The following is a 56,904-nucleotide window of genomic DNA, read 5'->3' on the forward strand; positions in this document are numbered from 1 at the left end:
GCTGTTCATTTCCTGCTGCGGCCGGGGCGCGGGAGCGGGCAGGTGCACGGTGAACACGGTCCGCCCGGGCGCGCTGTCGACGGTCACGGCACCGCCGTGCGCGCTCGCCACGGCCTGCACGATGGCAAGGCCCAGGCCGGTCGAGCCGTTGGCACGGGAGCGGGCCGAGTCACCGCGGGCGAACCGCTCGAAGACGTGCGGGAGCAACTCGGCTGGAATGCCCGGGCCGTTGTCCTCGACGTCCACGCACAGCCAGTGGCCGCGCCGCTGGACGCGGGCGGTGACGGTGGTACCGGGCGGTGTGTGCGTGCGCGCGTTGCCCAGCAGGTTGACCAGGACCTGCTGGAGCCGGGCCGCGTCGGCCGGCACCGGCGCCGGCTCGTCGGGCAGGTCGAGCCGCCAGTTGTGGCCCTGGCCGGCCGCACGGGCGTCGCTGATGGTGTCCACGACGAGCGGCACGAGGTCGGTCTGCTCGAACTGCAGCGGCCGTCCGGCGTCGAGCCGGGCGAGCAGCAGCAGATCCTCGACGAGGAGGGTCATGCGGCCGGCCTCGGACTCGATCCGGCCGAGGGCGTGACGGGTGTCGGGCCCGACGTCCTCCCCGCCGCGTCTGGTCAGTTCGGCGTATCCGCGGATGGAGGCGAGCGGGGTGCGCAGCTCGTGGCTGGCGTCGGCCACGAACTGCCGGACCCGCGTCTCGCTCTGCTGCCGCGCGTGCAGGGCGCTGTGGACGTGGTCGAGCATCCGGTTGAGCGCGGCACCGACCTGCCCGACCTCGGTGTGCGGGTCGGTCTCGGAGTCGGGCACGCGTTCGTTGAGTGCCACCTCACCGGTGTGCAGGGGCAGTTCGGAGACCCGGGTGGCGGTGGCGGCGACCCGGCGGAGGGGTCGGGTGGCCACGCCGATGAGGACGGAACCGGCGATGGCGGCGGCGACCAGTCCGGCACCGGTGACGCTGATCTCGACCAGAATGAGAGTGTTGATGGTGGTGGTGACGTCCGTGGTCGGGATGGCCACGTAGTAGCTGCCCTTGTCACCGCTCTTGTACTCGACCCGGTACTCGCCGAGGCCGGGGATGTCGACAGTGGTCGGCGGTCCCTCAACCTGGGGCACGGAAGCGAGGGCGGCGCTCTGGGCGGAGTTCAGCGGCCGCGCGCTCATCTGGTAGTTGTTCTCGGAGAGGCCGTACGCGGACTCCGTGATGCGGCCGCCCTCGATCCTGGCGGCGACCGTACCGCCCGGCTGCGGCCCTCTCTTGACGAAGTCGGTGAGGCTCTCCGTCTTGTTCTTCGCGCCCCCGTCGACCTCGCCCCCGCCCGGCTCCCGGGGTGGGCTGAGCGCGACCCTGGACGCGGCTGCGTCGACCTGGCCGTCCAGCTGCTCGTACAGATGCGAGCGCAGCGCCAGCGTCGTCACCGTCCCGATCACCGCGCACACCACCGCGATCAGCACCACGGACGCGACGACGAGCCGCGTCCGCAGGGTGCGCGGCCTGCCGGGTCGTCGCCCGCCCGCCCACTGCCGCGTGTGCAGCCGCCGTCGTCCGCTCACGACGCCGCGGGCTTGATCAGATACCCGGCGCCACGCCGGGTGTGGATCATCGGCTCCCGCCCGGCGTCGATCTTCCGCCGCAGGTAGGAGATGTAGAGCTCGACGACGTTGGCCTGGCCGCCGAAGTCGTACGACCACACCCGGTCGAGGATCTGCGCCTTGCTGAGCACGCGCCGCGGATTGCGCATCAGGAACCGCAGCAGCTCGAACTCGGTCGCGGTCAGGTGGATGTCGTCCCCGGCCCGGGTCACCTCGTGGCTGTCCTCGTCGAGGGTGAGGTCGCCGACGACCAGCAGGGAGTCCGACCGCCGGTCGGCGGCACCGGAGCGGCGTATCAGCCCGCGCAGCCGGGCGACGACCTCCTCCAGGCTGAACGGCTTGGTGACGTAGTCGTCACCGCCCGCCGTCAGTCCGGCGATCCGGTCCTCGACGGCGTCCTTGGCGGTCAGGAACAGCACGGGCACGTCCGGCAGTTCGCGACGCAGCCGCCCGAGGACCGCCAGCCCGTCCATGTCGGGCAGCATCATGTCGAGGACGACGGCGTCGGGCCGGAAGTCGCGGGCGGTCTGGATCGCGCCCGTGCCGTCACCGGCGCTGCGGATCTGCCATCCCTCATAGCGCAGGGCCATGGACAGCAGCTCCGTGATCGACAGCTCGTCGTCCACCACCAGCACGCGGACGGGGCTCCCGTCCGGCCTGAGCAGTTCGGTGCGCCCCTGGGGCGAGGTCCTGGTCATGTGAACACGGTGTCGGGCACCTCTGAGAACGCGCTTTCGGCAACCTGTGTTTTCTCTGAGAAACCCACAGGTGCTTCTCAGGGCACACCTGGGAAGCCCAGGGGTCAGAACAGGCCGTCCTGCACGCCCGGGGCCCGGGCCTGCCCGTACTGCTTCACCGGAACGGTCAGTTCGTCTCCCGTGGCGGGCACGAGCCCCCATCCGGGCATCAGCCGCGTGTCGAGCACCACGACCCCGCCGCCGGTGGCCAGGTGCAGATCGGGTCCGGCGGCCGCGACCAGCTCCCCGCCGACCGCACCCCCAGCGACGAGTTCGCTCACGTCCCCGACGGCGACGGGCACACCGGCCAGCCCGAACACCCCGACATGGTCGACGACCCGCAGCGGCTCCCGCACGAGCGACTCCGGCCACGCGGGGAGCGCGACCGCCCGCTCGTACAGCTCGGCGACCTCACGGGCCCGGTCGGCGGCGTCCTCGGGCAGCGCGGCCCGCACGGCCCGCTTCTCGGCGTAGGGAATCCGGTCGGGTACCCGCAGGGCGGCCCTGAGCAGCTCCTCCGTACGCCGCGCGGCCATGAGCGGACCGACGCCGAGCCAGGTGAAACAGACGGCCCCCTGCTCGAGCAGCCGGGCCGACCCCCGCTCCCGCGCCGTGATCCCGACCTTGACCATGCCGGGGCCGAACCACGCCAGATACACGTGATACGGCCGTGGATCGTCGGCGAGGGTGTCCGCCGCCACCGAGTGCGCACGATCCAGCCGCGCACACTCCTCGCACCGCGCACCCGTACCGCGCCCCGGCACGACGGCACCCAGCGGACACGCGTGCCCCCGGGCTCCCACGCAGCCGCGCACGCCCCCCTCCGCGACCTTGAACGCCACACGCTTCCCCCAGGTCAGCGCGCTGCGCCGCCCGCCGTCCCACGCCAGCACGGGACCGTCCACCGACCATCGCAGCCCCGAACATCTCCATGCCTGTGCCATCTCTGCCGAGGGTAGGGGGCACCACTGACATCGGGCGGATGGGAGGTTGAGGGGAGAGGGAGGGGCGGCGGCCGGCGGAGGAAGGTCGACGGCGGACGGCAATGGCGGACGGAGGATGGCGCACGGCCGACGACGAACTGGCGTTCGGAGACCGGGGCCTTACCCACGGCCCACGACGAACTGCCGCCCGAAGACCGGCGCCTCACCGACAACCGACGACCTATTGCCGCTCGGAGACCGGCGACTTACAGCCCCTGGTCGGTCCCCGCGGCGGCCACGGTCTCCGGCTCGCCCGTGCGCCGCACCGGCACGACCGGCTGCACGGCGTCAACGCCCGCACCCGCAGCTCGGCGTCCCCGCCCGGCCAGCCGGCACCCCAGGCACTCCTCGTGTCCGCCCGGCGCCGCCGAGTCCCGCACGCGCCAGCTCCACTCGGCCCGGGGCCGCACCCCCGGCCCCTTGCCCCACCCGGCGAGGTGCAGTGCCCAGGTGACGAGCAGACTCACAACCCCGATCGCCAGCCCGCCGGCGATCAACACACCGGAGACGGTGCAGACCCCCAGCCCCGCCACACCGGCCCCGACCGAGGCGATGGCGAATCCGACCCATCCCGCGACCGTGTGCCCGTGGTCATACTGATGTGCACTCACGTGTCACTCCCTCGCACCTGAGGACTCAGACCCGCCGAACCCCTCACCTGCTAAGACTTTTACCACCCAAATATCTCACGAACTAAGGGATCTGGGAATGCAAGCGAAGCCTCGTCCGGCCGCCACGCCGGAGCAGGCGCTGTCGGCCATGGATCAGCTCATCGCGACTCACCTGGTCGGACAGCACGAGATCGCCCAACAGGTGGGGCTGAGTGTGACCGACCTCACGTGCTTCGCCTACGTCATCGAGGCGGGTGAGAACCTCCCCACGGCCGGTGACCTCGCGGCCCGTGTCCACGTCACGACCGGCGCGGTCACCGGCATCCTGAACCGCCTGGAGCGCGCCGGCTACATCACCCGCCGCCCCGACCCCGAGGACCGCCGCCGCATCCGCGTCGCCGCCCTGCCCGACGCGGTCGCCCGGGTCCGCGAGGTCTACGAGCCGTACTACGCCCGCCTCACTCACCTCTTCGCGGACTACTCACCGGACGAGATCGCCGTCCTGAACGACTGGTTCACCCGCGCGAGCACGCTGGCCGCGACCTATCTGGAAGAACACTGCCGCCCCGACTGACGGGCCGACCGGGTGTACGTACCCGCCCGGTCTGCCGGGCGCACAGACCTACCTGGTCTGCCGGGAGTGCCGGCTCGTCCGCCGCCGCACGGTGAAGACACAGGCGAGCATGCCGAGCGCCCAGGCGATCAGGAGGGCTCCCCACAGCGGCATCGTCACGATCGGCACGAGGAGGCGGATCTCGACGTCCGAGCGGTTCTCGAAGATGAAGATCAGAGCGACCGCGGTGATCAGAACGAACGGCACGAAGCGGCGGACGCCGGGCCGGGCGAGGAACGGCTGGCGCGCCTTGTGGTCCGGGCTGGTCTGAGCCATGGAGCACCTCTCCCTCACATCGCCCCCGACTCCAGCGTCCCCTCACCCGAGGCGGCCCGCCACGGCAGCCGTCGCCACTGCTGTCGCCGCGCGCCGAGAAAGCACTTTGTTCTCGGTCTGTACGACGCGGAATTGATGAATGCGGGGCAGCCGTCCTTGACCGGTACAGAAGTAGCCGCTTCGGTCACTCATCCGAAAGTTCTGGCCTATGAAATACGGACGAAGGTACGCGGTTCACAGCGCCTCGCGCGGCCCACGTACGTAGTCGAAACTACGCTCTTCCTGCGGAACTTCATCACCTCGGCGAAACGTCTTCTCCTACGACCAGGAATTGTCGAACCGAGGAGGAGCGGCGGAGAGTGGACAGGACGACCGCGATAGTCATCCTCATCTTGGTATCCCTGCTCATACTGGGCGCCGTCTATTTACTTCTCCGCGCACGGCACGCCGGCCTTTCGACGCAGTTCGGCGTCCTCGGTCTCGCTGCGACGATTCTCGGACTGCTCGCCACGTACTCCACGGCCATTCTCGAAGGGCCGAGCACCGCCGGAGCCTCCCCGGCCGAGGTGGATGCCGCACCTTCCTCACCTGCCCCGCAGAAGACCGTACTTTCGCCCTCACCTGCCGCAGAGGACGGCACCTCTTCGGCCGACTCGCCTCAGCCTCGCAAGAAGAGCGCCACGTGGCAGCACATACGCGCCATGAATTCGCCGTACAAGGGCCTGTGCATGGCAGCCGAAGGAGATGCCGTCGTCACGGCACCCTGTCTGGACTCCAAGGCCCAGCTCTGGAAAACGACCGATCGTGGCGAAATCATCACGCGTGACGGACGCTGCCTTTCACCGGAGGGGCTCGGCGGCGGGCAAACCATGCTCACCCAGGCATGCACCGGGAGTGCGGCGCAGAAATGGAAGTGGCGCGACGGTCGTATGTGGTCCGATGCACTGTGCCTGACCATCCGGGGCCCTTACGCCACGCCGGGCGCCACGATCCAGACATGGAATACGGAGCAGGACCCCAAGCCCGCCGACGAGATGTTCTGGGGTCTCTCGGCGTGACACTCGCCGACGGGCGCCACAAGGGCGGCCCTACCGCCACTCCAGGACGTCCCCCACGCGCAGTGCCCGGTCCGCGCCCTTTGCAGTGATCTTCTTCGGGGTCGCGCCGGGAGTGGTGGCTGAGACGAAGAATTCGAGCCGGGTGCCCTGGAGCGAGGCGAAGATCATCTGCTTTCCGTCCTGCGAAACGGTCCGCACGGTGTTCTTCCGGTCCGTCGCCGGGATGATCGGATCGCCCAGGGCGCCCTTCGGGAGATCCGCCGTACCGTCGAGGCGAGAAGTGTCCAGCGTCCAGAAGGAGTTCTTGCGTTTCGGGTCCTCGGCCTTGCCGAGCCGGGAGCCGCACAGCACGGCAGTGTCGTCGACCCAGCCGTAGGGGTAGCAGTCGGCTTCGGACGGAATGCCGGTGGCCTTGACACGCTTGGCCTTGAGCAGCGCGCTGCCCTGTGGCACGTCGACCACGTTGTAGCCCTGCCAGGTGATGAAGGCCGTCGCCTTGCGCCCGTCGGGACTGACCCGGACCTCCTTGCCGAAGAGCCCGCGCACCGGGTCACCCGCGAGCGCCAGTCCGGCGCCGTCCATGTAATCGCCATCGCCGTCGGCCTGTTCGGTCACCGCGTGCTCTCCGGCAACGGAACGGCTGGCGATCCGCACACGATCCGAGGAGTCGGTCTCGGTGAACCAGACAGCACTGCCGTTCTGGGCGAAGACGGCGTCCTCCTCCCTGGGCGTGTCCCCGAAGTCGTCGCTCGGCGCACCGGACAGCTTGGTCAGCTTGCCCCGGGTGTCGACGTAGCCCACCCCCGTCGCCTCGGTCTCCCGATCGATGAGGACGACGGCCATCCGGGAGAAGTCCTTGTCGAAGAGCTGCCGCAGCCGGGTGGCGGCGACGGCGCGCGGCCCGTCCTCGGACGCGCCGACACCGGGGAAGTTGTCGGCGCACAGCTCCACGAGCGGGGAGGCGACATCGTCGGCCTCCGCGACCACGGCCTCGGCCGGGACGGTGAAGGTCCGGGAGACGGTCTGTTCCCACGTGGCCGGATCCCAGCCCGTGACCGTCACGGTGGCCGGCTTGCTCGCGGGTACGGAACACGAGGCGGTGACGATCACACCCTTGTCCGGGAAGGCCCCGCCCCCCTGGCCTGCGTTCTTGCCCGCACCCTGCTGCCCGGCAGTCGCCTTGGCGCCCTTGGCGTCGGGGCCGGTGCCGTCCTCGCCCCCGCCACACCCCGCGACGAGCGGAAGCAGCACCGTGGCCACAGCCAGCGCAGCCATGCCCCCGCTCCTACGGCGGCCTCCGTGGCCCTCTGTCGTCCTCACGCCCGTGTCCCCCTCGCGATGTCCTGCCCAGCAGCGGCCACGTGATCGTAATGCGAACGGGTGCTGGTCGCCGAGAAGTTGACCGACAGCCGAGGAGCCGCTGAGCGCGGGGTGACCGGTCGTCCCGCCGGGCCAACGCAACGCTGGCCCGTACGTGAATGTCTCTCCCCTTCCCATCCGACGCGAGCACCCTCAAAGACGACATCGTGTAGTCGGACGCTTTGATGACTTCGCCAGCGCGTCCCATGTAGGCGTCGATATCACTGATTGACGCCAAAGACCCCCTGGGATGATCCCAGGGGGTCTTTGATCTGTGTGCACTCGGCAGGATTCGAACCTGCAACCTTCTGATCCGTAGGCGCGTTCGCCCCGGATGCGCGTCCCCACGATCAGCAACTCAGCACCGCTACTGCACGATGGTAGGCATGCATCGGTCCGTCATCGTGCGCTGGTGTATGTGGCTGTTGATGTCAGAGGTTGATGTCAGGAGGTCAACCACGCCTATCTGCGCGAGGGTTCCCAGGGGCAGCGTCGCTCCGCCAGCACGGTCCCTCGCCAACCCTATGGAAGTAGGCGGAGAGGGCGACTCGACTCGGGACTAGGACAAGGTCGTTTCTCCAATGTCCTCCAACCACAATGCCGGTTTGGCCGCGATGAACGAGCGCATCAACGCCACGCATGTGGCGTCATCCAGTACGACGATGCGCACGCCGGCTTCCGCAAGCCACGCCTGCCCACCTTGGAACGTTTGTGCCTCTCCCACGACGACGCAAGAAATACCAAACTGGCGCACGAGACCACAGCAGTACCAGCACGGCGAAAGCGTCGTGACCATGGTCGTACCGAGGTAAGAAGGCTGCCGCCCAGCCGCGCGGAAGGCGGCCGTCTCCGCATGCATGGAGGGGTCATCGTCCTGTACGCGCCGGTTGCGTCCGCGTCCGAGAAGGGCACCGTCCGCTCCGTACAGGGCAGCCCCGATCGGGATACCGCCTTCTTGCAGCCCAGCACGGGCCTCTTCCAGCGCGACATGGAGCATGGCCCGTTCCTGATCGAATTTCATGGCGCCATTGTGCTCTTCGGGGTGTTGCTGCTCAATAGAGCCAGCGACTGAAGGGGGACAGCGCTGTGCGTAGAGTGATCGGGCGCCTGATGTCTTGGCTTTTGCAAGGCACCTACCGGGGGCAAAACCTGCGCTTACACCTTGCCGCCATCCGTCGACTGGAGCCGCGCAGAGAGGAAATACACGAGTACCTGTACGCGTGTCTCAGCGTCCTCGACACGAAGGCGCAAGTCCTCCTGGGCTACGACGCGCTCATCATGGCCGCCACGTCGATCGTGCTCTCCGTCGTGCCGGACGGGAACCCCGTGGGCAAGGGGTTGATCATCGCCGCACTCGCGACCAGCGGCGTGTCATCAATGCTCTGTCTGCCAGTCGTCTGGGTTCAGTGGACGGACACGGACGAATTCGAACAGACGGAGGGCTCATTCAACCGCCTGTTAATGATTAGAAACAGGCGCACCATCAGTTACCGCGTGGCCTGGGTCATCGCCCACTTAGCGGCGTTACTCCTCATCGTGGGAACCCCGCTTCACTGAAGGCGCCCTCAGCAGAGTGATCACGCTCTCACTACACTGGTTGCATCGGACCGTCCGGACGTCCAGCCGTCTGCTGCCCCGCTCAGACCGGGGCAGCAGCGGCTGCACGAAGGCTCGGCCGAGTATCGACCACGGCAACCGGCCCCAGTCGTCGTATGCGGCACGCTCCCTTGGGTGTCGGTGCTGTCTGCTAACATCGCCTCACCAGATGCCCGACGACGCGACGGGCGCTGTACGGACCGGAAGACGCGGGGCCCCTTAGGCGGCCAACGCCCCCACCGTCGCTAGACCACTGCTTCGAGACTGAGCGTCACAGATCTCAGGCCAAACACCCATACATGGGTGGTTGGGCTGAGTTTTGTCTTTTTCGGTCCAACCACCCTTCCCTAACCTGGAAGGGGACCGATCGTTGAACAGCCAGTCGACGCCATCGAGTACCAGCCTCAGGGCGCTGTACCTGATCGTTGCTGCGTCAGTATCGATGGTTATCGCGCTCGTGGCAGGCATCCTGGTCTGCGTTACTGGCAAGTCAATTGTGGACGCCATTCTCTACGGTGGCGGGGTCTTCGTTGCCTTCATGACGTTGTCGATCGCCATGATCACTGTACTAAGCATGCCGTGACCGATGGTGAAAGCCAGCGAAAGCGAAAACAACGATGACCCGCACTCCTCGGTGCAGGTCATCGGTATGCCCAAGCGATCAACTGATGGGCGGGCTGTAGCGCAGAAACCAACCGCATCTGAGCTGGTGGACGGTGACCTACTAGTCGGCAAGTTGGACCAGGCGGTCACCGTCGTGCATGTGCCTAGCGCAGATCACAGTCTTATCCGTAGACGTGTTCGCCCCAGACGCGCGGGTCGTCCACCAGCCATTGCCGTGACTTACCCGTCCTGGGGTGATGTTGATTCACTGCTGTGTGCCAATGTGCGTGGCTGTTGATGTCAGGGAGCCGTTCCGTCCCCACTGGTCAGACCGTCAGCAGAGGCTGCGTCCATCCGCTGGTGTGGCACTTCGACAACCGCCGTCGCATCACCGTCGGTGCCCACCGGCAAGAGATCATCGGGCAACGCCACCTCACCGGCCCGACGTTGAGCGAGCCACCCGGAGCGCCTGTGCGACGGGGCCTCAGTGCGTACGTGCTGGAACCCCAGCCGTTCGTAGTAGTCGTGCAGCCCGGTGTTCGTCCGCCAAGTGTCGATGCGCACCCAGGTTCGCCCTTCAAGGGCAGCAAGGCGGGACATCCAGTCGATGAGCCGCGTACCGAGCTGTCGTCCCGACGCTGCACGGGCAACGATCAGCTTGTAGAGGTAGAGCGCTGTTTCGGGGCGGTCGACATCGGTCCAGAAGTCCCGGTCGACCGGACCACGGCTGACGGTGGCGAGCACTTCGTCACGCTCGCCAACAACGACCCATGCGCGCCCCTCATCTATGCTCGCGCGCCATTTCGAGATGGCACGCTCACCGGTCTCCGGATCGCTCCACTGATCCGTTCCCTTAGTCCGTAGCCACCCTTCGGCCTCAGCACGTAGGGCCATCAGGGCGGGTACGTCCTCCGCCGCTGCGGGGCGGAGGTACTCAGTCCGTACTGACTTCATAAAGGATCTTGTGCCTGTCTCCGGGGAGGATGGTGACCATGCAGCGTAGAGGGCGATCGTCCGCGTCATAGCCCGTTCGGGTGTGTTCTGCGACTGGAGTTGCTGCGGGAAGGCCAAGCTGTTCCGCTTCCTGGTGAGTCGGCATACGGACTGAGATTTCGTCCACGTACTTGACCTGCACGAGCCCCACAGAGGCGAGGATGCCGCCGGGCGCGGAGACGTCTCGGGGCTCCATCAGGGGTGTACCGACCACGAGTTCCTGAGGGAAGTACGAGTCGGCGAGGGCATAGGGCCGGTTGTCTATGTACCGGACTCGCTTACGAGCCACGGCCAGTCCGTCTGCGGGGAGTTGCAGGCGTTCACGGACATGCGGCGGGGGCTCCACGATGGAGACCGTGATGTCCTGGCGTGGAGCGTTGCCGTTCTCCGCGATCACGCTTGCCCACTGGTCGCCGGCTGTCCGCCCTTCAACCGCGTTCGCGTGGCGACTGCGGCTCTCCAGCGTCGTCCAGTTCCAGACGACGGGCGGGTAGTCCTCGCGGACGTACTTGCCCTGGCCTTGGCCGGTGACGACCAGGCCTTCCTCAATCAAGAGGCGCACGCCGGCACGGATGGTCTCGCGGCTGTAGCCGTACTGGCTCATCATCTTGGATTCGCTCGGCAGGGCCTCACCCGCCGTCAACCGGCCGGACTGAATCTGTTCCCGCAGGTCATAGGCGATTTCCTGCGCCTTCGTCATACCGCGTCGCACTGCCAAGGCAACCCCTCTGCTCCGACTCCTCCGTACAAGTTAGACCAGGGGGCTTGACTCTCCAAGCACAACTCATGCAACCTCTTGCCAAGGCACTCCTCCAGACAAGCCGGACGGGGTGTCACGTACGGTTCTGCCGTACATGCATGATGCCCGGAGGAAAGCCCAGCTCAGGCGGGGTGAGTACGAAGTGAGCGCTTGCGGATTGAGAACTCAACAGAGTGCCTGGGAGGCCGTCCCTCCCCTGCCAGCAAGAGGACGGACGCCTGCGGGCAATGCCCGTATGCACCAGAACCACCCAGCCTTCGCAGCTTTGCTGCGGCCGGTTGCCTCCGCTGCTCGTCGCGTACGAGCAGCGCTGAGGGGAGCCGCGATGGGCTTCATCGTCATCCATCGAGAGGACTGTTCATGGACCGCCTGAAGGCGCAGGCCTCGAAGAACCGTGATGCGGCGAAGGTGCTGCGCAGCCGGGGCAAGGACGCCGCCGCGAAGCGGTTGGAGGCCCGGGCCGACGAGTTGGAGTCGGGCCGCGTCACCGACTGCACCGACGCCGTCAGTGGCCTCATCTCTTGGGCCTTTCGCCGCTGACCTGGCATTACCCCTTCATCAACGGCGCGCGGCTCCCGGGTGGCACCCCGGGAGCCGCTGTCGGGCCGTTCACCTGTGAGAGGAACCACGACCCAATGAACCACATCGTTACTGTTCAGGACGCTGTTACCGCGTTCGCCGACTTCATGGAGCCGACGGCCGCTGAGCTGGAGGCGATCGAGCAGGAGATGCCCGTCATCCTGGCGGACGTCGAGTTGCTGGACGCGCAGATCATCACCCTGGACCGCGTCCCGACCGAGCTGGACAACCGGCGCATCCGCCGGGCCCGCCGCCGCGCGCTGGCCGCGCGGGTCGCGCTGGTCAACCGCGCGGCCGGTGCGAGCCTTCCCGGGGGTGCCGCATGAGCGCCACCGCCCGGAGCCTGACTGCCGCTCACGCTGAGGTGAAGGCGGAGATCACGCGGACCGACACCAAGACCGGTCTGCTGCTGGCGTTCGTCGGCGCGGTGCTGGCGGGCGCCTGGACGGTCGCCCGTGACCTGCCCCTGACACTCCCCGCCTACATTGCGGGCGGGCTCGGGATGGTGCTGCTGGTCGCGGCGGCCGGGCTGCTGCTGCGCTCGACCCGCCCGAACCTGAGCGGCCGGCACGGGTTCCCGCTGTGGGCCACGCTCACCGCCGAGGAGATCACCGACGCCGTCGCGACCGACCTGGCCGCAGACATCGCCGGACTCTCCCGGCTCGCGGTCGCCAAATTCACGGCCCTGCGCCGCGCGGTCGACCTGACCTGCGCCGGTGGGGCCCTGCTCATCCTCGCCGCCCTGTTCACGGCAGGGGGTGCGCTGTGAAGACGCTGACCGCGCAGATGTCGGGTGCCGGCGGACAGTGGCGCCTGTACGTCGTCCTGTACGGCGAGAGCGAGTGGCCCTCCATCCGGTTCGACTCCGGCCCGGTGCCCACCGGGGCGCAGCGCCGGGAGGCGCTGGCTTCCCTCGGCTACGAGGTGGCGCCCGGTGCCAAGTGGTCCTGGGTCGAGGACAGCCGGAAGCCCGACGACGACAGCACGCCGGTGATTCTGATCGCGGCCGTGGACGTGCGCGAGCAGGAAGGGGCCAGCGCATGAGCGCCAAGACCGTTCTTCCGGCCGTCGCGATGACGGCCGTGTCCATGGTCCTCACCCTGGCCGTGGTCGTGATGTGGCTGGGCACAGCCGTGCCGTGGCCGGTCGCCCTGGTCGTCGGTCTCGGTATCGACGGCGGATGGCTGGCCACCCTCGCCTACGAACGCCGCCTCGCAGCGCAGGGCGATCACAACCGCGCCGTGACCGTCGTCGGCTGGTCCTTCGGCATCCTCGCCGCCGGTGTCCTCGTGGCACACGCGCTGACCGCCGAGCAGTCCGCCGGAGCATGGCTGGCCGTCGCGTGGCTGCCCATCGCCGCCAAAGCCCTGTGGCTCGTGCACAGCCTGTGGGAGCGCACCGCGCTCACCCCCCTCGCGCTGGACGCGATCCGGGGAATCCAGCAGGAAGCGCGCGACGAGGCGGCCGTGGCCCGTGCCCGGCTGCGGGCGGAAGCGGCCACCGAGGAGACCCGGTTGACGGCCGTGACGGCCGCCGGGGCACGCGTCGCACGCGTCCAGGCGAAGACCGCGCAGACCCTCGCGGGGGCGTGGTCGACGCTGGAGACGGCACGCAAGGGCGAGGAGACCGGCAGGGCGCTGACCAGCGTGACGGGCCCCGTCACGCCCGCCGTCACACCCCGCTGGGAACTGCCCGTCTGGGGCCCGACGGAGCCGGTCCCGGCACTGGAGACGGCCGCCCCCGCGCTGTCGGATGAGGCGCTGGACGCGCTGGTCGACGAGATCCGTACGAGTGAGGTTCCGGCGCTGTCGTACCGGGAGATGGCCGCCCGCTTCCGCGCGGCCGGCCACTCCGCCTCCGAGGTCCGCCTACGGGCCGCGTGGAAGCGCGTCGCCTGATGGCCGCGCTGCCGGTGTTCCGGTGGCGCCTGGCCCCGGACGGCTACGCCACCCGCCGCCAACTCCGCGCACAGGGCCTGCGGCCCGGCGGTCAGGACGTGGCCGCGCAGCTCGAACGGCCACGCCGTCGCCGGGGGCCGCTGGTCGCCTACCTCTACCGCATCGACCTCGCCAAGCCGGTCCGGCCGATGACCCCGGGCCGGTGTGCGGCCCTGGCCAAGGCCAACGCGGCCCGCCGCATCTGCCCGCAGTGCAGCCGCGATGCGGGCTACGTCGTCCCCGCCTCACTCGGCACCTGTGTGCCCTGCGCCTACCCCGACCCTGCCGACTCTCCGAGGAGTACCTGACCATGCGCAACGCCGACATCCGTCGCCTGGACCGCGAGATCCAGGCGACGACGAAGAAGCTGGAAGCGGTCCGCCGGGGCGAGTGGTGGCCGCTGAACGGCAGTGAACGCCGGGCCATGGCCCGCGCCCTGGCCGGTGGCGCCTACAAGGTGGCCCGGGGCCGCAGCGCGGGCCGTGAAGAGCAGCGGATGGACGCCACCGGCAGCTCTGCCGAGATCCGGCTGAACGCGGAACTGAACGCACTGCACAGCGAGCGGCAGCGCCTCATCACTGAGGCCGCCCGCGACAAGGCCAAGAAGAAGTCCTCCGGCTGGTTCTGACCAGCCACCACACCGGGGTGGCCGCTCTTTCCACGGACCCGGCCACCCCGGCTCTCCCTCACTCCCGCCCCCGAAGGGGCAGTCAGGAGAACTCCCAGCATGTCTGAGAACGTCGTCCACCTCCACAAGCACACCGACCCCCCGACCCCCAACACCGCCCCCACGGTCCTGACCGTGGTGCCGGACACGCCGCCCGCGCGGCCCGTGCCGCTGTGGGTCCGCTCCGGCCGCGCAATGAAGACGGCCGCCACACACGAGCGCACGCGGTCGACGGGGCGGGCCGTGGCCCGGCACGCGTCCTACACGTTCAACGGCGGGCGGATCGTGGCCCGTCGTGCATGGGACGGCCGCACCGGCTCCCGGTACGAGCGGATGATCCGGGCGGCGGAAGCCGCGGGGAACCTGGAAGCGGCCGAAGAGTGGGAGGAGCGGTTGCAGCGCTTCCGCGCCGCCCGCCACCACCGCCGCATGGACCTGCTGCACTCCCCGGTGGAGGCCGCCAAGGGCGTGGCCGTCGGCGCCGGCATGAGCATCGGGGTGCTGGTCGCCCTCGGCGTCGTGATGGCCATCAACACGGGCCACGCCGGGGACGTCATCACTCCTCTCTCGGCGACCATCGACTTCATCGCCCTGCTCATCCGGATCGTGCAGATCGTCTGGGGCCCGGCGCTCACCATCGGCCCGTTCCTGGCCCTGCTCGCCCTGTGGTCCGTGGGCCGCAAGCAGCAGGCCGCCCCGAACTGGGCACTCCCGGCGAACGTCCGCAACGGCGAGGGTGAGCCGATCACCCCGTCCATCGTGGTCAAGGCCCTGCGCGACCTCGGCGTCCCTGCCTTGGCCCGTGCCATCAAGGAGATGGGCGACGCCGGCGCGTCCATGCTCGGTCCGATCCGGATCGCCGGATGCGGCGTCGAGGTAGACGTGACCCTGCCGTCCGGGGTGGCCACGAACGAGGTTCAGGGCAAGCGCCGCAAGCTCGCCGAGAACCTGACCCGGCACGAACACGAGGTGTTCATCACCATCCCGGAGGCCGCCCGTACCGTGCGACTGTGGATCGCCGACTCCGGCGCGCTGGACGAGCCGATCGGCCCCTCTCCGCTGGTCACCGACGAGACGCTGTCCGCGAACTACAAGACCGGCCGGGCCCCGTGGGGCCAAGACCTGCGCGGGGACGCCGCTGAGCTGAGCGTGTATCAGCGCCACCTGCTGGTCACGGGCTTGTCCAACCAGGGCAAGACTGCCGCCCTGCGGGCCCTGGCCCTGTGGCTGGCCCTGGACCGGACGGTGCAGTTCTGGATCGCCGACCTGAAGGGCGTCGGCGACTGGGCACCGTTCGACGGAATCGCCAAGGTCCTGATCGAAGGCCCCTCGGACAGCCACTGCATCCAGGCGACCGAGATGGTTGAGGACGCGGTGGAGGAGATGAACCGGCGCATCGAGGCCGTTCGCAAGGACCCCACCCTCGTGTTCCCGCCGCTGATCGTGCTGGTGGACGAGGCGCAGAAGGCGTTCATGTGCCCGGCCAAGGGCGAGGACGGCCGCCCCTACGGCGGTGCCAAAGCCACCTCCCGGTACTTCATGGCCGTGCGCGAGATCCACAACCAGGGCCGTGCGGTCGACGTGCTGATGTGGCAAGGCACGCAGGACCCCACCGACCAGAACCTTCCCAAGCTGGTCCGCGAGGGCGCCCACACCCGCGCCTCCCTCGTGGTCGGCACCGAATCCCAAGCTGAAATGGCCCTCGGGGCCAAGGCCGTCAACGCCGGCGCCGCCCCGCACCTGCTGCGCCAGGGCCTGGACAAGGGCACCCTCGTGGTCGCCTCCGACGGCATCGCCATCCCCGCCGGCCAGGCCTCCATCACCGTGCGAACCCACTTCATCGACGACGAGCCGGCCGCCGAGATCGCCGCCCGGGCCAAGGCCCTGCGCGACGGAGTGGCCACCCTGCGCGCCATCGACCGCACCGAGGAGCGGGACCCGCTCGCCGACGTCGCGGCCGTCATCGGCGACGCGGCCCGACTGCGCACCGATGAGGTCCTCAAGCGGCTGCACGCGCTGGACACGGCCGTCTACCGCGAGTGGAACAACGGCCGCCTTAAGCGGCTGCTGGAGGAGCACGGCGAGGAGCCGAAGAAGTCGCACGGGGTCATGGTCGTGCGCCGCGACGACGTGGCCCGCGCGCTCGCCAACCGCAACGACGACGGTTCCGCTTCCGCCGCCGAGTAGCGGGGAGCGAGCCGGGTCCAGCCCGGGGAGGCGGGGAGAACTCCCCAGCTCCCTCCCCGAGCCCACCTCCCCGGGCTGATCAGCACAAACATCGTTTCAGAGAGGCGGGGAGGCGCCCTGCTCAGACCCCCGAAACACCCCTCCACACGGCACCCCGAAAGGGGTGCCTCCACCTCCCCGGCCGAGCACCGGAAGGGATTCCGCATGTACCCCGACCACACCCCGCACGTGCCCGCACAGCGGGCCGTGGAAGTCCACCAACCCACCCCGCTACCGCCCGCCGTCGCCGCCCCGGCGCCCGTTGTCGCTGTGCAGCCGGGCAGCGTTCCGGCGGTGGCGAGCATCGTCCTGCCGGACGGCCGCGTCGTCACCGGCTACGCCATCAACCCCACCGAACCCGAGCCGGTGGCCGTCAAGCCGGTCGTGTCCCGGACCGCGGTAAACGTCGCCCTCGGGGGCATCGGGTTCCTCGCCGTGTGCGGCGGGCTGATCCTGCTCACCTCGTTCATCGCCGCGCTCACCGCGTTCATCACCCAGCTCATCATCCTGGCCGCCGTGATCTTCGGCGGATGGATCGCCGTGCAGATCTTCAGCGCGAGCGGCCACCAGAGCGGGACCACCGTGAATATCCGCAAGGCCGTGATCAAGCGCAACCACTTTCACAGCTAGCTCCGCCCGGGGCGACCGCAGTTCTTTGGCGAGACGCGGCGGCCGCCCCGGCCCAACCGTCCACAACAGACCTGTTGGAGGTCTACCACCATGACCCAACAGACCCCCATCCGGCGAGCACCCGGCCACAAGCCTCGCCTGCTGGACACTGCTCTCTCGCTGGCCGCGAACGGCATCCCGCCTCTGCCCCTGCGTGCAGGGAAGGCGCCCTTCGGCAACTGCCACCAGTGCGCGAACAACGCGTGCGGCGGCCGGCCGAATATGAAGAGCGCGGGCCCCTGCCGGTGCCCTCGTGTCTGCCACGCGTGGGCCGCCGCCACGACCGACCCTGACGTCCTCGCGTCCCCGGCCTGGGTGGCTGCGTGGCGGCAGGCCGTCTGCGTCGCCTATCACCCCGGGGCCGCCGGACTGACCGTGGTCGACCTCGACGACACGGCGGCCGTTGACTGGGCACGCGCCACCTTGCCCGCCACACGGACCGTATCGACGACGCGCGGTGAGCACTGGATCTACCGGGGCACCATGGCGTCGCACAACGCGGTTCGGCTTGGTGTCGACATCAAGTCGACTATGTCCTACGCCCGGTATCTCGGGCCCGGCACCGGCACCCTGGCCGCTCTGCCCGAGGCCGTTCGCGCGCTGGCCGTGAAGGAACCGCTCACCGTCCGGTCAGTGCCCCGTGCCCTCTCCCTGCCTGCACTGTCCGGCGGCGGGGAGTGTCCGCACCGCACGCCCGTCTTCTTGGAACGCGGCATCACCATGGCGGAACAGCGCATCACCGCCGCGCGCAGCGCGATCCACGCCACGGTCTATGGGGCGTTCCTCGCGGTGCTGTCCACGCACGGCCGGTGCGGCTGCCTCACCGACACCCACATCGGCCGGCTGTTCACCGCTGCGCAGGCCAAGGGTGAGTCCCTGCGGCACTGCACCGACGCGTGGGCAAACGCCCTGACCACGTTGGGACTGTGACCGTGTCCGACGACGAGAAGGACCCCGCCCGCAAGGTCATTACCGACTACGCGCAGTCCCACTTCCGGTACTTCCGCACCGTGGACGGGACCGTGTACGCGCAGCGCACCGGCCACCCCGTGGCTCGCCCGATCCGCTCGCAGGGCACGACCGGGAGCCACCGGCAGGAACTCATGGTCGGCCTCTTCCGTGACGGGGTCGGCGTCTTCAACGGAACCGCCCTCAAGGAGGCGTTGGATTTGATCGAGGCACTCGCCCTCACCGAGCAGGTACAGCCCACTCACATCCGCGTGGCCCCTGGATTCGATGGGGCCACCTGGCTCGACCTCGGCCGCGACGACGGCCGGTCCGTCCGCATCCACCCCTCCGGCTGGGACATCCGCGTCCCCGATCCCGAGGAGGTGTGCTGGCGGCGCACCCAGCTCACCGGGGAACTGCCCCTGCCCTCCACGGACACCGACGGCAAGGGCATCGACCTGCTGATGCGGCTGTGCAACTTCGCCGACGCCAAGACCGAGGCCCTGGCCCTCGCGTGGCTCATCGGCTGCCTGGAGCCGTCCGTGCCCGTCCCGGCCCCGTTCCTGACCGGCCCGCAGGGCGCCGGCAAGTCGACCGGTGGGCGGATGCTCGTGCGGATCATCGAGGGCATGACCGGCGACCTGCGCAGGGCGCCCAAGGACGAAGAGAACATGATCACGGCGGTTGCGGCCGGGTGGATCACCGCTCTGGACAACCTCTCTCACCTGCCCCCGGACCTGTCCGACCTCATGTGCTGCGTCATCACCGGAGCCGAGAGCATCAAGCGCGCGCTGTTCACCGACGGCGACGTCGTGCGCTCCCGCTACCGCCGCCCGATGCTGCTGACCGGCATCGATGTCGGCGTGATCCGCCCCGACCTGGCCGAACGGCTCCTCACCCTTCGCCTGGAACGCCCCCGCGTGCGGCGCACCGAAGCGGAGCTGTGGGCGGAGTACGCCGAGATCCTGCCCGTCGTCCTCGGCTCCCTGCTCGACCTGACCGTCAAGGTCCGCGCGGTGCAGGCCGAGACCCCGACCGATCTGCGGATGGCCGACTTCGCCCACCTGTGCGCGCAGCTCGACGCAGCCACCGGCTTCGGGACGCTGGAGGCGTACCGGGCCAGCCTGGACGACCTCAACGACGACGTGATCGAAGGCGACCTGCTGGCGCAGACGGTCCTCAAGTACGCCGCCGAACTCACCCCGGGCGAAGAGGTACGGATGACGTCGGCGGAGTGGCTGCACGCCCTGACCGCCCTCTACAGCGGCGAAGAATGCCGCCCCCTGCCCAAGGGCTGGCCCACCACTGGCAAGGTGCTGTCCGACCGGCTGAGGCGCATCCAGCCCACCCTGGCCGCCCGTGGCGTCCTGGTCGACTGGGGGCGCACCAGCGCCGCACGCTACATCGAACTCGGCCGCCAGGCCCCGCCCCCGCCGCCCGAGCAGCAGACCGCGTTCTGACCGCCCGCGCAGACAGGCGGACAAGCAAGAGGAGCACGCCGCGCCGGGGGTGCTCCTCTTGCTGTTCGGCGGCGACAGCCGCCCTGCACGGGTCGCGCCGCGAAGCGGCCCGTTCTTCAAGCCCTGAGCGGTGACGTAAGACCACAGACACCACCCCTTTCTCTTTCCTAAGTAGGGAAGATCTGCGTCACTGCGTCACCACGGACCCGACAGACGGCCGCTGACCTGCGGCGACAGCGGTGACGCAGACGGAGAATCCTGCGTCATCCCGCGTCATCACCGTCACCCCGTGACGAGCGCCCGTGTCATCGGTGACGCAGGGCCGACCCCGCTGCGTCACCGGAACCCGCAGGTCAGACGCTTGGTTGACGCAGGTGACGCGATGACGCAGAAATCCCAGCTTCGGACAGCACAGACCACCCCGCCCCGAGGAGATCTCGCGTGAGCATCGCCGCGCCCCCGCCCCCTCAAGCGCTCAAGGTCCCCGAAGTCATGACCGCCCTACGCCTCAGCCGCAGCAAGGTCTACGACCTCATCCGTTCCAAGGAACTCCCGAGCTACACGTCCGGCCGTGCCCGCCGCATCCCGGTGGAGGCCGTCAGCAAGTACATGCAGAACCGACTTGAGGAGTGCGACTGAATGGCCAAGCGCGCCAACGGTGAAGGAACGATCAGCAAGCGAGCGGACGGCCGCTACCACGCCGCCGCCTACGTCTACCGCCCCGATGGAACCCGCACCCGCAAGTTCGTCTACGGCAAGACCCGCAAAGAAGTAGCCGACAAGCTCACGGAGTTGCAGGAAAAGACCCGCCAGGGCATCCCGGCCGCAGAGTCCACCATGGCGTTCGGCGACTACCTCACCTACTGGCTCGCCACCATCGCGCCGGCACGGCTCAAGCCGTCCACGCTGAACAGCTACGAGGGTCTGGCCCGCCTGTACATTCGCCCCGCCCTCGGCAAGAAGCGGCTGAACCGGTTGTCCCCGGCGGACGTGCGCCGGTTCCTCGCGGAGTTCAAGGACTCCTGCCTGTGCTGCCTGCGAGGTGCAGATAAGGAGCGCCCGGAGGAGAAGCGCTCGTGCTGCGCCGTGGGCCGCTGCTGCCAGCGTCGCCCGTCCGCCCGGACCGTCCAGTACATCCACGCCGTCCTCCGGTCGTCTCTCCAGCAGGCAATCCGAGAGGAACTGATCGCGCGGAACGTCGCGCGGATCGTCGAGACCCCCACCGTCACCCGCAAGGAGGTGCGTCCGCTGGACGCCGCAGAGGCTCGCCTCATGCTCAAGACCGCCCGATCCCACCGTCTCTACGCCCTGTGGCTACTGCTCGTCTCGACAGGCCTGCGACGGGGTGAAGCGCTCGCCCTCACGTGGGCGGATGTCGACCTTACGAACGGTCAGCTTCGCGTCCGCCGGAACGTCCAGCGCATCCGGCGTGAGCTGATCTTCGGCACCCCCAAGACCACGCGTTCCATCCGCACGGTCTCTCTGCCGAAGCACTGCATGCGGGCCCTTGCCCAGCACCGAACCCAGCAGGAGCAGGAACGCAAGGTCGCAGGGAAGAAGTGGCAGCCCGCGCCGGGACAGCCGGACGGTCTGATCTTCACCACGACGCATGGTCGAATCACAGACCCCCGCAGCCTGAACAGGATGCTCACCATCCTGTGCCGGGGCGCCGGCGTACGGCGAGTACGGGTGCACGACCTTCGCCACACATGTGCCTCTCTGCTGCTCGCACAGGGCGTGGACGCTCGCACGATCATGGAGACGCTGGGCCACAGCACGATCACGATGACGCTCGACACCTACGCGCACGTGATGAGCACGACGCTCAAGGCCGCCGCCGATCGGATGGACGACGCCCTCGGCCTGGACGAGTCGCAGGAGGAATGAGACGGCGAGCAGGAGTAGGCCACCGAGGAGTGATCGGCGTTTCTGGCCGCGTTGATGTCAGCCGTTGATGTCAAAGGCCCCCTGGGATGATCCCAGGGGGCCTTTGACCTGTGTGCACTCGGCAGGATTCGAACCTGCAACCTTCTGATCCGTAGTCAGATGCTCTATCCGTTAAGCTACGAGTGCTTGTTCTGTTTTATCGCCGCTCCCGGGCCTTCCGGCTCGCTCGCGGCGACAGGAAGAACATTACATGACTGCCGCCGCCATGTGAAATCCGTTAGCCGCACCCCTTGTGACCTGCTGAAATACCGTCCCAGGGGCCCGGCCGGCGCGGTGTCATCAGTCGGTCGAGCCGGTCGCGCGCGGGTGCGGACGGTTGACGGGCCGGGCGGGCTCAGGCGGCCGCCATCGAGGGCCGGTCGGCAGACCTCGTAGGAGTAGGCGGCGGCGTAGGACTCGCCGCTGATCGCGATCTGGCCGCAGCCCAGTAGTGCTGTGATGTGGCTCACGGCCTGCGGGGAAAGTCTCTGAAAAAGCTCAGGGAGTCCGGTATGACTTACCGGACTCCCTGAGCTGAGTGCGGAGGCGGAGGGATTTGAACCCTCGATGGGCTTTAAGACCCAAACCGCATTAGCAGTGCGGCGCCATAGACCGGACTAGGCGACGCCTCCAGCATCACTCCCGCGCGAGCGCGAGCGGTGCGTGCCGATGATGACACAGTCGAGCGTGCTGTCACCAATCGACCCCCACGGTACTAGGCGGGAAGGGCGCAGGGCAAAGGCCTTGTCAGGCCCGTACGGGCCCCGCTCGGGCGTCCGCGCGCAACATCCCGGGCCGCGTCGCGTTAGACAGCGCATGTTGCGTGCCACTTCCCGGGCCACGGCCCGCCCCGCCTTCCGGCGCCTCCTCGTCGGTGCCGCCGCCTCCGTCGCCGCCGCCGGGTCGCTGACCGCGGCACCCCCGGCCGCGTACGCCCAGGCCGGACCGGCCGGTCCGCCGTCCCCGGCCGCCCGGCCCGGCGACGGCCCGGGCCGGGATCACCTCGACGTCCACGGCCCGGATCGGGATCACCTCACCGTCACCGTGCGGAACGCCGGCGGCGGGGCCGACGGAATGTTCGAGTTGTACTGCGACCCCGACGGCGGCAGCCACCCCGACCCGGACGGCGCCTGTGCCGCCCTGGAGCGGGACACGCGCTGGGGGCAGGACCTCTTCGCGCCCGCGCCGGAAGGCGGCTTCTGCACCATGCAGTACGGCGGGCCCGCCACCGCTCACGTCACCGGCACCTGGGCCGGACGGCCCGTCGACGCCATGTACGACCGTCGCGACGGCTGCCAGATCTCCCGGTGGGACCGGCTCGTGCCGCTGCTGCCCGACATGAAGGCCGCGGGGAAGGGCTGACGTCGGCCGGGCGGGAGAGAAGGGCCGCGGGAGGGAGCGACGGGAGCGGTCGGTCCGGGACCTTTGCGCCACACTCCGCCCTCATTCCGCCAGCTGGGGGCGGCTCGGCCGAAAGGTACAGAAACGCCGCTCTCGTAAAGGTCCCGCGAAGGTCCCGCGACGTCGTCGCAGGAGGGCGGGCGTTTCACGATTACTCGGACGTCAGTTCGGGGTCACTTTCGTGTGCGACCTCCCTCTCATCCGGCGTCGCGAGCGCAACCGCAGCCCTTAGACTCCCTCGCGTGACACGCCGCGGGACGGTTGGCAAGATGGCCCGAGCGGTCGGCAAGGTGCGGTAACAGGGAGGAAGCGTCTCGTGAGCAGCAGGCCATCCCGAGGCGCTGCTCGCCTCGCAGCCATACTGGACGCCCTCCCCGACGCGTTGGTGCTGGTCAACGCCAACGGCACGGTCGTCAACGCCAACACCATCGCCCTGGAGGCCTTCGAGACCCCGGGCACCGCTCTGGTGGGGCGCGGGCTGCTCGATCTGCTGCCGCAGTTCGACTCCAAGCTCATCCCCGGCTCCATGCGCCGGCCGGAACACCTCGATCCGCACGCCCGGACCAAGCCGACCCGCATGATCGCGCGCAGGACCGACGGGACCGAGTTCCCCGTCGAGGTCACCAGTGCGAATCTCGAGAACGGGCAGCAGGCCTACGACGGTTACGGCTACACCGGTGACGAGCTGCTCATGCTCGTCGTACGCGACCTGTCCGGGACCGTGGACACCGAGGCGGAGCTCGCCCGGTCCCAGCGGCAGACCGAGATGATCCTGCGGGCCGCGGCGGAAGGCGTCATCGGCACCGACACCGACGGGCGGATCGTGCTCGTCAACCCGGCCGCCGCCCAGATCCTGGGTTTCCGGGCCAGCGACCTCGGCGGCCGCGAACTGCACGACCTGGTGCTGCACTCGCGTGCCGACGGCTCGCCCTTCCCCTACGAGGACTCTCCGCTCGCGGACACGCTGCGTTCCGGGCGCAAGCACCGGGTGCGCGGGCAGGTGCTGTACGCCAAGGACGGCGGCAAGGTGCCGGTCGATCTGACGACCGCGCCCGTGCGCGACGGCGACCAGCTGGTCGGCGCCGTGATGACCTTCACCGACCGGCGGCCCTACGACGCCGTCGTCGAGGAGAAGGAGGCGGCGCAGAAGCGGCACGAGGAGGAGCTGGAGCGGATCGCCGAGGAGCACGCCTCCGAGCTCACCGCGCTGCGCCAGCAGCACGTCACCGAGCTGGAGGAGCTGACCGAGCGGCACTCCGAGGAACTCGCCGCCAACGAGGAGCGGTACGCCGCGCTCGGGGAACGGGAGAAGGACCGGTTCGAGGCGCTCGCCGCCCGGCACGAGCAGTTGCTGACCCTGCTCGGCCGGTCGCTGCGCGGCCCGCTGGAGGAACTGCGCCGCGAGCTGGCCGCGCTCGCCTCGGACGACGCCGGGCAGCTGTGGCCCGAGGCCAACCAGGTGCTGCACCACCTGTCCGCGGGCTACTCGCGCATCACGACACTGATCGACAACGTCCTCGGGTACCAGCGGCTCGACGCGGGCGGCGAGGGCATCGCCCGTACGAAGGTGATGCTGGACGCCGTCGTCGCCGCCGGGGTCGACGGGGCCGTCGAGCTGATCGGGCCCGGGCGGGTGCAGTTCGCCGTGCACGCGCCGCCCATCGAGGCCGAGGTCGATCCCGGGCTGCTCGCCACCGCCCTGGCGCACCTCGTCGCCGACGTGGCGGGGGTCGACGCCACCGGCAACACGCCCGTGTCGGCGGGCGGTTACCTGGACAACACCGTCGTGGTGGCGGCGGCCCAGCGCGGCGAGGTCGTGCGCATCGAGGTGCGCGGGCCGTACGCGGGTGGCGACACCGTGCACGAGCCCATCGTCCGCGGGATCGTCCGAGCCCACGGGGGTGTGCTGCAGACGCACGACGTGCCGGGGATGAGCGGCAGCGCGTACGTCCTCGAGGTGCCGATCGGCGGTGGGGCCGGGGCCGTTGCCGCCCAGCAGGCGGACGAGTCCGCCGCGCTCGCCGTCGTCGACCCTGCGGATCGCGTCGCCGTGGACCCCTCCGCCGTGGATCCCGCTGCCGCGGATCAAGCTGCCGTGGGTCTCGCCGAGCAGGGCCCCGGTGGGGGGCGGCGCCGGGCGCGTCGGGCCACTACCGACGCCTTCCTCGACGGAGACGTTCCCGGTGGCGAGGGCGACGGGGCCGGTGGTCCCGGAGCCGACGGTGCCGCACCCACCGGGCGGCGCAGGCGGCGGGCCGCCGGCGAGCCGGCCGCTCTTCCGGCCCTGGCGTCCGGTGAGGAGGCCGCGGCGGGTACTGCGGCGGGCCCCGCGTCCGGTGGCACCGGGCGGCGGCGGCGCGCGGCCGAGGAAGCCGCTGCGGGTGCCGTCGGCAGTGCCGTCCAGGGTGTCGCCGAAGGGGCCGTGGTGACGGCCGCCGAGCATGCGGCGGGGGCCGCCGCCTCGAACACGGGCCTCGGCGGAACCGTGCCGCCGCAGGGTGTGCCCGCGCCGTCCGGGCGGCGGGCCCGGCGCGAGCCGGGGGAGCAGGCGGCGCTGCCGCCCGCCCTGTCCGCGCCGTCGTCCGGCGATGAGTCCGCCGGTTCCGCCGATGCGGTTCAGGGGCAGGACGGGCAGCCGACCGGGCGCCGACGGCGCGCGCTGGCCGCCGCCAACGAGCGTGCGGCCGCCGCGCAGGAGGCTGCGGCCGGGCCGCGTCCGGTGTTCGCCCTGCCGCCGGCCGGGGCCGATCAGACTCCACACCCCGCCCCCGCCCCACAGGAAGCCCCGGCCCAGACCGACCAAGGTCAGACGCCGGTTCAGGGCCAGACGCCGGTTCAGGGGCAGGCACCGGTTCAGGGTCAGGTGCCCGCACAGGGCCTGGCACCCGCACAGGGACAGGTGCCCGCACAGGGACAGGTGCCCGCACAGGGACAGGTGCCCGCACAGGGACAGGTGCCCGCACAGGGACAGGTGCCGGCTCAAGGGCAGCCGCAGGAGGCCGTGGCGGCTCCGGGGTCGGCCGTCGCCGGTGACGGGATGGCCGACGAGGGGCGGCACGACGCCGTTCCGCACGACCAATCCGCCGATCACACTCCGCCGCAGCCGCATCCGACCAGTGCGCCGACCGGCCGTCGGCGACGGGCCGTCGCGGCACCGCAGCCCGCCGGGGGAACCGCGGCGCCGGTGCCGGGAGGTGCCGACCAGACGGGTCCGGTGCCTGCGGGCTCCGCGCCCGCGGGTCCGGGCGGGCCCGTGCCGCCGGGTTCCGTGCCTGCCGCTGCCGTGCCGACGGGGTCCGTACCCGCCGCAGCCGCCCAGGGTGTACCCGCGCAGCAGGACGTCACCGGCCAGATCCCGCCGGGGCAGGCCGCGCCCGTGCAGGCCGGGGTCGCGCCCGGCACTGCCGTGCCGCCGGGTGCCGCGCCGGGCGGTGCCGTACCGCCGCCGGTTGCCGCGCCGGGCGGTGCCGTACCGCCGCAGGGCGCCGTCCCCCAGGTGCACGTGCCGCAGGGCGTGTCGGTACCCGCTCAGGGCGGGCTCGGACAGAGTGTGCAGGCAGCCCTCCCGGGGCAGGTCCTGCCGCCCCCGGCCCCGGCCCAGCCCCTGCCGCAGCAGCCCGGCGCCGGCCGGCCGCTTCCCGCGGAGGCGGCCCCGGGGCAGACCGTCCCGCCCCAGGCCACGCAGGCCACGAACGGTCGGGGAACTCCGGTCCAGGGCACCGACGCCCATGGCGTGCCGGCTCACGCGACCCCGGCACCCCCCGCCCAGAACACGAACGCACCGAACCCGCGCGCCGACGGAACCCCGCCGCACGGTGGCTCCCCCGCCGCCCGGCCCTGGCCCGCCGCCGACGACGCGACGGGGGCCGGGACCGCGCACCCGGCGCCCGCCAACGGCACGCCGCCCCGGGCACGGCAGCAGCACACCCCCGCGCCGGGCACACCGCTGCCGCCGGAGGGTGCGCCGCGGGCGGCCCAGCCGTTGCCCGCGGAGGCCGCCGGACCCGTCGATCCGAACTCGACGCAGGGCCGTGCCATCAGCGTGCGGACGCTGGGCCAGGGCGTGCCGTTCAATCGGCAGGCGGCCCAGGTCCAGCAGCCGTCGGCCGTACCCGGCCCGCAGTCCGGCCCTCACCAGTCGGCCACGCCTCCCCCGCACCAGCCGGGCGGCTCGGGCCGGCGCCGCAAGCTCGGTACGCCGCCCGACCCGGCGACGCGCACGGACCAGGTGGCCCGCCCGGAGCAGGGGCAGCCGCGTCCGGCTGAGCAGGGGCCCCGTCCGGAGCAGGTCACGCGGCCGCGGCCGGCGGGCGAGCACACGCCGCCGCCGGTTGCCGCGCAGGTGCCGGCCCCGGCCTCGGCACCCGTCCCGGCGCAGCCGTCCCTCGCCGGTCAGTCACGCCTCGCGCAGATGACCGAGGGCGGCGGACGGTCGTACGCCATAGGCGCGCCGGACGAGAACGCCGCCGAGGGGCCCGAGCCGCTGGACGGGCCCGGCGGGGCCGTCGAGGTGGCCGATCCGCCGCGGCCGCAGCCGATGGACGACGAGTTGCCGCCCGAGCCGCTGGACAATCCGCGGCGGCTGCTGGTCTGGCCGGCGCCGGACGTCAGCACGCAGCAGGCACTGAGCGACCGCGGCTACCGCCCGGTGATCGTGAACTCGCGCGAGGAGGTCGACGCGCAGATCGCGGCGTTCCCGGCCGCGCTGTTCGTCGACCCGCTGACCGGGCCGATCACGCGTACCGCGCTGCAGTCGTTGCGGCAGGCGGCCGTCGCCGCCGAGGTGCCCGTGCTGGTCACGGCGGGGCTCGGGCAGGCCTCGCGGGACGCGGCCTACGGTGCCGATCCCGCCGTCCTGCTGAAGGCGCTGGCGCCGCGCGACACCGAGCAGCACCCGCCGCGGGTCCTGCTGATCGAGGAGCACGCGGAGATCGCGCTGGCGCTGACGGCGACGCTGGAGCGGCGCGGGATGCAGGTCGCGCGGGCCGCGAGTGACGCGGACGCGGTGACGCTGGCGGGACAGTTCCGGCCGAACCTGGTCGTGATGGACCTGCTGCAGGTGCAGCGGCGGCAGGAGGGTTACGCCGGGATCGTCGACTGGCTTCGGGCGAACGGGCAGCTCACCCGCACCCCGCTGGTCGTCTACACCGCCGCCGTCGATCAGGCCGACCTGCCGCGGCTGGCCTCCGGGGAGACGGTGCTCTTCCTCGCGGAGCGGTCCACCAGTTCCGAGGTGCAGACCAGGATCGTCGACCTGCTCAGCCGCATCGGCACCAACTGACAGGTCCTGCCGAGTCGGCAGGACCTGGCGCGCCGACAGGATTCGGCGCGCCGGCAGAACCTTGCCTGCCGACAGGACCCGGCCTGTCGGCGGCGGCCGGCGGATGGCAAGCCCTGACGTGCGGTAGACCGGCGGAACCGGGATCTGACGTGCGGTAGGCCGGCGGACCCAGGATCTGACGTGCGGTAGGCCGGCGGACCCAGGATCTGACGTGCGGTAGGGCAGCGGACCCAGGATCTGACGTGCGGTAGGCCGGCGGACCCAGGATCTGACGTGCGGTAGGCCGGCGGACCCAGGATCTGACGTGCGGTAGGGCAGCGGGCCCGGGATCTGGTGTGCGGTAGGGCAGCGGGCCCCAGGAGCCGGCGGGCGGGAGGCCGTCGGACGCCAGGGCCTAACGGGCCGTCAGTCGGCGGGCCGCCTCCTTCACCGACGCCCGCAGGCGGTCCCGGTCCGGCTCGTCCTCCCCGACCAGGATGCGCCGCATCTGCGGGACGACGGCGGTCCAGTTGGCCAGGGCGGTCAGCAGGAACAGCAGGTCGGCGGCCGGGATCGCGTCGGTGACGACACCCCGCTCCTGGCCGTCGCGCAGGGCGGCGACCTTGCGGACGTAGTGCTCCCGGCGGTCGGACTCGTGGGGCAGCTCGGTGCTGCCGTACTCCAGGCCCTCCCAGAAGAGCAGACGCAGCAGCTCCGGGTGGGCGGCGTGGTAGTCCATGAGGCGGTCGACCCAGCCCTCGATGTCGTCCGGGTCGACGGGGACGGCTTCGGCGAGGTGGAGCATCTTCTTCTCGAGGACGATCGCGAACAGCTCCGCCTTGTTGCCGAAGTAGGCGTAGATGAGCTGCTTGTTGGCCTTCGCCTCGGCGGCGATGCGGTCGATGCGGGCGCCGGCGATGCCGTGCCGTGCGAACTCGGCGACCGCCGCCTCGAAGATCCGGGCCTTGGTGGCCTCGGGGTCCCTTGCTGCCATGGGGAGAGGGTAGCGCGGCCAGGTAACCAACTGTTTGGTTGACAGGGAATGGCGGGGCGCCACAGACTGTTTCCCCATCAGCCAACCAACCAGTTAGTTGCTAGAGTCGACTCCAAGGAGTCCCTTCCCATGCCGTCAGCCACCACCACCGCCCCGCGGGCCACGGCCTCCGTGCCACCGGCCCGGACGCCCGCGCCCGGCCTCTTCCTCACGCTGCTCGCCGTGTGCAGCGCGGTCACCGCGGCCAACATCTACCTCGCCGCGCCGCTGCTCCCGCTCATGGCCCGCGACTTCGGCTCGGCGCCCTCCGCCATCGCCTGGATCGCCTCGGTCGCGCAGCTCGGCTACGCCGTCGGCCTGCTGTTCTTCGCCCCGCTGGGCGACAGTGCGAACCGGCGGCGGCTGGTCGCCGGGCTCACGCTGGTCACCGCGCTCGCGCTGGGTGCCGCCGCGGCCGCCCCGGGTGTCGCCGTCCTGGCGGCCGCGATGTTCGTCGCCTCGGCGGCCACCGTCATCCCCCAGCTGCTCGTCCCGCTGGTCGCCGAGCGGGCCCCCGCCGAGCGGCGTGCCCGGCATGTCGCAGCGGTCATCGCGGGGCTCTTCACCGGCATCGTCGGGGCCCGGGTGCTGGGCGGGCTGGCCGGGCAGGCCTTCGGCTGGCGCTGGGTCTTCGCCGGTGCGGCCGTGCTCACCCTGGTGCTGGGACTCGCGACGGCCGTGGTCCTGCCGTCGCGGCGGCGCCGGGACGGGCCGCTGTTCGCCGGGCTCGTCGCGCTGCCGTCGGTGCTGCGGAGCTCGCCGGAGCTGTGGCGGGCGTGTGTCCGGCAGGCCGGGATGTTCGGTGCGTGGAGTGCGCTGTGGACCTCGCTGGCTCTGTTGCTGACCGGGCCGGAGTACGGACTGTCCACCGCGACGGCCGGGCTGTTCGGGCTGTTCGGCCTGACGGCGAGCGCGGTGGCGCCGCTGGCGGGCGGGCTGGTGGACCGGTTCGGTGCGGCGCGGGTCGTGCGGTCGGCGTATCTGTTCGCGGCCGTGTCGGTGCCGTTGTTCTGGCTGGGCGGGCAGGTGCTGGTGGCGTTGTTCGCCGCGGCGATCGCCGTGCACGCGGCGCTGGTCGCCTCGCACGTCGCCAACCAGACCCTCGCCCTGACCGCGACCTCCACCCCCGCCACGGCCAACACCGCCTACGTGGTCGCCGGTTTCGCGGGCGGCGCGGCCGCTTCGGCCCTCGCGGGGGCCGCGTTCAGCCACTTCGGCTGGGGCGGGGTGTGCGCGGTGGCCGGTGTGTGGCTGGTGCTGGGGTGGGGGCTGACCTCCGTACGCCGGTGAAGGCGAGGCAGCCGGACGGTCGGGCAGGCCGGGCGGGCAGGCATTCCGGGCCGGCCCGGTCGGCCGGGACCGGCGTACCGGCCGGGCTCGGCACACCGACCGGGCTCCGCATACCGACCGGGCTCCGCATACCCCGCGGGTCCGGATCAGGCGTCAGGACGGCTGGGGCGGCACGCGGTCGGGCCGTTCGGAGGTGGCCGAGCTGCGGTCGCCGATCGCGAACGTGGACGAGTCGACCGTCCCGATGTGGATACCGCCCTGGGGCGCCTCCGGCCTGGTCAGGAAGTCCCGAAGGGTCCGGCCCGTGGGGGCGATGTGGGGCGCGATGCTGACCAGGAGGGCGATGCCGAGCACCACGGCGGCCAGCTGCCCGACATAGCCGAGCAGCGCGGCCAGAGGCGGGACGGTGAATGTCAGGAAGGCCAGCGCGAAGAAGGTGGGGACGTGCTCGCGGTCCTCCTTCCTGCGGGCGGCCGCGCGTTCGTGGAAGTCGACGTCCCCCTCGTCGTTGTGGTCCACGACCTTCCACCCGGTGATGTCCCGTGCTGCGACGGAGAGCCGCAGCGTCACGGACCGGCCCCGCTCCAGGTGCGCGATCGTGAAGACGGCCTCGCTCACGGCCTGTTCGAGGTCCGGGCGCCTGGTCACACCCATCTCGCGCTCGGGCTGCGACGTCGGCACCGCTTCGAGGATCCGGGCGTCCGGCGGAAAACTGAAGCGCAGTCGCTCGTTCTTGACGACCCGGTTGCCGCTGTTCTCGACCCGGAACTCGACCGAACTCAGGCCCTCGATGGGAAAGTCGTCGAAGCTGAGCCGGAGCCGGCGGCGCATGGTGTCGTCGGTGGACACCATGGCGTTGCTGACCTCGGCATCCCAGGAGAGCCGCTTGGTCGGTTCGCGGCGGAGCTTCATACGCTCGATGGCGACGGTCCCCAGGATGCCGAGGACCACGCCCACGACGGCCACGACGAGGTTCTGCTGGAACTCGGACAGCACACTCTCGCTTGCCGCCGTCACGGCAGGAGCCGCACCCCACTGCATGACAGTCCCCCGTCTCCCCGGCCCGGTGCCCGGCCCCTCGATCCAACCAGAAACGAGGTGCCGGGGCGGGTCGGTCGTCCGGCCTCGGGGCGGGTCGGATCAGCCGAGGGACGTGACGTCCAGCTCCCCTTCCGCGTACTGCTTGCGCAGCACCTTCTTGTCGAACTTGCCCACGCTCGTCTTCGGGACCGCCTCGATGACCGTCCAGCGCTCCGGGAGCTGCCACTTGGCGATGTTGCCCTCGCCGGCGAGGAAGGCGCGCAGGGTCTCGAAGGTGGCGGTGGAGCCCTCCTTGAGGACGACCGTGGCGAGGGGACGCTCGCCCCACTTGTCGTCGGGGACGGCGACCACGGCCGCCTCGGCGACGTCCGGGTGGGACATCAGCGCGTTCTCCAGTTCCACCGACGAGATCCACTCGCCGCCGGACTTGATGACGTCCTTGGCCCGGTCGGTGAGGGTGAGGAAGCCGTCGGCGGAGATGATGCCGACATCGCCCGTCTTGAGCCAGCCGTCCTCGCTGAACTTGTCGGCGGGGCGCAGCGGTTCGGCGCCGGGGCCGTTGTAGTAGGCGCCCGCGATCCAGGGGCCGCGCACCTCCAGCTCGCCGGCGGACTCCCCGTCCCAGGGGAGGCGCTCGCCGCCGGGCCCGGACAGGCGGGCCTCGACACCGGCCGGGAAGCGGCCCTGGGTGAGGCGGTAGGCGAACTCCTCCTCCGTGCCGGCCACACCGGCCGGCGGACGGGCGATCGTGCCGAGCGGGGACGTCTCCGTCATGCCCCAGGCGTGGCAGACCCGCATGCCCAGCTTGTCGAAGGCCTCCATCAGCGAGGGCGGACAGGCCGAGCCGCCGATGGTGACCTGGCCGAGGGAGGAGACGTCACGGGGGTTTGCCGTCAGCTCGGCGAGCAGGCCCTGCCAGATGGTGGGGACGGCGGCGGCGTGGGTCGGCCGCTCGCTCTCGATCATCGCGGCGAGGGGGGCCGGCTGGAGGAAGCGGTCCGGCATCAGCATGTTCACGCCGGTCATGAAGGTCGCGTGCGGCAGGCCCCAGGCGTTCACGTGGAACTGGGGGACCACGACCAGCGAGGTGTCCTCGTCGGTCAGGCCCATCGACTGGGCCATGTTGACCTGCATGGAGTGCAGGTAGATGGAGCGGTGGCTGTAGACCACGCCCTTGGGGTCGCCGGTGGTGCCGGAGGTGTAGCACATGGCGGCGGCCTGGCGTTCGTCCAGCTCGGGCCAGTCGTACGAGGTCGGCTTGCCGGCGATCAGGTCCTCGTACTCGTGAACGTGGATGTGACCGACGGCCGCACCGTCGAGGAGGGAGCGGTCCCCGGGGCCGGTGACGACCACGTGCTCGACCGGCTTCAGGTGCGGCAGCAGCGGGGCGAGCAGAGGGAGCAGGGAGCCGTTGGCGATGATCACGCGGTCTGCTGCGTGGTTGACGATCCAGGCCAGCTGCTCGGGCGGGAGGCGGAGGTTCAGGGTGTGGAGGACCGCGCCCATGGACGGGATCGCGAAGTAGGCCTCGACATGTTCCGCGTTGTTCCAGGCCAGGGTGGCGACGCGCTCGTCGCCGGTGACGCCGAGGTCCTCCCGCAGCGCGTGGGCCAGCTGGGCCGCGCGGGCGCCGATCTCGGCGAAGGAGCGGCGGTGCGGCTCGTCCTCACCGGTCCAGGTGGTCACCTGTGATGTCCCGTGGATCGTCGACCCGTGGGTCAGGATCCTTGAGATCAACAGCGGTACGTCCTGCATGGTGCTCAGCACGGCGTCCTCCCGGGGCGGCATTGCCTACGCGGTGGTAAGGGTTGCGCTGATTCTGCGCACATACCGCGCGGTATGTCACTAGGACCGGGCGATCGATCAGATCACGCCATGCCGGAGAAGGGGCTCACTAGCGGGTGGGACACCGCCTCACTGGCGGACAAGTCCCAGCTCAGCGTCTTCGCGGAGCTTGCCGATCGCCCGGGAGACGGCCGATTTCACCGTGCCCACCGAAACGCCGAGCACCTCGGCCGTCTGCACCTCGCTGAGGTCTTCGTAGTACCTGAGGACCACCATCGCCCGCTGCCGGTCGGGCAGCCGCATGATCGCCCGCCACATCGCGTCGCGCAGCGCCTGCTGCTCGGCCGGGTCGTCACCGCCGGGCACCGGGTCCGGCTCGGGCAGCTCGTCGCAGGCGAACTCGTCCACCTTGCGCTTGCGCCACTGCGAGGTCCGGGTGTTCAGCAGCGCCCGGCGCACATAGCCGTCGAGGGCCCGGTGGTCCTCGATGCGCTCCCAGGCGACGTACGTCTTGGTGAGGGCGGTCTGCAGCAGGTCTTCCGCGTCGCTCGGGTTGCCGGTGAGCGAGCGGGCGGTACGCAGCAGCACCGGCTGGCGGGCCCTGACGTACGACGAGAAGGACGGGTACGGAAGGGTCTGCGCCGCTGGTCCGGCCGCCTTCGAAGCGCTCGTGCAGACGAGTGTGGTCATGGCTCAACGCTATGAGCGGCGACCCCGCGGGCGGATCGGCCGCAGGTCCCGAAGCGGGGTCCCCCTCAGGTTGTACGGGCAGGGCTCGGTGCACCTCCTGTAGGTGGAGCGAAGAGCCCGCGGTACTGCGGGTTCACCCCTGGGGGTCGGCGGTCAGCACGAGTCCCGACGTGGGCACGCCCGTCCCCGCGGTCACCAGGATCCGCTCCGCTCCCGGTACCGGGTTCGCGGCCGTGCCCCTGATCTGCCGCACGGCCTCCGCGATGCCGTTCATGCCGTGCAGGTACGCCTCCCCGAGCTGTCCGCCGTGCGTGTTGAGGGGCAGGTGCTCCTCGGCCACGAAGTCCGCCGCCTCGCCGCGGCCGCAGAAGCCGAACTCCTCCAGCTGCATCAGCACGAACGGCGTGAAGTGGTCGTAGAGAATGCCCACGTCGATGTCGGCCGGGGAGAGCCCGGAGGTGTGCCACAGCCGCCGGGCGACGACCGCCGCCTCGGGCAGGCCGGTGAGGTCGTCGCGGTAGAAGCTCGTCATCTGCTCCTGGGCGCGTCCGGCGCCCTGGGCGGCCGCGGCGATCACGGCGGGCGGGTGGGGCAGGTCGCGGGCGCGTTCGACGGAGGTGACGACGAGGGCCTGGCCGCCGTCGGTCTCCTGACAGCAGTCCAGCAGCCGCAGCGGTTCGACGATCCAGCGCGAGGCGGCGTGGTCGGCCAGGGTGATGGGGCGGCCGTGGAAGTGGGCCGCCGGGTTGGTCGCAGCGTACTTCCGGCCGACGACGGCCACGTGCCCGAACGCCTCCGGGGTCAGCCCGTGGGTGTACAGATAGCGCTGGGCCGTCATCGCCACCCACGAGGCCGGGGTGAGCAGGCCGAACGGCAGCGGCCAGCCGAGGGCCGCGCCCTCCGCCGAAGGCTCCCGGTGCCGCACCCCGGAGCCGAAACGGCGGCCCGAACGCTCGTTGAACGCCCGGTAGCAGACCACCACGTCGGCCACGCCCGCGGCGATCGCCAGAGCGGCCTGCTGGACGGTGGCACAGGCCGCGCCACCGCCGTAGTGGATCCGGGAGAAGAAGGAGAGCTCCCCGATGCCGGCCGCCTGCGCGACGGTGATCTCGGGGCTGGTGTCCATGGTGAACGTCACCATCCCGTCGACGTCGGACGGGGTCAGCCCGGCGTCCGCGAGGGCCGCCCGCACCGCCTCGACGGCAAGCCGCAGTTCGCTGCGGCCGGAGTCCTTGGAGAACTCGGTGGCCCCGACACCGACGACGGCCGCGCGCCCGCCGAGACCGTCCCGCCCGCGCGGGCTCATCCCGCGACCCTCACCGTCACGGTGCCGGTGACGTGCGTGCCGAGGCCGTTCGCGCCGACGATCCGCACGGTCGCCGTGTCGCCGTCGACCTTCTCGACCGTGCCGGTCAGCACCATCGTGTCGCCGGGGTGGTTGGGCGCGCCGAGCCGGATGGCGACCCGGCGCAGCCGCGCCCGCGGGCCGAAGTGGTCGGTGATGTACCGGCCGACCAGGCCGTTGGTCGTCAGGATGTTCATGAAGATGTCGGGGGAACCCTTCTGCCGGGCGAGCTCCGGGTCGTGGTGGACGTCCTGGTAGTCGCGGGAGGCGATCGCACCGGCGACGATCAGGGTGCGGGTGATCGGGATCTCCAGGGGCGGCAGCCGGTCGCCCGGCCTCACGGGGCCACCCCCTGGAAGACGGGCAGCACCAGCTCGTCGTCGTAGCGCCGGAACTCCAGCCGCACCGGCATGCCGATGCGCACCTTGTCGTGAGGCACACCGACGACGTTGCTGACGATCCGCACGCCCTCGGCGAGCTGGATCAGGCCGACCGCGTAGGGCGGCTCGAAGGCCGGGAAGGGCGGGTGGTGCATGACGACGTACGAGTGGACCGTGCCCTCGCCGCTCGCCCCGACGGTGTCCCAGTCCGGGGAGCCGCACGCGTTGCAGCCCGGCAGCCAGGGGAAGCGCAGGGCGGAACAGGCGGTGCAGCGCTGGATGAGCAGTTCATGGCGGGCCACGCCCTCCCAGAAGCCGGCGTTGTCCCGGTTGACGACGGGCCGGGGGCGGCGTTCGGCCGGTGCCGGGGGCCGGTGTGCGGGGGCGTACTTGAGGATGCGGAAGCGGTGGGTGCCGGCGAGTTCGCCGCCTGCGCGGACGTCCGTACGGGTCGTGACGAAGTAACCCGCCCCGAGCTTCGTGGTCTTGCGGCCGGACACCGATTCGATCACCGAGTCGAAGGTGATCTCGTCGCCCGGGCGCAGTGGGCGCAGGTACTCCTGTTCGCAGTCGGTGGCGACGACCGCGTGATGGCCCGACGCATCCAGCAGGGTGAGGAGTTCGTCGTAGGCGGCCGTGCGTTCCGGGCGGTGGGTGAGTCCGGCCATGGTCCACGCCTGGAGCATGGTGGGCGGCGCGATGGCGTCCGGTCCCGTGTACGCGGGGCAGGTGTCGCCCATGGCCTCGCACCAGTGCCTGATCATCGGCTCGTTGACGGGGTCGCGGCCGACCCCGGTGGCGGCGGCCGGCCGGCCCTCGTAGGCCTTCAGGCGCGCCTCGAACTCCTCGTCGACCTCCGGCTCACCCTTCACAGTTTCTGACTGTCCGTCAGATCCATTGCCCCGTCAAGGGCCCCGGGGGCGCGAGAAACGCCTGCGGCCAGAGGTGTTCGAACGCGGACGCCGCAAGGGGCGAAGCCTTCCGGCGGTCTTCCCGGCCGGACACCGCCCAGGCGCGTCGCACCCGCTCTTCCCCGGCCGGGGAAGCGCCCCAGGCGCATCACCCCCGTTTCCCCTTTCCTTTTTCGAACGTACGTACGAAACTAGAGGCATGGCCACCACCGACCGGCAGGCCACGACGCTGGCCCTCGCACACGCCCTGTCCGCCGCCGAGCGCGGACTGGCCGTCATCCCCCTGTCCCGCTCCAAGCTCCCCGCGCTGCGCTCCCCGCACCGCGACGACCCCACGCCCTCCCCCTGCCACGGGGCGTGCGGCCGCCTCGGGCACGGGGTCTACGACGCCTCCAGCGACCCGGACCGCATCCGCGAGCTGTTCGCCGCCGCGCCCCGGGCGACCGGCTACGGCATCGCCTGCGGGCTGCCCCCGCACCACCTGATCGGCGTCGACCTGGACGTGAAGACCGGCACGGACTCCTCGGCCGCCCTGCGCGAGCTGGCGCTGCGGCACCTGTTCACCATCCCGCCGACCGTGGTCGTCGTCACCCCGTCCGGCGGACGGCATCTGTGGCTGAGCGGCCCGCCCGAGGTGGTCGTCCCCAACTCGGCGGGCCGGCTCGCCCCCGGCATCGACATCCGCGGCGCGGGCGGCTACCTGGTCGGCCCCGGCTCGCGCACGGACCGGGGCGCGTACGCCGCCGCCCCCGGCACCGCGCACCTGGCCCCCGCCCCCTGCCCGCGCTCCCTGTTGCGGCTGCTCATCCCACCGCCCCGCGCCCCGCACCCCCACCACCCCGAGGCACCGGCCGCCGGGGGCCACGGCCGGGGCCTGGTCCAGTTCGTCCTGGCCGCGCACGAGGGCCAGCGCAACACCCGCCTGTTCTGGGCCGCCTGCCGGGCCTACGAGGACGGCATCGGCCCGGCCCTGCTCGATCCCCTGGTCGACGCGGCCCGGGACACAGGCCTGTCCGAGCGGGAGGCCAGGGCGACGATCGCCTCGGCGGCACGGATGACGGGGCACCGGCCGTGAGCAAGGCCCCGCCCATGACCACCACCGAAAGACCTCGATGCAACGCCACGCAAAGGCGCCGGCCCTGGCGCTCGCCCGTCTCGTCCTGGCCTCCGGCCGCCGGGTGGACCTCGCCGACCTGCGGTTCTCCTCGACCTACGGCGACCTGCTGGACGGCTACCCCTGCAAGCCGCTGAACGACCTGCGGATCCGGGGCCTCCTGCACGCCGCCGAGCGGTCCCGCCCGGGCACGCCGGTGCACCTCGTCCCGCCGCGGCGCGAGTACCCCGACCAGTACGCGGGCGGCCTCGGCCCGGTCGAGGTGCTGCCCGCCGTGGCCTGCCTCGGCACGTTCCACTCCACTGCCCTGGACCCGGCCCACGACCCGGTCGCCTACCGCTCGCGGCTGACCGTCGTCTGGTTCCAGTCCACCCCCCGCCTCCCCTCGGACCGCGACGCCGAGCCCGCGCTGCGGAACCTCGACTGGCCGGTACTGGCCCGGGACGCCCCCGCTCCCCCGTAGGGTCGCCCGATGAGCACTTCCCGGACGGAACTACCGCGCTGGCAGCTGGAATTCACCTGGTCGCTGTTCGAGTACCACCTGGAGCGGCTGGAGCCGGAGGACTTCCTCTGGGAGCCCGCAGCGCTCTGCTGGACGATGCGCCGGGGCCCCGACGGCACCTGGGTCCCGGACTGGGCGGACACCGAACCCGACCCGGTCCCCGTCCCCACCGTCGCCTGGGTGAGCTGGCACCTCGGCTGGTGGTGGAGCGTCGCCCTCGACCACACGGAGGGCCGCCCGCCCCGCGGCCGCGAGGACATCGTCTGGCCCGGCCCCGGCGCCCCGACGGTCGCATGGCTGCGTGACCTGCGCACCCAGTGGCTGAAGGTCCTGGACGGCCTCACCGACCAGGACCTGGACGCCACCGCCCCCTTCCCCTGGCCGGACGACCCCCGGCACACCGTCGCGCACATGGTGGCCTGGGTGAACGCGGAGCTGATGAAGAACGTGACCGAGATCGGCCAACTGCGCCTGCTGCGGGCGGCTTCCGCACCGGACGCGGCGCGGTGAACGCGTGCGGCCCGGCCGTGCCCCGGCTCCCGGCGCGCGCCCGCCCCGGGCGTGACATCGTGGAGACATGAGCATCGACGTACGCCCGGCCACGGAGTTCGAGGACGTCCGTGCCGTGCTCGGGCCGAAGTCGCCCGCGTCGAACGTGTGCTGGTGCCTGAGCAACCGGATCCCCTCCCGACTCAACAAGGAGCTGCGGGGCCCGGCCCGGGGCGAGTACGTCGCCGAGCTGTGCCACGCCGAACCGCCCCCGGGTGTGCTGGCCTACGACGGTGACGAACCGGTCGGCTGGGCGGCCGTCGCCCCGCGCGCCGACACCTCCTTCGCCCGCAACCGCAAGATCCCGCACGTCGACGACCTGCCGGTGTGGTCGCTCTGGTGCGTCCGGGTCCGCCCGGGGCATCGACGGCAGGGCATCTCGCACGCCCTCATCGCCGGCGCGGTCGCCTTCGCCCGGGACCGGGGGGCACCCGTGATCGAGGCCTACCCTCTGGACAACGGTGACGCCAAGGTCGACCTGACGATGGCGTACGCGGGCCTGCGGAAGAACTTCGAACGCGCCGGCTTCACGCACACCGCGGACACGACCTCGGTCCTGGCCGGCCATCCCCGGATCCTGATGCGCCTGGACCTGCGCTGAGAAAAGGCCCGACCGCTGGCGACGGGGGATGCACCAGCGGTCGAGCCATGGCCAAGGGTAACAAGCGCTTGCCCACCGCGAGCCGACCGGCCGTCAGGAAGCCCCCGGTTGTGACTCGTCTCACTCAACTTCCCCGACGGCCGCTCCCCTTGGCCGGGACGACCTCGTCAGCCACCGCACGGCGGGTCGTAGGAGAGCCGGGGCAGATACTCCTGCCAGGTGTCCCGCGTCAGCACGCCCCGCGTCATCGCGCAGATACGGCGGACGGCCGTGTCGACGTCGAGGTCCCACAGCCGGATGGTGTCCGCACCGCTCGACACCGCCAGCATGGGGCTGCTCGGGCTGAACGACAGGAAGGTGCCCGTATTGCTTTGGGGGCTCATCGACGGGCCGAACGCGGTGGCACGGGCGGGGTCGGAGACGTCCCACAGCCGGACGGTGCTGTCGTTGCCGCCGCTGGCCAGGGTGCGCCCGTCCCGGCTGAACGTCAGCGACACCACCGCCTCCGTGTGTCCCGTCAGCCGCGCCTGCTCGAAGGCCTCGGCGGGGTCCGCGACGTCCCAGAGGCGGACCGAGTTGTCGTCGCCGACGCTGGCCAGGGTTCGGCCGTCGCGGCTGTAGGCGAGCGCGTTGACCGCGCCGAGGTGGCCGCGCAGGGGTGCCCCGGCCAGGGACGCCCGCCCGGGGTCGGTCACGTTCCACAGCCGGATCGTGCCGTCCGCACTGCCGCTGGCGAGAGTACGGCCGTCCGGGCTGAACGCGAGGTGGTTGACGTAGCCCTTGTGACCGGTGAGGGGGCTGCCGAGCGGGCGCGGACGGGCCGGGTCACCGATGTCCCACAGCCGTACGGTCCGGTCGTCGTAAGCGGTGGCCAGGACCTTGCCGTCCGGGCTGAACGCCAAGGGGTCGGCATAGCGCACACGCAGGGGGGCGGGAGAGCCGTACCGGACGGGGTGCCCGGGATCGCCGAGGTTCCACAGCTCCACCACCCGGTGATCCGTCGCGATCGCGAGGGTGTGGCCGTCCGGGGAGAACTCCACGGAGCGCACCTCGCCCCTGACCGGGCGAAACGGTTCACCGATCCGCACCGGCCTGCCCGGTGTCCGCACGTCCCACAACCGGATCCGCCCGTCCTGCGCCGCCGTCACCAGCAGCCGCCCGTCCGGTCGGAACACCCCGGTCCGGCCGGCCATGTCCGACCTCGGCAGCGCCCACAGACGGACCTTGTTGTCACCCGCCCCGGTTGCGAGGGTGCGGCCGTCGGGGCTGAAGCCGAGCGCGTACATCTCGCCGTTGCTGCCCGCGAGGGGGCCGCCCACCTGCGACGGGTACCGCGGATCGCTGACCTTCCACAGGCTCGCGGTGCTGTCCGCGCTGGCCGCGGCGAGCATGGTCCCGTCGGGGCTGAAGGCCACCGACCAGACCGGACCGGTGTGGCCGGTGAGCGGCGTCCCGATCGGGTCCGGGCGGCCCGGACCGGCCATGTCCCACAGGCGTACGGTGCCGTCCGCGCTGCCACCGGCGAGCGTGCGGCCGTCGGGGCTGAAGGCCACGGAGTGCACGGTGGTGGTGTGGGCGGCCAGCGGCGTCCTCAGGGGCTCCGGCTGCGCGGGGTCGGACGTGTCCCACAGCCGGATCGTCCCGTCGTCACCGCCCGCCGCCAGCGTCCGGCCGTCCGGAGCGAACGCCACCGAGCGCACGGCGGCCTTGTGTCCGGTCAGGGGCTCGCCCAGGGCCCGCGCACGGCGTGGAGCGGTCACGTTCCACAGCCGGACGGTGCGGTCGTCGCCGACGGAGGCCAGCGTGCGTCCGTCCGGGCTGAAGGCGACCAGGTAGATCGTGCCGTCATGGCCGGTCAGCGGCTTGCCGAGCGGCTTCGGGCGCCCGGGGTCGGACACGTCCCACAGCCGTACGGTGCCGTCGTCGGAGGCGCTCGCGAGCGTCCGGCCGTCCGGGCTGAACACCGCGCTGCTCACCCAGCTGGTGTGACCCGTGAGGGGCTCGCCCAGGGGTCTGGGCCGCATGGGATCGGCGACGTCCCACAGCCTTACGGTCCGGTCGTAGCTGGCGGTGGCCAGGACCCGTCCGTCCGGGCTGAACGTCGTGAGGTAGACGGCGCCCGTGTGGCCGGTGAGAGGCGTGGAGAGCGGGGCGTTCACGATGGAGAGCAGACGGCTGTTCGCGCCCTCGTCGTCCGGCCGCAGCCCGTGGGCCACCAGGTCGAGCTGCGCCGACAGCGACGGATCGGTGTCCTGGACGCGGTCGGACTGGGCGAGCACCTGCTCGAAGACGGCCTCGTCGCGCTGCTTCCAGGCCACGACGGCCGACCCGGCGGCCAGCACCGCCAGCACGACCAGCGTCGCCACCGCGCCCCTGCTGATCCAGGTGATCCGTCTGCGCAGCCGCACCGACGCGGCCAGGAACTCCACCGCGCTGCGGGTCAGGAACGTCTCCCCTGCCGACCGCGCCCAGCCGTGCGCCTGCTCCAGCCGCGACCCCCGGTAGAGCAGTGAGGTGTCGCGGTTCGACTCCTCCCAGGCCCGGCCGTCCTCCTCCAGGCGCTGACGCAGCAGATTGCCCTGCCGGTCCTCGTCGATCCAGTCGCGCAGCCGCGGCCAGGCGTGCAGCAGCGCCTCGTGGGTGATCTCCACGGTCTCCGCGTCGAGCGTCACCAGCCGGGCGCGGACCAGCGCCTCGAGGGACTCCTCGGTCTTGCAGGGGTCGGCCGACTCCTCCGTGAGCTGACGCCGGGTCCCGCGGCGGCGGGTGGCCCGGGTGTCCTCGCCCAGCCGCACCAGACGGAGCAGGAGCAGCCGGGCCGCGGTGCGCGCGGCGGGGTCGAGGGCTGCCCAGGCCCGTTCGGCGGTCGCCGCGACCGCTCCCTGGATGCCGCCGGCCGCGCGGTAACCGGCCAGGGTGAGCCGGCCCGCCTTCCGGCGCTGCCAGGTGGCGAACAGGGCGTGCGAGAGGAGCGGCAGCACACCGGCGTCGTGCGCCGCGCCCGGACCGTCGGCGCCGACCTCCCGGACGATCAGCTCCGCCAGCCCCGGCTCCAGTTCCAGGCCGACGGCCTTGGCCGGCCCGTTCACCGCGTCGCGCAGCTCCGGGGTGGTCAGCGGGCCGAGCACCATGTGCCGGTGCTGGAGCGCGTCGGCCAGTTCGGGGTACCTCAGGCACCGGTCGTAGAAGTCGGCGCGGATGCCCAGCACCACGACGGCCGGGGCGGATTCGCCCGGGCCGGCGGGCGAGCAGGCGGCGTGCAGCACCCCGATGAACGCGCGGCGGTCCGCCTCGTCGGCGCAGAGGGTGAACGTCTCCTCGAACTGGTCCACGATGACGACCGGTCGTTCCCCGGAGGGAGATGCGCGCCGCGCCCAGGCGGTGACGGCGGTGCGGACGGTGCCGGGGGAGGGGAGAGGGCGGGCTTCGGGGGTGGGACCGGTGGAGGGCGGGGCCTCTGCGGAAGCTTGGCCGGGAGCCTCTACGGAGACTTGGCCGGGGGCCTCTGCGGAAGCTGGGCTGGGGTCCTCTGCAGAGGCCACGTCGGACGGTGCCGGCGAGGCCGGGCCCGACTCGGCCGGCGGGGTCGGGCCGGACTCTGCTGCCGGTGCCGGGCCGGAGTCTGTTGCCGGTGCCGGGCTGGAGTCTGTTGCCGGTGGGCCGGAGTCCGCTGCAGGTGCCGGTGCCGGGCCGGACTTCGTTGCCGAGGCCGGGACGACGGAGGCCAGCTCGGGTATGCACCGGATCAGCTCCGCCAGGGGATCGCTCCCCGGTACGAGTTGCACGACTTCTCGCGCCGGGCCGTTCCCACCGCCGGTCGGGACGGGGCCGCCGTCACCGCCGGTCGCGGCGGGGCCGTGGCCGCCGCTGCCGCCGTCACCGCGCAGGGCTCCGTCCCGAAGGGCGGGCACCAGACCGGCGTTCAGCAACGAGGACTTCCCCGCCCCCGACGCACCCACGAGCATCACGAGGCCGCCCGTGCCCGCGGCGGCCCCGAGCTGGGTGACGAGCGCGTCCGTGCTCCGCTCCCGGCCGAAGAACCACCGGGCGTCCTCCAGCCGGTAGGAGGCCAGGCCCCGGTACGGGCAGACCCCACCGGGGACGGACACGGACTCGTCCGGCTGCCGCTCCTCGCCCCCGGAATCCCCGGGGCGCTCACCGACCGGGTCGGCCACCGCGCTCTCCCACAGCCGCTGCCACTGCCCGAGGTCGTACAGGCCGGGGGAGACCGGCGTGGGCCGCGAGCGCCGCGCGTCGGGGATCAGCACGTGCAACACCGCCGCGAGGGCGGTGAACTGGGCGGGGACGTTCCGGGCGCGCCGCCAGTCGCTGATGCGCTGGGCGGAGACCCGCACGGGCCGCCCCCGTTCGTCGACCCGCTGGAGTCGTACGACCGCTTCGGAGACCCGCTTGAGAGGAGGGTTCCCGGCTTCCCTGTACAGCAGTGCGAGGCGTTCCGCGAAGGCGGTGCGCGACCCCGAGTCGGAGCTCAAGGTCTCAGCTCCTTACTTTCACGCCTGGACGTCCGGACCGGAAAACTCATTCTATATGCCTGACCTGTGTAAACGCCGTCCGCTGGACACCGGAGCCCCCTCTTCCATGGCCGGAAATGGCAGGATCCGGACGCAGCCGCGCACAGCTTCCGTCCGAGCCGGACGAAGAGGCTCCACCGTCCGGTACCGGTCCCCACGAGGGGAGGGACCGGTACCGGACGATGTGGTGATCCTCCCCAGCACTCCGCCCCCCAACCCGGCGGATCCCAGGCTGGACGACCCTGGCCAACTGACGACCCGTCAGCTATGGTCGCGCTGCCGTACGACTCAAGCGATGTGCACGCGACGTACAGGGGTGAGCGCAGTGGAGTCGAATCCCCGGAGCCCACAACCACGGAGCCCACAACCACACGGCGCGCCACCACAGAGCCCGCATCCACAGGGCGGGCCGCGCTGGGTCGCGATGTTCTACCGGCCGGCTGAGGGTTCCTGGCGGACGGCCGCGCAGTCACCCCATCGCTCACCCGTGCTGTACGCGCTCGGTGAGATGACCCAGGCGCTGCGCGCGCGGGGGGACGCGGTGACCGCCGCCCTGTGGGGCCCGAAGGACGGCGCGTGGCACCGCTTCGACCTCCCTCTGGAACCCGTCTCGCAGCCGACCCCCGCAGGGCACACGGCCCCCGCCGGGCAGACGGCCCCTCCCCCTCCTCCCGGCGATCCGGCCGGCGGCGATCCGGCCGAACCGACGCGACTGGCGGAACGCATGACGGACCGCCGCCACCAGGTCCTCATGACGGCCCTGACGAAGGCGGGGTTCTACGACCTCTCCCCGGAGGACGACACGACCGTCCGGGCCGTGGTGGAACGGCTCGACGAGGCGGCCGTACGCCGGGTCGCCCACTGGCTGGGCACAGCCGGAGGCGCGCGCTGACCGGGCCGGTTCAGCGGCGAACGGGCCGGTTCAGCGGCTGACATCCCGGGAAGTCAACTCCCGACGGCCGGGGGCCCGATGCCGTCAGGAGGGGGACGAAACGGCATGAAGGTCTACGTGGACCGCGACTCCTGTCACGACTCCGCGCCGCGGTCGGCGCCGGAGCGGCCGTAGCGAGGGCGGATGCCGGTACCGAGCCTGCTGGCGGTCTTCGCCCATCCCGATGACGAGTCCCTGTCGGCGGGCGGCGTCCTCGCCCGCCAGGCGTCCGCGGGCGCGCGCACGGCGGTCGTCACGGCGACCCGGTCGGCGGACACCGCGCGCGCCGGGGAACTGGCCGAGGCACTCCGCCTCCTGGCCGCCGGCCCGCCCCGCATGCTGGGTTACGCCGACTCCCGCGTCCCGCACTCGGCCCCGGGCCGACCGCGCTGGTGCGACGCCCCGCTGGACGAGGCGGTGGGGGAACTGGTCGCGCACCTGCGCGACTTCCGCCCGGAGATCGTCGTCACCCACGACGCCTACGGCGGGCTCACGGGCCACGAGGACCACGTCCACACCCACCGTGTGACGGTCCTGGCGGCCCACGCGGCCGGCCTGGAACGCCTCTACCCGGAGGCCGGGCAGCCCTGGCAGCCGAAAGCCCTGTACGTGTCGACCCACCCCCACCAGGCCGTCCGGACCTGGGGCGCACACCTGGCCCTCGCCGGAAAGGCGCTGCGCACGGTCCCGGACGAACACGTCACCGCCACCGTCGACGTCACCCCCTGGCTGGACCGCAAGATCGCGGCGATCCTGGCCCACCGCACGGAGGTCACCCGAGGAGCCGCACCGGGCCTGGTGGCCGCCCTCACCGCCCCCGAACGGCACCACCTGCTCGGCACGGAGTACTACACCCGCCACGACCTCCCCCCGCAGGCCCCCCCGGACCGATCTCCTCCCCTGAACCGCCCACAGCGCCACACCGAAGCCGTGACCCCATGCAGAAGGGGTGCCCCTCACTGAGGGGCACCCCTTCTGACCTGCAACATCTATGACCTGCGCGGAGGCGGTGGGATTTGAACCCACGGTGACATCGCTGCCACGACGGTTTTCAAGACCGTTCCCTTCGGCCGCTCGGGCACACCTCCCCGCGCCGGCCGTGATCGGCGGCGCGGGGACAAGGGTAACGGGTCGGTGCGGGCGGGTGGGGGTCAGTTGTCGCCGACGCGGGAACCGAGCGTGACGTCGACCGTGTGCTGCTTGCCGCCGCGCTCGTAGGTGATCGTGACCTTGTCGCCGGGCTGGTGCGTCCAGATCTCGCCGATCAGGGTCGGGCCGGAGTCGATCACCCGGTCGTCGAGCTTGGTGATGACGTCGCCGGGCTTGAGACCCGCCTTCGCGGCCGGACCGCCCGGCTCGACCGGTGCCGCGCCGCCCGCGCCCTGGTCGGTGATCTGCGCACCGTCGGAGCCGTCGTCCAGGGACACGGACGCGCCGATCTTCGCGTACACCGGCTTGCCGTTCTTGATCAGCTCCTGGGCGACGTACTTGGCCTGGTTGATCGGGATGGCGAAGCCCAGGCCGATCGAGCCCGACTGCCCGGTGCCGAAGCCGCCGTTGCCGGTGGACTGGATCGCGGAGTTGATGCCGATGACATTGCCCTGCGCATCCAGCAGCGGGCCGCCGGAGTTGCCCGGGTTGATCGAGGCGTCGGTCTGCAGGGCGCTCATGTACGACGCCTGGCTGCCGCTGCCGTCACTGGAGGCCACCGGGCGGTTCTTCGCGCTGATGATGCCCGTCGTCACCGTGTCGGACAGACCGAACGGGGCGCCGATCGCGATGGTCGCGTCCCCGACGGCCACCTTGTCCGAGTCGCCGAGGGTGAGCGGCTTGAGGTCCGAGGGGGCGTCCTTGAGCTTCACGACGGCCACGTCGTAGCCCTGCGCGTGCCCGACCACCTCGGCGTCGTACTTCTTGCCGCTCGGGAAGGTCGCCGTCAGCTTGCCGCCGTCCACCGCGTCCGCCACCACGTGATTGTTGGTGACGATGTGCCCCTGCTTGTCGAAGACGAAGCCCGTGCCCGTGCCGCCCTCGCCGCTGGTGCTCTCGGCCTCGATCGTGACCGTGCTCGGCAGCGCCTTCGCGGCGACGCCCGCGGTCGTGCCCGGGTCGCGCTTGACGTCACCGCCGCTCGCCGAGGCCGAGACCGTCGTCGAGCCGGTGCTCTCGTCGTTGTTCTTCGCCAGCACGTACCCGAGGCCGCCGCCCAGGCCGCCCGCGACCAGCGCGGCCACCAGGACCGCGGCGACCAGACCACCGCGCCTGCGGCCGGACGGCGGTGCCGGCTGCTGGTACGACGAACCCCAGCCGCCTGAACCGGAGCCGGAGCCTCCGTCGCCGTACGGGGAGGTCGGCGGCGGGGGCGGGGGCCAGGACGGGTCGGGGGCGGAGGAGGAGGCGCCGGGATGGCCGGCGCCGCCCTGGCCCTGAGGGACCTGCCCCTGGGCGTCCTGTCCGTACGACCCCTGGTGGGCCTGTGCCTGGGGCGCCGGAGCAGCGGGAGCGTCCACCGGCACGGGGGGTGCGGACGGGGCGGGGGGTACCGCGGTGCCCTCGTTCTCGGTGCTCACAGCTTCTCTCCTAGATCCACGGCCGTTCTCCGGGTCGCACATGTTCGCGCTCATTCGCGCCGGCCGACGGGTCCGGCGCGATACAGCTGTGCTTGTCCCTTTGTATGCCGTCAGCTTTTCCCACGGGCCGTCAGAGCACCATAAGCGGTGGCTGTGCGTCCGAGGCCATTCTTTATATAGGTCATTACCGGCTAAAAGGATGCAATCCCAATGCCTCCGTCCGGACCGGCTTCTCCGGCGAGTCCGTCCGACCGGACGCGTACCCGCACTCGGTGGCACCATGACGCGGTGACCCACGCACGACAGCATGTGATTCAAGTCGTCGCCCACCGCGGAGCCTCCGAGGACGCCCCGGAACACACCCTGGCCGCGTACACCAAGGCGATCGAGGACGGCGCGGACGCCCTCGAATGCGACGTGCGCCTCACCGCCGACGGCCACCTGGTCTGTGTCCACGACCGACGGATCAACCGTACGTCCAACGGCCGCGGCGCGGTCTCCGCCCTGGAGCTCGCCGACCTCGCCGCCCTGGACTTCGGCTCCTGGAAGACGGGCGAGGCCTGGAAGGGCCGCGACGAGGAACCCGACTGGGAGCACCGCCCGGAGGACCGCGAGGCGACATCCGTACTCACCCTGGAGCGGCTGCTGGAGCTCGTCGCCGACGCCGGGCGTCGCGTGGAACTGGCCATCGAGACCAAGCACCCCACGCGCTGGGCCGGGCAGGTCGAGGACCGGCTGCTGCACCTGCTGAAGCGCTTCGGCCTCGACGCCCCGGCCTCAGCGGCGAAGTCGCAGGTGCGGGTCATGAGCTTCTCGGCCCGCTCGCTGCACCGCGTGCGTGCCGCCTCGCCGACGCTCCCGACGGTCTACCTGACGCAGTTCCTCTCGCCCCGGCTGCGTGACGGACGACTGCCCCCGGGCGTGCGGATCGCGGGCCCCTCCATCCGCATCGTGCGCAACCACCCCACGTACATCACGCGCCTGAAGCAGGCCGGCCACCAGGTGCACGTGTGGACCGTGAACGAGCCGGACGACGTGGACCGCTGCGTCGAGCTCGGCGTCGACGCCATCATCACCAACCGCCCGCGCGCCGTGCTGGACCAGCTCGGCCGGTGACACCCGGCCCCGGTGTCACCAACCCCTCAAGTCCCACCAGACCCACGCACACCTATTGACCCCACACCACCGCAGACGGGATCCTCCCTTCTCGGCCACACCGATAATTTCCAGCCATACGGTTACAGGGAGTGCTCCGGCGCGTTCAATCCGTATTCGGTCGTGGTGAGTGCGTCACCGGACGTGGATTGGCCGGTTTCCGGTACAGGCCAATGGGGCATCCACACCGTGGCGTGGGGCGAAGGAGGTCTCGGGGGTGGCGTTGGTGGTGGCACAGGAGGTGCCCACGTCGTCGAGCATGGCCGTACCCCATGGCCCTGCGGGCGTGGGGGAAGCGAGACACCGGATGCGTACGCAGCTGCGCAGAGGTGGGGTCGCGGAATCGGTCATCGACGACGCCGTACTGATCCTTTCCGAACTCTTGAGCAACGCCTGCAAGCACGGCAGGCCCCTGGGCGACGCGCTGTCCGGTGACGGCGACGTCCGTGCCGCGTGGCGCGTGGAGCCGGCCGGCCGGCTCGTCGTGGAGGTCACGGACGGCGGCGGCCCGACCCGCCCCGCCCCCGCGACCCCGTCGGTCACGGCGCACGGCGGCCGTGGGCTGAACATCATCACCGCGCTCGCCGACGACTGGGGCGTGCGGGACGACATCCGCGGCGAGGTCACCGTGTGGGTCGTCGTCCACGACGACGTGCACGACCCGGACGCGGGCCACCGCCGCGACGACTTCGCGACGCGCGTCGCCGCCCCCGCGGTCTGCCAGATACCCGGGCTCGACTTCGCGGACGCCTTCGACGACATGGGCTGAGTCGCGACACGGACGGGGTGCGTGCGCCGCTTCTGACCGGTTGTCGTCCACAGGACCCACGAGGTGCGTGCGCCGCGTCGGACCAAGTGTTGTCCACAGGACCCACGAGGTGCGTGCGCCGTGTCGGACCGGGTGTCGTCCACAGGACCCCGTGCCCCGGGGCGCGAACGGCTAGGCTCGCGACCGTACGAGACGAGCCGTAATCGGGAGACCCATCGATGGCCAAGAAGCGACCTCAGACGAAGGCCAAGCGCCCGCAGACCACGGGCGGGGCCCGCACCGCCGGTGCCGAGGGAGACGTTCCGGTCGTCGGCGCTCGTGAGCCCTGCCCCTGCGGCAGCGGCCGCCGCTACAAGGCCTGTCACGGCCGGGCCGCCTCGCACGCCGCGACCGAGCTGGTGCACCGCCCCTTCGAGGGCCTGCCCGGCGAGTGCGACTGGGTGGCCCTGCGCGAGCTGGTCCCGGCGGCGACGGTCGAACTGAAGCTCAAGGACGGCCTGCCCGAGGGCGTCCCCGCGGTCACCCTGGCCACGGTCCTGCCCATGGCCTGGCCGGCTCTGCGCCGCGACGACGGCTCGGTCCTGCTCGGCCTGCAGAACGACACGGCCTCCGGCGACATCAGCCGCGATCTCGCCGACACCCTCCAGCGCGCCCTGGAAGCCGAGCCCGGCACGCCCGTCCAGGGCCGCCGCGCCCCGGCCGACAGCCCGCGACTGCAGGATCTGCTCGACCCCGAGGGCGCGTTCGAGCCAGAAGTGCACACCGGCTTCGAGTTCTGGGTGCCGGACACGGAGAACACCACGCCCGACGTGACCGCCTCCCTGGAGCGGGCCAACGCCGCGGCCATCCCGACCGTCAAGCTCCAGGGCGTGGACGCCGCGTACTGGTGCGAGACGCCGGAGAAGAACCATCTGCGGTGGGTCATGCCGCACGCCGAGGAGCGGCTGCTGGACGCCCTCGCCCGGCTGCACGCCGCGGGCCGCTCCAGCCTGGGCGAGGGCACCCGCCTGGTGGGCTCCTTCCGCGCCCATGGGCTCACGGTGCCGGTGTGGGACCTGCCCAGCGGGGTCACCGCCGAGGACGTGGAGAAGCCCGCGGCGGAGTTCGCCGAGCGCCTCGCCGCCGCCCTGGCGACGGACGCGCCCCTCACGCCGGACGAGCGCCGCGCTCGCGGCGGCCTCACCAACCGGCAGGTCACGCTCAGCTGACGCCGGGCCCGGCGTCCGGCCGGCCGGTCGGTCCGCCGGCCGGTCGGCCGGTCGGCTTCTCGCGCCCCGTGATGCACAACTCCCGTCAGGGACAAGCCAGTCGGTGACCGGAAAGGCGAGTTCGAATTTGCGAACCGCCGATCTCTTGTTACGGTTCCCATAGCCCGGTTGCTGGTGCATCCCCCGTCGCCAGCAACCGGGTCTTTGCGTCCCCGCTTTCACACACGGAACGCGATGGCTGCTCAACTAGCCGTTTTCGCAGGTTAGTTGCTTCCCGATCGCAGCAGCATCGGCCCCCGCCCGCCCCGCTCGGCGAACTCCACGACGGCCGTGTACTCCGCCGGATACCCGCGTGCGGACTCCCGGGGCGTCTCGCAGGTCCCCGGCTCGTCCCCCGCCCCGACGTCGCACGTCATCCGCACACTGCGGTCGCCGGGGCCCATCAGGCTCAGCACGGCGTCCAGCGCCTCGCCCGTCGCATTGCGGTAGTACGTACGCGCCCAGGTCTGCGCACCCTGCGTCACCAGGCACGTCTGCGCCTCGATCCCGTCGGGTGAGGAGAGTTCGGGCCCGCACCGCACGGCGGTCGACAGCCCCTGGCCGAGCACCGGGAGACCGGGGGCGGCGGACGGCACCGCGGGTGCCTTGCCGTCATCGCGCAGGGAAGGGCGTACTGCGGCAGAACCGGTCAGGGGAGCGTCGGCACCCGCAGCCCCCTTGGCCCCCCTCGGCCCCACGGGCCCCGCGGACGCCACCGCCAGCGGCAGTGCGATCGCACACACCGCCACGACACCCGCGAGGGCGAACAGTCTGGTTCTTCTGGGGTCCCGGGAGCGGCCCCGGGCGTGACGCCGCATGGTTCCGGAACCTAACGCGCCGGGGCGGGCGCCGGGCTCGGCGCGCCCGACGGCCCTACAACTCGGGCGCGCTCACACCCGTACGAGTGAGGGCTTCGACCACGGCGTCCACCACGGCCTCGACATCGGGCACCCAGGGTGAGGCCGAGCCGGGCAGCGGCGCGCGCTCCCAGCGGATCTCGCCCTGGCCCGTCTCGGACGGCGGCAGGGCCAGGTAGCCGCCCTCGCCGTGGAAACGGAGCGAGCCGGGCACGAAGTCCTTGGCGTAGAGCAGTTCCCCGAGCTGCTCCATGGAGTACGGCTTGACGAGGATCGCCCAGCGGGCGGGGGAGGCGACGACCGGGCCGAGCCGCATGCCCATCTGGTCGAGCGCCTTCAGCGCGCGGGCGGCCGGCAGGGCCGGCAGCGAGACCGCGCACGGGGCGTGACCGCCGGTGGCCAGGACGATCGGAGCCGTCGGCCGGTTGCCCCACCACCAGCGCACCATGCGCCCGTCGGTGGTGGCCGCGAGGAGGCCGGGGTCGAAGGGGTGCGCGCCGGGCACCGTGCAGTCGGGGTCGGGGCAGCTGCAGCGGGAGTGCGCCCGCGGGTCCGCCGCCACACCCGGCAGTACGGGCCACCGCCATTGCGTCGCGTAGGTCAGGGCCGCGCCGATCGGCTCAGGCTTCCCGTCGCTGCCCTGGGACAAGAGCCTGCGTCGCCTTCCGAGGATCTCGCGCATGAGCGCTCGTTCCTTTCCGTTGCACGCCTGGCAACACCGTGGTCCACATCACATCATGTGTCGATCACTTCACTGTGCGTACCTGTTGGCGCATCACACCCCTGCTTGAAGCAAGGGGAACCCCTATGGGTCGAGCATTGGGCTGCCTCCGCGGCCGTCCCGCCCTTACTGCGTCTGTCGAAAGCACGGGCGTGGCGTAGGGGTGGCGAAGTATGGCGTTTGCCGTCGCGCGTATTTCTCTCCGCCTCCGCCACGGGAGGATGGGGCACGGTCGTCGGTGGATAGGACGCCCGGTTCCGTCACCAGGTTCCGGGTGACTCTCAACCACCCCTGGCCTTCACCGAGTACGTACCCATCACGACCGTTGTGACGCTCCGTCGAGCAAGCCCAGTCGACCGCAATAAGCCGTCCCCTGAGGCAGTTTTAAGCCAACTTTGCATTTCCGCAAGAGGAAGGAGAGTTGTTCCCTCGCACCTCACGGACACCAGGAATCCCGGCAGGACAATGCTGGACATCTCCTCACGAGTGCGTGTACATGTGGAGACACTGCTAGCGACGCAGAATGACATGGGGGTTTGCGATGCTTTTGAGCAGTACGTGCCGGTTGGAAGGCCGGACGCCATGAACGCTCCGCACCCTCCGAAAGTGGCCGGAATCGATTCAACGGTTCCCGCTCCCGCACACACTGTCGCGCCCGCGACGCCGGGCTCGTCCCCGGCCTCCCCCGCGAACCCCCCGGCCCCCGCCGGTGCCGTGCTCCAGGACCGTCTCGCCGGCTGGGTGTCCGACCTCACCACCCTGCACGAGCTGACCGAACGCCTGGCCCGCACGGCCACGCTCGACGAAGCGCTCCAGGAACTGCTGCGGGCCGGCTCCGCCCTGGTGGGTGCCCGGCGCGGCCTCGTCGTCCTGGAACCCGGCGACGGACTCGGCCCCGACACCACCATCGGACTGGGCCTCGCCCGCGCCGATCTCGGCCACATCGAGACGGTGCCGCGCAGCGCCCTGTCCTACGGACGCATCCTCGACGGGCTGCCGGGCGGCGAGGGCGGCATCGCCGTCCCCGACCTCTTCGCCGAAGAGGGACTCGACCCCCGCCATCGCGAGGTCGCGGCCCGTCTCGGCTACTCCGCCAGCTACGCCCTCCCCCTGACCACCGACACCGCCGTCCGCCTCGGCGCCGCCGTGTGGCTCTACGACGAGCCCGCCGAACCGGGCGAGCGGCAACGCCATCTCGTCGGCCTCTACGCGCGGTACGCCGCCGAGCACCTGGCCCGGCTCCTCGAGCTGGAACGCACCCGCACGGCCATGGCCACCATGTCGGACGAACTGCTGCCCGCGCGGCTGCCCCGGGTGGCCGGCGTCCAGCTCGCGGCCCGGCACCGCACCGGCCCGCGCGGCGGCGGCGACTGGTACGACGCGCTGCCGCTGCCCGACGCCGCCCTCGGCCTCGCCGTGGGATCCGTCACCGGCGCGGGCCCCAGCGCGGTCGCCGCGATGGGGCGGCTGCGGGCGTCGCTGCGCGCGTACGCCGTCATGGAAGGGGAGGACCCGGTCGCCGTCCTGTCCGACCTGGAGCTGCTGCTGCGGCTGACCGAACCGGCCCGTTCGGCCACCGCGCTGTTCGGCTACTGCGAACCGGCCGCTCGCAAGATCACGCTGGCGGGGGCCGGACACAGCCCGCCGCTGCTCGTCGGACAGCGCCGCACCGAGTTCGTGGAGACGTCCGTCTCCGCCCCGCTGGGCATGCTCGCCTGCTGGGAGGCGCCGAGCGTGGAGATCCTCGCCGAGCCAGGAGAGACGGTTCTGCTCTACACCGACGGGCTGCTGCACCGCACCGGCGAGGCCACCGACCGTGCTTTCGCCCGCCTGCACGCGGCGGCGGCCTCGGTGCCCCGTGCCCTGCGCGGCGACCCCGGTGCCATCGCCGACCACGTCCTGCGGAGCGTGCTGCCCGACGGGCTGGACGCGGCCGACGGGGCGGAGGACGTCGTCCTGCTGGCGGTCCGGTTCGAGTAACCCTCCTCGTCATCGCCCTGGGCCCGCTTCACCGCCGCCGTAGAGTGGACGGTGGTCCAGTGCCGTATCGAGGAGGATGACCGTGGCCGAGGAGCTCACACCGGCGACCCCGGACGAGAGCGAAGAGCCGATCAAGCAGCGGAAGAACGGACTGTACCCGGGCGTGTCCGACGAGCTGGCCGACAACATGAAGAGCGGCTGGGCCGACACCGAGCTGCGCGACCTCGAGCCCATCCCCCAGGCCGCCGAGACCGCCGCCCGCCGGGCCGCGCTCTCCGCGCGCTTCCCGGGTGAGCGGCTGGTGATCCCCGCGGGCAACCTGAAGACCCGCTCGAACGACACCGAGTACGCCTTCCGCGCCTCCGTCGAGTACGCCTACCTCACCGGCAACCAGACCGAGGACGGCGTCCTGGTCCTGGAGCCGAAGGACGAGGGCCACGAGGCGACGATCTATCTGCTGCCGCGCTCCGACCGCGAGAACGGCGAGTTCTGGCTGGACGGCCAGGGCGAGCTGTGGGTCGGCCGCCGGCACTCCCTCACCGAGGCCGAGAAGCTGTACGGCATCCCCGCCTCCGACGTGCGCGAGCTGGCCGGCGCCCTGCGCGAGGCCACCGGCCCGGTACGGGTGGTGCGCGGGTACGACGCCGGCATCGAGGCGGCCCTGACCGACAAGGTCACCGCCGAGCGCGACGAGGAGCTGCGGGTCTTCCTCTCCGAGGCGCGGCTGGTCAAGGACGAGTTCGAGGTCGCCGAACTGCAGAAGGCGGTCGACTCGACCGTGCGCGGCTTCGAGGACGTGGTGAAGGTCCTCGACAGGGCCGAGGCGACCTCCGAGCGGTACATCGAGGGCACGTTCTTCCTCCGCGCCCGCGTGGAGGGCAACGACGTCGGTTACGGCACGATCGCCGCGGCCGGACCGCACGCCTGCACACTGCACTGGGTGCGCAACGACGGGGCGGTCCGCTCCGGCGAGCTGCTGCTGCTCGACGCGGGTGTGGAGACGCACACGTACTACACGGCCGACGTGACGCGCACGCTGCCGATCAACGGACGGTTCAGCGATCTTCAGCGCAAGATCTACGACGCCGTGTACGAGGCCCAGGAGGCCGGGATCGCGGCGGTGAAGCCGGGCGCGAAGTACCGCGACTTCCACGACGCCGCCCAGCGTGTGCTGGCCGAGAGGCTCGTCGAGTGGGGGCTCGTCGAGGGGCCCGTGGAGCGGGTGCTGGAGCTGGGGCTGCAGCGGCGCTGGACGCTGCACGGGACCGGGCACATGCTCGGCATGGACGTGCACGACTGTGCTGCGGCGCGGGTCGAGGCGTACGTGGACGGTGTCCTCGAGCCGGGGATGTGCCTGACCGTGGAGCCCGGGCTGTACTTCCAGGCCGATGACCTGACGGTGCCCGAGGAGTACCGGGGCATCGGGGTGCGGATCGAGGACGACATCCTCGTGACGGCGGACGGGAACCGGAATCTGAGTGCGGCGTTGCCTCGGCGTTCGGACGAGGTCGAGGCGTGGATGGCGTCGCTCAAGGGCTGAATCTCGGGTGCGGGTGCGTGGGGGCTGTTCGCGCCCCGCGGCGGAGCCGCACAGTGACTCAGTCCCACGCCCCTAGGAACTCAGGGCGTCCAAGAACAGGGCGCCCGTGAGCAGGGGTGCGCTGCCCCTCGGGCTCCAGATGCGTGCCGAGAGGTCTGTGTCCAGGGCTCTCAGCGCCGCAGGGCGTCCAGCCGGGCCTGGGGTTCGGTGGCGCCCTGACCGCGTGCTGTCGTGAGGGCGTTCAGGGCGCGGCCGACGTGCGGGAAGCCGGCCCTGGCTTCTCCTCGCGCACCGGCCGCGCCGTAGCGGGCCGACATCGTGGAACCGCGGGAGGGGCGGCGCGGGGCGCGGAGGTCCCGGTGGGCGGCGAGCTGTCCGGCCAGGGCAGTGCCTGAGCCGACCACCGCAGGGCGCTGTGGTCCCGGGCTGTGCGGGCCCGCGGGTCGGGCAGGCCCGGCTTGGGCGCCAGGGCCAGCTGGTCGATCAGGGCGTCGACGGCGGTCTGCGCGAGTACCTCGTCCTCACGGCCGTTCCCGTACTGAGTTCCCGTCATGGGCCGGGAACGTAGGGGAGCCACGCATGAGACGGATGGGGCCCGGCTGTGACTTCCCTGGGTACCGCGCCCCAGAGGGGCGCGGGGAACTGCGCGACCAGCCACCGGCGACCCGAAGCCTCCCACGGCGAACCCGCGGCACCCACCCCCGCCATCCATCCCGGCCCACGTCCGACCGGTCGGTCAAGAAACAGCAGGTCAGCGCTAGTTGACGTGTGAGATCATGGCCGACCTTGCCGGTCCGACTCGGGGAACAGGCGCGATCATCATGAAGAACGTATCGACGGCGCTGACCATGCAGGACGCCATCCTCACCCTGCAGAAGTACTGGAGCGACAACGGCTGCATGATCACGCAGCCGCTGAACACCGAGGTCGGAGCCGGTACGGCCAACCCGGCCACGGCGCTGCGGGTGCTCGGCCCCGAGCCGTGGAGTGTCGCCTACGTGGAGCCGAGCGTGCGGCCGGACGACTCGCGTTACGGCGAGAACCCCAACCGGCTCCAGACCCACACCCAGTTCCAGGTGATCCTCAAGCCCGACCCGGGCAACCCGCAG

At 71.5% G+C, this 56,904-nt stretch carries 52 protein-coding genes, 3 tRNA genes and 1 pseudogene (2 of these 56 running past the window's edge); 32 read left to right on the top strand and 24 right to left on the bottom strand.

The features are described 5' to 3' along the window. From ACIQU3_RS09845 to ACIQU3_RS09860, 4 genes are all read right to left on the bottom strand, one after another. Positions 1-1,551: the 5' portion of a sensor histidine kinase gene (locus ACIQU3_RS09845; RefSeq protein WP_403742741.1), read on the bottom strand. 57 nt of this gene lie to the left of the window's left edge; the window shows 1,551 of its 1,608 coding nt (coding positions 1-1,551); its start codon is at positions 1,549-1,551; the stop codon falls past the left edge of the window. Then, positions 1,548-2,288, bottom strand: coding sequence for a response regulator transcription factor (locus tag ACIQU3_RS09850; protein WP_403924266.1), 741 nt, complete (start codon positions 2,286-2,288; stop codon positions 1,548-1,550). The genes ACIQU3_RS09845 and ACIQU3_RS09850 overlap by 4 nt, the downstream gene beginning before the upstream one ends. Positions 2,289-2,392: 104 nt before the next feature. After that, a complete protein-coding gene (locus ACIQU3_RS09855; RefSeq protein WP_403742733.1) occupies positions 2,393-3,271 on the bottom strand; it encodes a DUF2797 domain-containing protein in 879 nt (292 codons plus the stop codon). Between the two features lie 245 nt (positions 3,272-3,516). Further along, entirely contained in the window at positions 3,517-3,921 is a 405-nt protein-coding gene (locus tag ACIQU3_RS09860; protein WP_403742730.1) for an HGxxPAAW family protein, read from the bottom strand. Positions 3,922-4,018: 97 nt separating this feature from the next. Here ACIQU3_RS09860 and ACIQU3_RS09865 point away from each other — a divergent pair, with 97 nt between their 5' ends. Then, complete coding sequence (locus ACIQU3_RS09865; protein ID WP_403742727.1) at positions 4,019-4,495, top strand: MarR family winged helix-turn-helix transcriptional regulator; 477 nt, start codon at positions 4,019-4,021, stop codon at positions 4,493-4,495. 48 nt (positions 4,496-4,543) lie between these two features. Here ACIQU3_RS09865 and ACIQU3_RS09870 read toward each other — a convergent pair whose 3' ends face one another. Beyond that, positions 4,544-4,810, bottom strand: a complete 267-nt coding sequence (locus ACIQU3_RS09870; protein ID WP_403742725.1) for a hypothetical protein — start codon at positions 4,808-4,810, stop codon at positions 4,544-4,546. 359 nt (positions 4,811-5,169) lie between these two features. Between ACIQU3_RS09870 and ACIQU3_RS09875 the strand changes: the two genes are divergently transcribed. Beyond that, positions 5,170-5,868 carry a ricin-type beta-trefoil lectin domain protein gene (locus tag ACIQU3_RS09875; RefSeq protein WP_403742722.1) on the top strand — a complete coding sequence of 233 codons (699 nt, stop codon included), beginning with the start codon at positions 5,170-5,172 and terminating at the stop codon, positions 5,866-5,868. A gap of 30 nt (positions 5,869-5,898) precedes the next feature. Here the strand turns inward: ACIQU3_RS09875 and ACIQU3_RS09880 are convergent, their stop codons facing one another. Both ACIQU3_RS09880 and ACIQU3_RS09885 read right to left on the bottom strand, forming a co-directional pair. Further along, positions 5,899-7,143: a hypothetical protein gene (locus ACIQU3_RS09880; RefSeq protein ID WP_403924268.1), complete on the bottom strand. Its 1,245-nt coding sequence runs from the start codon at positions 7,141-7,143 to the stop codon at positions 5,899-5,901. Between the two features lie 643 nt (positions 7,144-7,786). Further along, positions 7,787-8,248 (bottom strand): nucleoside deaminase, encoded by a 462-nt coding sequence (locus ACIQU3_RS09885; RefSeq protein ID WP_403924271.1) that lies wholly within the window; start codon positions 8,246-8,248, stop codon positions 7,787-7,789. 65 nt (positions 8,249-8,313) lie between these two features. Here ACIQU3_RS09885 and ACIQU3_RS09890 point away from each other — a divergent pair, with 65 nt between their 5' ends. Beyond that, positions 8,314-8,784, top strand: a complete 471-nt coding sequence (locus ACIQU3_RS09890; RefSeq protein WP_403924273.1) for a hypothetical protein — start codon at positions 8,314-8,316, stop codon at positions 8,782-8,784. Between the two features lie 409 nt (positions 8,785-9,193). After that, positions 9,194-9,406: a hypothetical protein gene (locus ACIQU3_RS09895; RefSeq protein ID WP_403924276.1), complete on the top strand. Its 213-nt coding sequence runs from the start codon at positions 9,194-9,196 to the stop codon at positions 9,404-9,406. Between the two features lie 320 nt (positions 9,407-9,726). Here ACIQU3_RS09895 and ACIQU3_RS09900 read toward each other — a convergent pair whose 3' ends face one another. Then, on the bottom strand, positions 9,727-10,320 hold the full coding sequence (locus ACIQU3_RS09900; RefSeq protein WP_403924280.1) for a GNAT family N-acetyltransferase: 594 nt from the start codon (positions 10,318-10,320) through the stop codon (positions 9,727-9,729). A 40-nt stretch (positions 10,321-10,360) separates the two neighbouring features. Then, a complete protein-coding gene (locus ACIQU3_RS09905; protein ID WP_403924283.1) occupies positions 10,361-11,119 on the bottom strand; it encodes a GntR family transcriptional regulator in 759 nt (252 codons plus the stop codon). Positions 11,120-11,539: 420 nt separating this feature from the next. Here ACIQU3_RS09905 and ACIQU3_RS09910 point away from each other — a divergent pair, with 420 nt between their 5' ends. The 13 genes from ACIQU3_RS09910 to ACIQU3_RS09970 all read left to right on the top strand — a co-directional run bounded on the left by ACIQU3_RS09910 (position 11,540) and on the right by ACIQU3_RS09970 (position 21,552). Further along, on the top strand, positions 11,540-11,719 hold the full coding sequence (locus ACIQU3_RS09910; protein ID WP_403924286.1) for a hypothetical protein: 180 nt from the start codon (positions 11,540-11,542) through the stop codon (positions 11,717-11,719). A gap of 95 nt (positions 11,720-11,814) precedes the next feature. Beyond that, positions 11,815-12,084, top strand: a complete 270-nt coding sequence (locus tag ACIQU3_RS09915) for a DUF6284 family protein (RefSeq protein WP_403924289.1) — start codon at positions 11,815-11,817, stop codon at positions 12,082-12,084. Next, positions 12,081-12,527, top strand: a complete 447-nt coding sequence (locus ACIQU3_RS09920; RefSeq protein WP_403924292.1) for a Pycsar system effector family protein — start codon at positions 12,081-12,083, stop codon at positions 12,525-12,527. Before ACIQU3_RS09915 ends, ACIQU3_RS09920 begins: the two co-directional genes overlap by 4 nt. Then, positions 12,524-12,802: a DUF6303 family protein gene (locus tag ACIQU3_RS09925; protein ID WP_403924295.1), complete on the top strand. Its 279-nt coding sequence runs from the start codon at positions 12,524-12,526 to the stop codon at positions 12,800-12,802. The genes ACIQU3_RS09920 and ACIQU3_RS09925 overlap by 4 nt, the downstream gene beginning before the upstream one ends. Continuing rightward, positions 12,799-13,656 carry a protein spdB gene (locus ACIQU3_RS09930; RefSeq protein ID WP_403924298.1) on the top strand — a complete coding sequence of 286 codons (858 nt, stop codon included), beginning with the start codon at positions 12,799-12,801 and terminating at the stop codon, positions 13,654-13,656. Before ACIQU3_RS09925 ends, ACIQU3_RS09930 begins: the two co-directional genes overlap by 4 nt. Continuing rightward, the gene (locus tag ACIQU3_RS09935) at positions 13,656-14,003 is read left to right on the top strand and encodes an RRQRL motif-containing zinc-binding protein (protein ID WP_403924701.1); all 348 of its coding nucleotides are present in this window, start codon (positions 13,656-13,658) and stop codon (positions 14,001-14,003) included. Before ACIQU3_RS09930 ends, ACIQU3_RS09935 begins: the two co-directional genes overlap by 1 nt. Positions 14,004-14,005: 2 nt before the next feature. Then, positions 14,006-14,323 carry a hypothetical protein gene (locus ACIQU3_RS09940; protein ID WP_283973888.1) on the top strand — a complete coding sequence of 106 codons (318 nt, stop codon included), beginning with the start codon at positions 14,006-14,008 and terminating at the stop codon, positions 14,321-14,323. 99 nt (positions 14,324-14,422) lie between these two features. Then, entirely contained in the window at positions 14,423-16,549 is a 2,127-nt protein-coding gene (locus tag ACIQU3_RS09945) for an FtsK/SpoIIIE domain-containing protein (RefSeq protein ID WP_403924302.1), read from the top strand. A gap of 204 nt (positions 16,550-16,753) precedes the next feature. Beyond that, a complete protein-coding gene (locus ACIQU3_RS09950) occupies positions 16,754-17,218 on the top strand; it encodes a hypothetical protein (protein WP_403924305.1) in 465 nt (154 codons plus the stop codon). 90 nt (positions 17,219-17,308) lie between these two features. Continuing rightward, complete coding sequence (locus ACIQU3_RS09955) at positions 17,309-18,187, top strand: bifunctional DNA primase/polymerase (protein ID WP_403924308.1); 879 nt, start codon at positions 17,309-17,311, stop codon at positions 18,185-18,187. 2 nt (positions 18,188-18,189) lie between these two features. After that, positions 18,190-19,665, top strand: a complete 1,476-nt coding sequence (locus tag ACIQU3_RS09960; RefSeq protein WP_403924704.1) for an ATP-binding protein — start codon at positions 18,190-18,192, stop codon at positions 19,663-19,665. Positions 19,666-20,106: 441 nt separating this feature from the next. Then, positions 20,107-20,304 (top strand): helix-turn-helix domain-containing protein, encoded by a 198-nt coding sequence (locus ACIQU3_RS09965; RefSeq protein ID WP_403924311.1) that lies wholly within the window; start codon positions 20,107-20,109, stop codon positions 20,302-20,304. After that, on the top strand, positions 20,305-21,552 hold the full coding sequence (locus ACIQU3_RS09970) for a tyrosine-type recombinase/integrase (RefSeq protein ID WP_403924314.1): 1,248 nt from the start codon (positions 20,305-20,307) through the stop codon (positions 21,550-21,552). Between the two features lie 113 nt (positions 21,553-21,665). Here ACIQU3_RS09970 and ACIQU3_RS09975 read toward each other — a convergent pair. Further along, positions 21,666-21,738, bottom strand: a tRNA-Arg gene (locus tag ACIQU3_RS09975). Positions 21,739-22,132: 394 nt separating this feature from the next. Further along, positions 22,133-22,223 (bottom strand) — tRNA-Ser (locus ACIQU3_RS09980). A gap of 187 nt (positions 22,224-22,410) precedes the next feature. Between ACIQU3_RS09980 and ACIQU3_RS09985 the strand changes: the two genes are divergently transcribed. Continuing rightward, positions 22,411-22,953: an SSI family serine proteinase inhibitor gene (locus ACIQU3_RS09985; protein WP_403924317.1), complete on the top strand. Its 543-nt coding sequence runs from the start codon at positions 22,411-22,413 to the stop codon at positions 22,951-22,953. A gap of 355 nt (positions 22,954-23,308) precedes the next feature. After that, the gene (locus tag ACIQU3_RS09990; protein ID WP_403742714.1) at positions 23,309-28,273 is read left to right on the top strand and encodes a PAS domain-containing protein; all 4,965 of its coding nucleotides are present in this window, start codon (positions 23,309-23,311) and stop codon (positions 28,271-28,273) included. Between the two features lie 394 nt (positions 28,274-28,667). On the opposite strand, the gene ACIQU3_RS09995 is transcribed toward ACIQU3_RS09990, so the two are convergent. Further along, positions 28,668-29,246 (bottom strand): TetR family transcriptional regulator, encoded by a 579-nt coding sequence (locus ACIQU3_RS09995; RefSeq protein ID WP_234850656.1) that lies wholly within the window; start codon positions 29,244-29,246, stop codon positions 28,668-28,670. Between the two features lie 129 nt (positions 29,247-29,375). Between ACIQU3_RS09995 and ACIQU3_RS10000 the strand changes: the two genes are divergently transcribed. Beyond that, entirely contained in the window at positions 29,376-30,575 is a 1,200-nt protein-coding gene (locus ACIQU3_RS10000; protein WP_403742706.1) for an MFS transporter, read from the top strand. Positions 30,576-30,728: 153 nt separating this feature from the next. On the opposite strand, the gene ACIQU3_RS10005 is transcribed toward ACIQU3_RS10000, so the two are convergent. From ACIQU3_RS10005 to ACIQU3_RS10030, 6 genes are all read right to left on the bottom strand, one after another. Continuing rightward, the gene (locus tag ACIQU3_RS10005) at positions 30,729-31,592 is read right to left on the bottom strand and encodes a hypothetical protein (RefSeq protein ID WP_403742704.1); all 864 of its coding nucleotides are present in this window, start codon (positions 31,590-31,592) and stop codon (positions 30,729-30,731) included. Positions 31,593-31,715: 123 nt separating this feature from the next. Further along, entirely contained in the window at positions 31,716-33,404 is a 1,689-nt protein-coding gene (locus tag ACIQU3_RS10010) for a long-chain fatty acid--CoA ligase (protein ID WP_403742702.1), read from the bottom strand. 126 nt (positions 33,405-33,530) lie between these two features. Then, positions 33,531-34,091, bottom strand: coding sequence for a SigE family RNA polymerase sigma factor (locus tag ACIQU3_RS10015; RefSeq protein ID WP_033309804.1), 561 nt, complete (start codon positions 34,089-34,091; stop codon positions 33,531-33,533). 133 nt (positions 34,092-34,224) lie between these two features. Next, positions 34,225-35,397, bottom strand: a complete 1,173-nt coding sequence (locus tag ACIQU3_RS10020; RefSeq protein WP_403742696.1) for a lipid-transfer protein — start codon at positions 35,395-35,397, stop codon at positions 34,225-34,227. Continuing rightward, a complete protein-coding gene (locus tag ACIQU3_RS10025) occupies positions 35,394-35,777 on the bottom strand; it encodes a MaoC family dehydratase (protein ID WP_403742693.1) in 384 nt (127 codons plus the stop codon). Before ACIQU3_RS10025 ends, ACIQU3_RS10020 begins: the two co-directional genes overlap by 4 nt. Next, positions 35,774-36,688, bottom strand: a complete 915-nt coding sequence (locus tag ACIQU3_RS10030) for a bifunctional MaoC family dehydratase N-terminal/OB-fold nucleic acid binding domain-containing protein (protein ID WP_403742690.1) — start codon at positions 36,686-36,688, stop codon at positions 35,774-35,776. The genes ACIQU3_RS10025 and ACIQU3_RS10030 overlap by 4 nt, the downstream gene beginning before the upstream one ends. A gap of 238 nt (positions 36,689-36,926) precedes the next feature. Here ACIQU3_RS10030 and ACIQU3_RS10035 point away from each other — a divergent pair, with 238 nt between their 5' ends. The 4 genes from ACIQU3_RS10035 (at position 36,927) to ACIQU3_RS10050 (ending at position 39,493) form a co-directional block, all read left to right on the top strand. Continuing rightward, a complete protein-coding gene (locus tag ACIQU3_RS10035) occupies positions 36,927-37,802 on the top strand; it encodes a bifunctional DNA primase/polymerase (protein WP_403924320.1) in 876 nt (291 codons plus the stop codon). Between the two features lie 37 nt (positions 37,803-37,839). Next, positions 37,840-38,304 (top strand): hypothetical protein, encoded by a 465-nt coding sequence (locus ACIQU3_RS10040; RefSeq protein WP_403742684.1) that lies wholly within the window; start codon positions 37,840-37,842, stop codon positions 38,302-38,304. A gap of 9 nt (positions 38,305-38,313) precedes the next feature. Next, entirely contained in the window at positions 38,314-38,853 is a 540-nt protein-coding gene (locus ACIQU3_RS10045; protein WP_403742681.1) for a DinB family protein, read from the top strand. A gap of 67 nt (positions 38,854-38,920) precedes the next feature. Next, complete coding sequence (locus tag ACIQU3_RS10050) at positions 38,921-39,493, top strand: GNAT family N-acetyltransferase (RefSeq protein WP_403742678.1); 573 nt, start codon at positions 38,921-38,923, stop codon at positions 39,491-39,493. Between the two features lie 167 nt (positions 39,494-39,660). Here the strand turns inward: ACIQU3_RS10050 and ACIQU3_RS10055 are convergent, their stop codons facing one another. Beyond that, positions 39,661-43,986 (bottom strand): hypothetical protein, encoded by a 4,326-nt coding sequence (locus ACIQU3_RS10055; RefSeq protein ID WP_403924323.1) that lies wholly within the window; start codon positions 43,984-43,986, stop codon positions 39,661-39,663. A 526-nt stretch (positions 43,987-44,512) separates the two neighbouring features. Here ACIQU3_RS10055 and ACIQU3_RS10060 point away from each other — a divergent pair. Both ACIQU3_RS10060 and ACIQU3_RS10065 read left to right on the top strand, forming a co-directional pair. Next, on the top strand, positions 44,513-44,917 hold the full coding sequence (locus ACIQU3_RS10060; protein WP_403924327.1) for a hypothetical protein: 405 nt from the start codon (positions 44,513-44,515) through the stop codon (positions 44,915-44,917). Between the two features lie 183 nt (positions 44,918-45,100). Then, the gene (locus tag ACIQU3_RS10065; RefSeq protein ID WP_403924329.1) at positions 45,101-45,919 is read left to right on the top strand and encodes a PIG-L deacetylase family protein; all 819 of its coding nucleotides are present in this window, start codon (positions 45,101-45,103) and stop codon (positions 45,917-45,919) included. A gap of 38 nt (positions 45,920-45,957) precedes the next feature. Here the strand turns inward: ACIQU3_RS10065 and ACIQU3_RS10070 are convergent. Together ACIQU3_RS10070 and ACIQU3_RS10075 are read right to left on the bottom strand one after the other, a co-directional pair. After that, positions 45,958-46,044, bottom strand: a tRNA-Ser gene (locus ACIQU3_RS10070). A 63-nt stretch (positions 46,045-46,107) separates the two neighbouring features. Then, positions 46,108-47,526, bottom strand: a complete 1,419-nt coding sequence (locus ACIQU3_RS10075) for a S1C family serine protease (RefSeq protein ID WP_403924332.1) — start codon at positions 47,524-47,526, stop codon at positions 46,108-46,110. 288 nt (positions 47,527-47,814) lie between these two features. Here ACIQU3_RS10075 and ACIQU3_RS10080 point away from each other — a divergent pair, with 288 nt between their 5' ends. The 3 genes from ACIQU3_RS10080 (at position 47,815) to ACIQU3_RS10090 (ending at position 50,658) form a co-directional block, all read left to right on the top strand. Beyond that, on the top strand, positions 47,815-48,642 hold the full coding sequence (locus ACIQU3_RS10080) for a glycerophosphodiester phosphodiesterase (protein ID WP_403924335.1): 828 nt from the start codon (positions 47,815-47,817) through the stop codon (positions 48,640-48,642). 169 nt (positions 48,643-48,811) lie between these two features. Then, on the top strand, positions 48,812-49,450 hold the full coding sequence (locus ACIQU3_RS10085) for an ATP-binding protein (protein ID WP_403741622.1): 639 nt from the start codon (positions 48,812-48,814) through the stop codon (positions 49,448-49,450). Positions 49,451-49,668: 218 nt separating this feature from the next. After that, a complete protein-coding gene (locus tag ACIQU3_RS10090) occupies positions 49,669-50,658 on the top strand; it encodes a DUF5926 family protein (protein ID WP_403924338.1) in 990 nt (329 codons plus the stop codon). Positions 50,659-50,921: 263 nt separating this feature from the next. Here the strand turns inward: ACIQU3_RS10090 and ACIQU3_RS10095 are convergent, their stop codons facing one another. Continuing rightward, positions 50,922-51,515: a hypothetical protein gene (locus tag ACIQU3_RS10095; protein WP_403924341.1), complete on the bottom strand. Its 594-nt coding sequence runs from the start codon at positions 51,513-51,515 to the stop codon at positions 50,922-50,924. A 55-nt stretch (positions 51,516-51,570) separates the two neighbouring features. Further along, positions 51,571-52,236, bottom strand: coding sequence for a bifunctional DNA primase/polymerase (locus tag ACIQU3_RS10100; RefSeq protein WP_403741631.1), 666 nt, complete (start codon positions 52,234-52,236; stop codon positions 51,571-51,573). A 504-nt stretch (positions 52,237-52,740) separates the two neighbouring features. Here ACIQU3_RS10100 and ACIQU3_RS10105 point away from each other — a divergent pair. Together ACIQU3_RS10105 and ACIQU3_RS10110 are read left to right on the top strand one after the other, a co-directional pair. Continuing rightward, a complete protein-coding gene (locus ACIQU3_RS10105; protein ID WP_403741633.1) occupies positions 52,741-54,255 on the top strand; it encodes a PP2C family protein-serine/threonine phosphatase in 1,515 nt (504 codons plus the stop codon). A gap of 82 nt (positions 54,256-54,337) precedes the next feature. After that, positions 54,338-55,795: an aminopeptidase P family protein gene (locus ACIQU3_RS10110; protein ID WP_403741639.1), complete on the top strand. Its 1,458-nt coding sequence runs from the start codon at positions 54,338-54,340 to the stop codon at positions 55,793-55,795. Between the two features lie 72 nt (positions 55,796-55,867). Here the strand turns inward: ACIQU3_RS10110 and ACIQU3_RS10115 are convergent. Further along, positions 55,868-56,348: pseudogene (locus ACIQU3_RS10115) on the bottom strand (triphosphoribosyl-dephospho-CoA synthase). A 268-nt stretch (positions 56,349-56,616) separates the two neighbouring features. Here ACIQU3_RS10115 and ACIQU3_RS10120 point away from each other — a divergent pair. After that, positions 56,617-56,904, top strand: partial view of a glycine--tRNA ligase gene (locus ACIQU3_RS10120; RefSeq protein ID WP_403924343.1) — the beginning only. It continues 2,706 nt past the right edge of the window; only the first 288 of its 2,994 coding nucleotides appear in the window; its start codon is at positions 56,617-56,619; its stop codon lies off the right edge, out of view.

The organism is Streptomyces sp. NPDC101110 (assembly GCF_044759525.1).
In the GTDB taxonomy this organism is placed as follows: Bacteria; Actinomycetota; Actinomycetes; order Streptomycetales; family Streptomycetaceae; genus Streptomyces.

Coding starts and splice junctions, on each gene's coding strand:
- ACIQU3_RS09920 (WP_403924292.1), top strand. CDS start 12,081: ATGAGCGCCACCGCCCGGAGCCTGACTGCCGCTCACGCTGAGGTGAAG.
- ACIQU3_RS09915 (WP_403924289.1), top strand. CDS start 11,815: ATGAACCACATCGTTACTGTTCAGGACGCTGTTACCGCGTTCGCCGAC.
- ACIQU3_RS10045 (WP_403742681.1), top strand. CDS start 38,314: ATGAGCACTTCCCGGACGGAACTACCGCGCTGGCAGCTGGAATTCACC.
- ACIQU3_RS09995 (WP_234850656.1), bottom strand. CDS start 29,246: ATGGCAGCAAGGGACCCCGAGGCCACCAAGGCCCGGATCTTCGAGGCG.
- ACIQU3_RS09885 (WP_403924271.1), bottom strand. CDS start 8,248: ATGAAATTCGATCAGGAACGGGCCATGCTCCATGTCGCGCTGGAAGAG.
- ACIQU3_RS09945 (WP_403924302.1), top strand. CDS start 14,423: ATGTCTGAGAACGTCGTCCACCTCCACAAGCACACCGACCCCCCGACC.
- ACIQU3_RS10090 (WP_403924338.1), top strand. CDS start 49,669: ATGGCCAAGAAGCGACCTCAGACGAAGGCCAAGCGCCCGCAGACCACG.
- ACIQU3_RS10010 (WP_403742702.1), bottom strand. CDS start 33,404: ATGCCGCCCCGGGAGGACGCCGTGCTGAGCACCATGCAGGACGTACCG.
- ACIQU3_RS09955 (WP_403924308.1), top strand. CDS start 17,309: ATGACCCAACAGACCCCCATCCGGCGAGCACCCGGCCACAAGCCTCGC.
- ACIQU3_RS10000 (WP_403742706.1), top strand. CDS start 29,376: ATGCCGTCAGCCACCACCACCGCCCCGCGGGCCACGGCCTCCGTGCCA.
- ACIQU3_RS10035 (WP_403924320.1), top strand. CDS start 36,927: ATGGCCACCACCGACCGGCAGGCCACGACGCTGGCCCTCGCACACGCC.
- ACIQU3_RS09910 (WP_403924286.1), top strand. CDS start 11,540: ATGGACCGCCTGAAGGCGCAGGCCTCGAAGAACCGTGATGCGGCGAAG.
- ACIQU3_RS09850 (WP_403924266.1), bottom strand. CDS start 2,288: ATGACCAGGACCTCGCCCCAGGGGCGCACCGAACTGCTCAGGCCGGAC.
- ACIQU3_RS10105 (WP_403741633.1), top strand. CDS start 52,741: ATGCTGGACATCTCCTCACGAGTGCGTGTACATGTGGAGACACTGCTA.
- ACIQU3_RS09900 (WP_403924280.1), bottom strand. CDS start 10,320: ATGGCCCTACGTGCTGAGGCCGAAGGGTGGCTACGGACTAAGGGAACG.
- ACIQU3_RS09855 (WP_403742733.1), bottom strand. CDS start 3,271: ATGGCACAGGCATGGAGATGTTCGGGGCTGCGATGGTCGGTGGACGGT.
- ACIQU3_RS10020 (WP_403742696.1), bottom strand. CDS start 35,397: ATGAGCCCGCGCGGGCGGGACGGTCTCGGCGGGCGCGCGGCCGTCGTC.
- ACIQU3_RS09870 (WP_403742725.1), bottom strand. CDS start 4,810: ATGGCTCAGACCAGCCCGGACCACAAGGCGCGCCAGCCGTTCCTCGCC.
- ACIQU3_RS10100 (WP_403741631.1), bottom strand. CDS start 52,236: ATGCGCGAGATCCTCGGAAGGCGACGCAGGCTCTTGTCCCAGGGCAGC.
- ACIQU3_RS10040 (WP_403742684.1), top strand. CDS start 37,840: ATGCAACGCCACGCAAAGGCGCCGGCCCTGGCGCTCGCCCGTCTCGTC.
- ACIQU3_RS09930 (WP_403924298.1), top strand. CDS start 12,799: ATGAGCGCCAAGACCGTTCTTCCGGCCGTCGCGATGACGGCCGTGTCC.
- ACIQU3_RS10015 (WP_033309804.1), bottom strand. CDS start 34,091: ATGACCACACTCGTCTGCACGAGCGCTTCGAAGGCGGCCGGACCAGCG.
- ACIQU3_RS10065 (WP_403924329.1), top strand. CDS start 45,101: ATGCCGGTACCGAGCCTGCTGGCGGTCTTCGCCCATCCCGATGACGAG.
- ACIQU3_RS09935 (WP_403924701.1), top strand. CDS start 13,656: ATGGCCGCGCTGCCGGTGTTCCGGTGGCGCCTGGCCCCGGACGGCTAC.
- ACIQU3_RS09970 (WP_403924314.1), top strand. CDS start 20,305: ATGGCCAAGCGCGCCAACGGTGAAGGAACGATCAGCAAGCGAGCGGAC.
- ACIQU3_RS10095 (WP_403924341.1), bottom strand. CDS start 51,515: ATGCGGCGTCACGCCCGGGGCCGCTCCCGGGACCCCAGAAGAACCAGA.
- ACIQU3_RS09865 (WP_403742727.1), top strand. CDS start 4,019: ATGCAAGCGAAGCCTCGTCCGGCCGCCACGCCGGAGCAGGCGCTGTCG.
- ACIQU3_RS09950 (WP_403924305.1), top strand. CDS start 16,754: ATGTACCCCGACCACACCCCGCACGTGCCCGCACAGCGGGCCGTGGAA.
- ACIQU3_RS09940 (WP_283973888.1), top strand. CDS start 14,006: ATGCGCAACGCCGACATCCGTCGCCTGGACCGCGAGATCCAGGCGACG.
- ACIQU3_RS10050 (WP_403742678.1), top strand. CDS start 38,921: ATGAGCATCGACGTACGCCCGGCCACGGAGTTCGAGGACGTCCGTGCC.
- ACIQU3_RS09880 (WP_403924268.1), bottom strand. CDS start 7,143: ATGGCTGCGCTGGCTGTGGCCACGGTGCTGCTTCCGCTCGTCGCGGGG.
- ACIQU3_RS09905 (WP_403924283.1), bottom strand. CDS start 11,119: ATGACGAAGGCGCAGGAAATCGCCTATGACCTGCGGGAACAGATTCAG.